General features: G+C 70.9%; 55 protein-coding genes and 1 tRNA gene (2 of these 56 running past the window's edge). 31 read left to right on the forward strand and 25 right to left on the reverse strand.

The features are described from left to right. Both C9992_RS05220 and C9992_RS05225 read right to left on the reverse strand, forming a co-directional pair. Positions 1-41, reverse strand: partial view of a DUF3817 domain-containing protein gene (locus C9992_RS05220; protein WP_106814447.1) — the start only. It extends 424 nt beyond the left edge of the window; only the first 41 of its 465 coding nucleotides appear in the window; it begins with the start codon at positions 39-41; its stop codon lies beyond the left edge, outside the window. A gap of 44 nt (positions 42-85) precedes the next feature. Then, the gene (locus C9992_RS05225; RefSeq protein WP_407662211.1) at positions 86-508 is read right to left on the reverse strand and encodes a MarR family winged helix-turn-helix transcriptional regulator; all 423 of its coding nucleotides are present in this window, start codon (positions 506-508) and stop codon (positions 86-88) included. 32 nt (positions 509-540) lie between these two features. Here C9992_RS05225 and C9992_RS05230 point away from each other — a divergent pair, with 32 nt between their 5' ends. Continuing rightward, positions 541-1653, forward strand: a complete 1113-nt coding sequence (locus C9992_RS05230) for a class I SAM-dependent methyltransferase (RefSeq protein WP_106814449.1) — start codon at positions 541-543, stop codon at positions 1651-1653. A 259-nt stretch (positions 1654-1912) separates the two neighbouring features. After that, positions 1913-2164: a DUF2188 domain-containing protein gene (locus tag C9992_RS05235; RefSeq protein WP_106814450.1), complete on the forward strand. Its 252-nt coding sequence runs from the start codon at positions 1913-1915 to the stop codon at positions 2162-2164. 44 nt (positions 2165-2208) lie between these two features. Here the strand turns inward: C9992_RS05235 and nrdF are convergent, their stop codons facing one another. The 4 genes from nrdF to nrdH are packed head-to-tail and all read right to left on the reverse strand — an operon-like array spanning position 2209 to position 6065. Next, a complete protein-coding gene (gene nrdF / locus C9992_RS05240; protein WP_106814451.1) occupies positions 2209-3186 on the reverse strand; it encodes a class 1b ribonucleoside-diphosphate reductase subunit beta in 978 nt (325 codons plus the stop codon). Positions 3187-3213: 27 nt separating this feature from the next. After that, positions 3214-5367: a class 1b ribonucleoside-diphosphate reductase subunit alpha gene (nrdE, locus tag C9992_RS05245; protein ID WP_106814452.1), complete on the reverse strand. Its 2154-nt coding sequence runs from the start codon at positions 5365-5367 to the stop codon at positions 3214-3216. Then, positions 5352-5783 carry a class Ib ribonucleoside-diphosphate reductase assembly flavoprotein NrdI gene (nrdI, locus tag C9992_RS05250; protein WP_200826218.1) on the reverse strand — a complete coding sequence of 144 codons (432 nt, stop codon included), beginning with the start codon at positions 5781-5783 and terminating at the stop codon, positions 5352-5354. The genes nrdE and nrdI overlap by 16 nt, the downstream gene beginning before the upstream one ends. Before the next feature lie 48 nt (positions 5784-5831). Next, positions 5832-6065, reverse strand: a complete 234-nt coding sequence (gene nrdH, locus C9992_RS05255) for a glutaredoxin-like protein NrdH (RefSeq protein WP_018172442.1) — start codon at positions 6063-6065, stop codon at positions 5832-5834. 364 nt (positions 6066-6429) lie between these two features. On the opposite strand from nrdH, the gene C9992_RS05260 reads away from it, so the two are divergent. Continuing rightward, the gene (locus C9992_RS05260) at positions 6430-7638 is read left to right on the forward strand and encodes an MFS transporter (protein ID WP_106814664.1); all 1209 of its coding nucleotides are present in this window, start codon (positions 6430-6432) and stop codon (positions 7636-7638) included. Between the two features lie 22 nt (positions 7639-7660). Here C9992_RS05260 and C9992_RS05265 read toward each other — a convergent pair whose 3' ends face one another. Next, a complete protein-coding gene (locus tag C9992_RS05265) occupies positions 7661-8077 on the reverse strand; it encodes a pilus assembly protein CpaE (protein ID WP_106814454.1) in 417 nt (138 codons plus the stop codon). 28 nt (positions 8078-8105) lie between these two features. Beyond that, positions 8106-8453: a DUF7882 family protein gene (locus tag C9992_RS05270; protein WP_235007994.1), complete on the reverse strand. Its 348-nt coding sequence runs from the start codon at positions 8451-8453 to the stop codon at positions 8106-8108. Between the two features lie 131 nt (positions 8454-8584). Here C9992_RS05270 and C9992_RS05275 point away from each other — a divergent pair, with 131 nt between their 5' ends. The 3 genes from C9992_RS05275 to C9992_RS05285 all read left to right on the forward strand — a co-directional run bounded on the left by C9992_RS05275 (position 8585) and on the right by C9992_RS05285 (position 10185). Next, a complete protein-coding gene (locus C9992_RS05275) occupies positions 8585-8821 on the forward strand; it encodes a hypothetical protein (protein WP_106814455.1) in 237 nt (78 codons plus the stop codon). Positions 8822-8837: 16 nt separating this feature from the next. Beyond that, a complete protein-coding gene (locus C9992_RS05280) occupies positions 8838-9335 on the forward strand; it encodes a MarR family winged helix-turn-helix transcriptional regulator (protein ID WP_106814456.1) in 498 nt (165 codons plus the stop codon). A gap of 91 nt (positions 9336-9426) precedes the next feature. Next, positions 9427-10185, forward strand: a complete 759-nt coding sequence (locus tag C9992_RS05285; RefSeq protein WP_106814457.1) for an alpha/beta fold hydrolase — start codon at positions 9427-9429, stop codon at positions 10183-10185. A gap of 20 nt (positions 10186-10205) precedes the next feature. On the opposite strand, the gene C9992_RS05290 is transcribed toward C9992_RS05285, so the two are convergent. Further along, positions 10206-11213, reverse strand: a complete 1008-nt coding sequence (locus C9992_RS05290) for a TIGR00341 family protein (protein ID WP_106814458.1) — start codon at positions 11211-11213, stop codon at positions 10206-10208. On the opposite strand from C9992_RS05290, the gene C9992_RS05295 reads away from it, so the two are divergent. The 4 genes from C9992_RS05295 (at position 11212) to C9992_RS05310 (ending at position 15179) form a co-directional block, all read left to right on the forward strand. After that, a complete protein-coding gene (locus C9992_RS05295; RefSeq protein ID WP_106814665.1) occupies positions 11212-12414 on the forward strand; it encodes an acyl-CoA dehydrogenase family protein in 1203 nt (400 codons plus the stop codon). The genes C9992_RS05290 and C9992_RS05295 overlap by 2 nt on opposite strands. Positions 12415-12498: 84 nt before the next feature. Continuing rightward, on the forward strand, positions 12499-13704 hold the full coding sequence (locus C9992_RS05300) for a DUF445 domain-containing protein (RefSeq protein ID WP_106814666.1): 1206 nt from the start codon (positions 12499-12501) through the stop codon (positions 13702-13704). A 48-nt stretch (positions 13705-13752) separates the two neighbouring features. Continuing rightward, on the forward strand, positions 13753-14676 hold the full coding sequence (locus C9992_RS05305) for an agmatinase family protein (RefSeq protein ID WP_200826219.1): 924 nt from the start codon (positions 13753-13755) through the stop codon (positions 14674-14676). After that, positions 14673-15179: a SixA phosphatase family protein gene (locus C9992_RS05310; protein WP_106814459.1), complete on the forward strand. Its 507-nt coding sequence runs from the start codon at positions 14673-14675 to the stop codon at positions 15177-15179. Before C9992_RS05305 ends, C9992_RS05310 begins: the two co-directional genes overlap by 4 nt. 10 nt (positions 15180-15189) lie before the next feature. On the opposite strand, the gene hutI is transcribed toward C9992_RS05310, so the two are convergent. The 3 genes from hutI to hutH all read right to left on the reverse strand — a co-directional run bounded on the left by hutI (position 15190) and on the right by hutH (position 19749). After that, entirely contained in the window at positions 15190-16371 is a 1182-nt protein-coding gene (hutI, locus tag C9992_RS05315) for an imidazolonepropionase (RefSeq protein WP_106814460.1), read from the reverse strand. A 106-nt stretch (positions 16372-16477) separates the two neighbouring features. Next, positions 16478-18154 (reverse strand): urocanate hydratase, encoded by a 1677-nt coding sequence (gene hutU, locus C9992_RS05320; RefSeq protein WP_106814461.1) that lies wholly within the window; start codon positions 18152-18154, stop codon positions 16478-16480. A 47-nt stretch (positions 18155-18201) separates the two neighbouring features. Then, positions 18202-19749, reverse strand: coding sequence for a histidine ammonia-lyase (gene hutH, locus C9992_RS05325; RefSeq protein ID WP_106814462.1), 1548 nt, complete (start codon positions 19747-19749; stop codon positions 18202-18204). Positions 19750-19810: 61 nt separating this feature from the next. Here hutH and C9992_RS05330 point away from each other — a divergent pair, with 61 nt between their 5' ends. The 3 genes from C9992_RS05330 to C9992_RS05340 all read left to right on the forward strand — a co-directional run bounded on the left by C9992_RS05330 (position 19811) and on the right by C9992_RS05340 (position 22506). Next, positions 19811-20587 carry an IclR family transcriptional regulator gene (locus C9992_RS05330; RefSeq protein WP_235007996.1) on the forward strand — a complete coding sequence of 259 codons (777 nt, stop codon included), beginning with the start codon at positions 19811-19813 and terminating at the stop codon, positions 20585-20587. A gap of 69 nt (positions 20588-20656) precedes the next feature. Then, positions 20657-21241 (forward strand): winged helix-turn-helix domain-containing protein, encoded by a 585-nt coding sequence (locus tag C9992_RS05335; protein ID WP_106814464.1) that lies wholly within the window; start codon positions 20657-20659, stop codon positions 21239-21241. After that, the gene (locus C9992_RS05340; protein ID WP_106814465.1) at positions 21238-22506 is read left to right on the forward strand and encodes an MFS transporter; all 1269 of its coding nucleotides are present in this window, start codon (positions 21238-21240) and stop codon (positions 22504-22506) included. The genes C9992_RS05335 and C9992_RS05340 overlap by 4 nt, the downstream gene beginning before the upstream one ends. A gap of 4 nt (positions 22507-22510) precedes the next feature. Here C9992_RS05340 and C9992_RS05345 read toward each other — a convergent pair whose 3' ends face one another. Then, complete coding sequence (locus tag C9992_RS05345; RefSeq protein WP_235007998.1) at positions 22511-23518, reverse strand: LacI family DNA-binding transcriptional regulator; 1008 nt, start codon at positions 23516-23518, stop codon at positions 22511-22513. 190 nt (positions 23519-23708) lie between these two features. On the opposite strand from C9992_RS05345, the gene C9992_RS05350 reads away from it, so the two are divergent. The 4 genes from C9992_RS05350 to C9992_RS05365 are packed head-to-tail and all read left to right on the forward strand — an operon-like array spanning position 23709 to position 28934. Continuing rightward, positions 23709-24962 carry a sugar ABC transporter substrate-binding protein gene (locus C9992_RS05350; RefSeq protein WP_106814467.1) on the forward strand — a complete coding sequence of 418 codons (1254 nt, stop codon included), beginning with the start codon at positions 23709-23711 and terminating at the stop codon, positions 24960-24962. An 11-nt stretch (positions 24963-24973) separates the two neighbouring features. Beyond that, positions 24974-26086 (forward strand): carbohydrate ABC transporter permease, encoded by a 1113-nt coding sequence (locus tag C9992_RS05355; RefSeq protein ID WP_106814468.1) that lies wholly within the window; start codon positions 24974-24976, stop codon positions 26084-26086. Next, complete coding sequence (locus tag C9992_RS05360; protein ID WP_106814469.1) at positions 26083-26994, forward strand: carbohydrate ABC transporter permease; 912 nt, start codon at positions 26083-26085, stop codon at positions 26992-26994. Before C9992_RS05355 ends, C9992_RS05360 begins: the two co-directional genes overlap by 4 nt. Next, positions 26991-28934: a glycogen debranching N-terminal domain-containing protein gene (locus C9992_RS05365; RefSeq protein WP_106814470.1), complete on the forward strand. Its 1944-nt coding sequence runs from the start codon at positions 26991-26993 to the stop codon at positions 28932-28934. Before C9992_RS05360 ends, C9992_RS05365 begins: the two co-directional genes overlap by 4 nt. Here the strand turns inward: C9992_RS05365 and C9992_RS05370 are convergent. Together C9992_RS05370 and C9992_RS05375 are read right to left on the reverse strand one after the other, a co-directional pair. After that, positions 28921-29412: a YbaK/EbsC family protein gene (locus tag C9992_RS05370; RefSeq protein WP_106814471.1), complete on the reverse strand. Its 492-nt coding sequence runs from the start codon at positions 29410-29412 to the stop codon at positions 28921-28923. The genes C9992_RS05365 and C9992_RS05370 overlap by 14 nt on opposite strands. 9 nt (positions 29413-29421) lie before the next feature. Beyond that, on the reverse strand, positions 29422-30255 hold the full coding sequence (locus C9992_RS05375) for a methyltransferase domain-containing protein (RefSeq protein WP_106814472.1): 834 nt from the start codon (positions 30253-30255) through the stop codon (positions 29422-29424). A 192-nt stretch (positions 30256-30447) separates the two neighbouring features. Between C9992_RS05375 and C9992_RS05380 the strand changes: the two genes are divergently transcribed. From C9992_RS05380 to C9992_RS05390, 3 genes are all read left to right on the forward strand, one after another. Next, positions 30448-31533: a Glu/Leu/Phe/Val dehydrogenase family protein gene (locus tag C9992_RS05380; RefSeq protein ID WP_106814473.1), complete on the forward strand. Its 1086-nt coding sequence runs from the start codon at positions 30448-30450 to the stop codon at positions 31531-31533. 173 nt (positions 31534-31706) lie between these two features. Then, positions 31707-33299 carry an AMP-binding protein gene (locus C9992_RS05385; RefSeq protein WP_106814668.1) on the forward strand — a complete coding sequence of 531 codons (1593 nt, stop codon included), beginning with the start codon at positions 31707-31709 and terminating at the stop codon, positions 33297-33299. A 70-nt stretch (positions 33300-33369) separates the two neighbouring features. Beyond that, on the forward strand, positions 33370-34176 hold the full coding sequence (locus C9992_RS05390; protein WP_106814474.1) for a ZIP family metal transporter: 807 nt from the start codon (positions 33370-33372) through the stop codon (positions 34174-34176). A gap of 5 nt (positions 34177-34181) precedes the next feature. On the opposite strand, the gene C9992_RS05395 is transcribed toward C9992_RS05390, so the two are convergent. The 4 genes from C9992_RS05395 to C9992_RS05410 form a co-directional block, all read right to left on the reverse strand. Further along, positions 34182-35507 carry an HNH endonuclease signature motif containing protein gene (locus tag C9992_RS05395; RefSeq protein WP_106814475.1) on the reverse strand — a complete coding sequence of 442 codons (1326 nt, stop codon included), beginning with the start codon at positions 35505-35507 and terminating at the stop codon, positions 34182-34184. 64 nt (positions 35508-35571) lie between these two features. Continuing rightward, positions 35572-36801, reverse strand: coding sequence for an MFS transporter (locus C9992_RS05400; RefSeq protein ID WP_106814476.1), 1230 nt, complete (start codon positions 36799-36801; stop codon positions 35572-35574). Next, the gene (locus C9992_RS05405) at positions 36798-37394 is read right to left on the reverse strand and encodes an ArsR/SmtB family transcription factor (protein ID WP_106814477.1); all 597 of its coding nucleotides are present in this window, start codon (positions 37392-37394) and stop codon (positions 36798-36800) included. The genes C9992_RS05400 and C9992_RS05405 overlap by 4 nt, the downstream gene beginning before the upstream one ends. A gap of 171 nt (positions 37395-37565) precedes the next feature. Further along, a complete protein-coding gene (locus tag C9992_RS05410) occupies positions 37566-38816 on the reverse strand; it encodes a glutamyl-tRNA reductase (RefSeq protein ID WP_106814478.1) in 1251 nt (416 codons plus the stop codon). A 17-nt stretch (positions 38817-38833) separates the two neighbouring features. Here C9992_RS05410 and hemE point away from each other — a divergent pair, with 17 nt between their 5' ends. The 7 genes from hemE to C9992_RS18535 all read left to right on the forward strand — a co-directional run bounded on the left by hemE (position 38834) and on the right by C9992_RS18535 (position 46416). Next, positions 38834-39892, forward strand: a complete 1059-nt coding sequence (hemE, locus tag C9992_RS05415; protein ID WP_106814479.1) for a uroporphyrinogen decarboxylase — start codon at positions 38834-38836, stop codon at positions 39890-39892. After that, a complete protein-coding gene (locus tag C9992_RS05420) occupies positions 39885-41090 on the forward strand; it encodes a protoporphyrinogen/coproporphyrinogen oxidase (protein WP_106814480.1) in 1206 nt (401 codons plus the stop codon). Before hemE ends, C9992_RS05420 begins: the two co-directional genes overlap by 8 nt. A gap of 474 nt (positions 41091-41564) precedes the next feature. Continuing rightward, a complete protein-coding gene (gene hemQ / locus C9992_RS05425) occupies positions 41565-42248 on the forward strand; it encodes a hydrogen peroxide-dependent heme synthase (RefSeq protein ID WP_106814481.1) in 684 nt (227 codons plus the stop codon). Further along, the gene (hemC, locus tag C9992_RS05430; RefSeq protein WP_106814482.1) at positions 42245-43162 is read left to right on the forward strand and encodes a hydroxymethylbilane synthase; all 918 of its coding nucleotides are present in this window, start codon (positions 42245-42247) and stop codon (positions 43160-43162) included. Before hemQ ends, hemC begins: the two co-directional genes overlap by 4 nt. An 82-nt stretch (positions 43163-43244) precedes the next feature. Beyond that, a complete protein-coding gene (gene hemB / locus C9992_RS05435) occupies positions 43245-44171 on the forward strand; it encodes a porphobilinogen synthase (RefSeq protein WP_235008000.1) in 927 nt (308 codons plus the stop codon). After that, a complete protein-coding gene (hemL, locus tag C9992_RS05440) occupies positions 44168-45484 on the forward strand; it encodes a glutamate-1-semialdehyde 2,1-aminomutase (RefSeq protein WP_106814484.1) in 1317 nt (438 codons plus the stop codon). The genes hemB and hemL overlap by 4 nt, the downstream gene beginning before the upstream one ends. A gap of 5 nt (positions 45485-45489) precedes the next feature. Beyond that, positions 45490-46416 (forward strand): macro domain-containing protein, encoded by a 927-nt coding sequence (locus C9992_RS18535; protein WP_200826220.1) that lies wholly within the window; start codon positions 45490-45492, stop codon positions 46414-46416. Positions 46417-46488: 72 nt separating this feature from the next. Here C9992_RS18535 and C9992_RS05450 read toward each other — a convergent pair. The 4 genes from C9992_RS05450 to galU form a co-directional block, all read right to left on the reverse strand. Then, positions 46489-46561, reverse strand: a tRNA-Ala gene (locus tag C9992_RS05450). A 65-nt stretch (positions 46562-46626) separates the two neighbouring features. Further along, a complete protein-coding gene (locus tag C9992_RS05455; protein WP_106814485.1) occupies positions 46627-47652 on the reverse strand; it encodes a large exoprotein in 1026 nt (341 codons plus the stop codon). 139 nt (positions 47653-47791) lie between these two features. Continuing rightward, positions 47792-48421 carry a GNAT family N-acetyltransferase gene (locus C9992_RS05460; RefSeq protein ID WP_106814486.1) on the reverse strand — a complete coding sequence of 210 codons (630 nt, stop codon included), beginning with the start codon at positions 48419-48421 and terminating at the stop codon, positions 47792-47794. Between the two features lie 23 nt (positions 48422-48444). Then, on the reverse strand, positions 48445-49332 hold the full coding sequence (gene galU, locus C9992_RS05465) for a UTP--glucose-1-phosphate uridylyltransferase GalU (RefSeq protein ID WP_106814487.1): 888 nt from the start codon (positions 49330-49332) through the stop codon (positions 48445-48447). An 83-nt stretch (positions 49333-49415) separates the two neighbouring features. On the opposite strand from galU, the gene C9992_RS05470 reads away from it, so the two are divergent. The 3 genes from C9992_RS05470 to mscL are packed head-to-tail and all read left to right on the forward strand — an operon-like array spanning position 49416 to position 50796. Continuing rightward, positions 49416-50012, forward strand: a complete 597-nt coding sequence (locus tag C9992_RS05470; RefSeq protein ID WP_106814488.1) for a 5-formyltetrahydrofolate cyclo-ligase — start codon at positions 49416-49418, stop codon at positions 50010-50012. A gap of 19 nt (positions 50013-50031) precedes the next feature. Continuing rightward, a complete protein-coding gene (locus tag C9992_RS05475) occupies positions 50032-50331 on the forward strand; it encodes an FmdB family zinc ribbon protein (RefSeq protein ID WP_106814489.1) in 300 nt (99 codons plus the stop codon). Positions 50332-50373: 42 nt separating this feature from the next. Further along, positions 50374-50796 (forward strand): large conductance mechanosensitive channel protein MscL, encoded by a 423-nt coding sequence (mscL, locus tag C9992_RS05480; protein ID WP_106814490.1) that lies wholly within the window; start codon positions 50374-50376, stop codon positions 50794-50796. A 75-nt stretch (positions 50797-50871) separates the two neighbouring features. On the opposite strand, the gene C9992_RS05485 is transcribed toward mscL, so the two are convergent. Then, positions 50872-51069, reverse strand: coding sequence for a hypothetical protein (locus C9992_RS05485; protein WP_106814491.1), 198 nt, complete (start codon positions 51067-51069; stop codon positions 50872-50874). After that, positions 51056-54841, reverse strand: coding sequence for an ATP-binding protein (locus tag C9992_RS05490; protein WP_106814669.1), 3786 nt, complete (start codon positions 54839-54841; stop codon positions 51056-51058). The genes C9992_RS05485 and C9992_RS05490 overlap by 14 nt, the downstream gene beginning before the upstream one ends. A gap of 207 nt (positions 54842-55048) precedes the next feature. Here C9992_RS05490 and C9992_RS05495 point away from each other — a divergent pair, with 207 nt between their 5' ends. Next, positions 55049-55428 carry the 5' portion of a methylated-DNA--[protein]-cysteine S-methyltransferase gene (locus tag C9992_RS05495; protein ID WP_106814492.1) on the forward strand. The gene runs 286 nt beyond the window's last position, so 380 of the gene's 666 nt are visible here — the first part of the coding sequence; the start codon lies at positions 55049-55051; the stop codon falls past the right edge of the window.

Here is a 55428-nt window from a genome sequence, read left to right on the forward strand (position 1 = left end):
ATCGCGAGGGCACGGAACAGGTGATGCGGATTGCGGAACACACCTTCAGGATAGCTGAAAGTCCTTCAGCCCTACTGAAGGCAGATCACTTCTGCCCGGCCAGGCCGATCGGATCTTCGTGCAGGCCCTTCAAGGCGGCGGCCAGGTCGGGCGCCGCGCCGGAGAGGCGCGCGTCGAGGGCGGCCAGCCGCTGTTCGGCGTCGCGCAGCACCTCGCTTCCCCGTTCGGTCACGCGCAGGTCCGACGCCGCGCCGGCGTGGGCGTTGCCGTCGGCGACCAGACCGTCGGCGACGAGCGTCTGGACGGCGGCGTGGGCGGACTGCACCGTGATCTGCGAGCGGCGGGCGAGCTCGCTGAATGAGATGCCCGGCGTCGCCTCGACGTGCGCCAGCAGCGCGTACTTGCGGGTCGTGAGACCGAGGTCGCGCAGTTGCGCGCCGAGATGACCGTCCCACACCGCGGCCACGGTGAGCAGCGAGATGACGGGGCTGAAGGGTCGGTCAGGCACGCGCTTCATGCTAGCCCCGCTACCGTGGGACGGTGACCTTCTCGCTGGACGGGCTGCGCCGCTGGCCCGACGTGGAGGCGCCGGATCTGGTCGCGGCCGATGCCGCCGACCGCCTGCTGCTCGATGAGTCCGCGTCCGCACGGTCCGCAGCGGCCGACGGCGAGCTGACGGTCATCGGCGACGGCTATGGTGCCCTCACTCTGAGCGCGGCCGCGGCGGGTGCCACGGGCATCCGGGTGCACCAGGATCCGCTCACCGGCGAACGCGCACTGGCGGCCAATGCGAAGCGGTTCGGCCTGCAGGAGTCGTTTCGCTCACTGCCGCTCAGGACTGAACTCGTCAGCGGTGCGCGCGTCGTCCTCGTACGGCTGCCTCGCTCGCTCGACGCGCTCCATGACATCGCGGGGCTCATCGCCGCGTCTGCGGCACCGGATGTCGTCGTGTTCGCCGGCGGCCGCGTGAAGCACATGACGCCGGCGATGAACGACGTGCTGCGTGCGTCGTTCGACCGCGTGGACGTCAGCCACGCCCGTCAGAAGTCGCGCGTACTCGTCGCGCGCGGACCTCGCGGCGGCGCCGAACCGCACCCGCGCGCGGAAGCGCACGAGGGACTGGTCGTGCGAGCTTTCGGCGGTGTCTTCGCGGGCACCGGGATCGACATCGGAACCAGGTTCCTGCTCGATCACCTCCCGCCGGTGGCGTCCGGCCCCGGCGACGTGGTCGATCTCGCGTGCGGCAGCGGAGTCATCGCGGTGTCGCTCGCGCTGCGCGATCCATCCCTGCGCGTCGTGGCGTGCGACCAGTCCGCCGCGGCTGTCGCCTCGGCCGTGGCCACCGCTGCCGCCAACGGCGTGGCAGATCGCGTCGAGGTGGTGCGCGACGACATGCTGGGTGCGCGAGGCGACGGCACCGCGCGTTTCATCGCGCTCAACCCGCCGTTCCACTCCGGAGCCGCGGTCCACGAAGGGATCGCCCCCAGGATGTTCGCCGAGGCCGCGCGCGTGCTGCGGCCCGGTGGTGAGCTCTGGACGGTCTGGAATTCTGCGCTGCGCTACCGTTCGGTGCTCGAGCGGACGGTGGGACCGACGCGGCAGGTCGCCCGCAACGCGAAGTTCACCGTGACGGCTTCGACCCGACGGGCGTAGCGGAGAGCAGCGGCGCCGAACGGCTCATGCCCGCCGAAGACCGGGGGCCGGCGCGAGAATGCCGACCCCCGGTCGCCGCGAACTCGGGACTCGCGGCCAGGGGCGCCGGGCCGGGTCGCCGGCGGAAGCCCCCATTCAAGAGACGCCCGAACCGGGTGTCTATTACGCGAGTGCGTCGAAATCGGCACCGGAGAAGCAGGTCGGACAGCGGTTCGCAACCCCATCGCGACACGGGGCGCACGTCACTAGCTTCTGCGGCATGGCGAGAAACGATGAAGACCGCTACGTCGTGCCGAACGAGGAGCGCGGCGGATGGGATGTGATCAAGGAGCATGCGAAACGCGCCTCGGCGCACCGCATGACGCAGGCCGACGCGATCAAGCGCGCACACGAGATCGTCGAGAAGACGGGTCGCGGCCGCGGAGACGTGCGGATCCAGGGCAAGGACGGCAAGTTCCGGGACGCGGAGTCCGGCTCCCGCAACGAGACGAAGGTCAAGGACATGAAGTGACGGATGCCGCGGGCCGCGGCATCCGTCACCTCACATGCACAGTCTCAGAAGTCCCAGTCCTCGTCCTCGGTGGCCTCGGCCTTGCCGATGACGTACGAGGAACCCGACCCGCTGAAGAAGTCGTGGTTCTCGTCCGCGTTGGGCGAGAGGGCTGACAGGATCGCCGGGTTCACGTCGGTGACCGTCGAGGGGAACATCGCCTCGTAGCCGAGGTTCATGAGCGCCTTGTTGGCGTTGTAATGCAGGAACTTCTTGACGTCCTCGGTGAGGCCGACCCCGTCGTAGAGGTCCTGCGTGTACTGCACCTCGTTGTCGTAGAGCTCGTACAACAGCGAGAACGTGTAGTCCTTGATGTCGTTCCTGGTCGCCTCGTCGACCTTCTCGAGCCCGCGCTGGAACTTGTAGCCGATGTAGTAGCCGTGCACGGCCTCGTCGCGGATGATGAGGCGGATGAGGTCGGCCGTGTTGGTGAGCTTGGCCCGGCTCGACCAGTGCATCGGCAGATAGAAGCCCGAGTAGAACAGGAACGACTCGAGCAGGGTCGAGGCGACCTTGCGCTTGAGCGGCTCGTCGCCACGGTAGTACTCCATGACGATCTGCGCCTTCTTCTGAAGGTTCTCGTTCTCGACCGACCAGCGGAACGCCTCGTCGATCTCCTTCGTCGAGCACAGCGTCGAGAAGATCGAGGAGTACGACTTGGCGTGCACCGACTCCATGAAGGCGATGTTCGTGTACACCGCCTCCTCGTGCGGGGTGAGCGCGTCGGGGATGAGCGAGACGGCGCCCACCGTGCCCTGGATCGTGTCCAGGAGCGTGAGGCCGGTGAACACGCGCATCGTGAGGGTCTGCTCCTCGGGCGTCAGCGTGTTCCACGACTGGATGTCGTTGGACAGCGGCACCTTCTCGGGCAGCCAGAAGTTGTTCACGAGGCGGTTCCACACCTCGAGATCCTTGTCGTCCTCGATGCGGTTCCAGTTGATCGCCTGGACGTGCGAGAGGAGCTTGAGCGGTTCGGGGGTCATCGTCTTTTCTTTCACCTGGTCGATGGGCTACAGCGTGCAGCTCACGCACATGTCGAGCTCGGTGCCCTCGAGGGCCATCTGGCGCAGGCGGATGTAGTAGATGGTCTTGATGCCCTTCTTCCACGCGTAGATCTGCGCCTTGTTGATGTCGCGGGTGGTGACGGTGTCCTTGAAGAACAGCGTCAGCGACAGGCCCTGGTCGACGTGCTGCGTCGCGACGGCGTACGTGTCGATGACCTTCTCGTAGCCGATCTCGTACGCGTCCTCGTAGTACTCCAGGTTGTCGTTCGTCATGAACGGCGCCGGGTAGTAGACGCGCCCGAGCTTGCCTTCCTTGCGGATCTCGATCTTCGACGCGATGGGGTGGATCGAACTCGTCGAGTTGTTGATGTACGAGATCGAGCCGGTCGGCGGGACCGCCTGCAGGTTCTGGTTGTAGATGCCGTGCTGCTGGATCGACGCCTTCAGCGCCTTCCAGTCCTCCTGCGTGGGGATCGGGATGCCGGCGAAGAGGTCCTTGACCTTCTCGGTCTGGGGCTCCCACACGTGGTCGGTGTACTTGTCGAAGTACTCGCCCGTGGCGTACTTGGACTCCCAGAAGCCGTCGAACACCTGGCCGCGCTCGATCGCGAGCAGGTTCGAGGCCCGCAGCGCGTGGTAGACGACCGTGTAGAAGTAGATGTTCGTGAAGTCCAGGCCCTCTTCCGAGCCGTAGTGGATGTGCTCGCGCGCCAGGAAGCCGTGGAGGTTCATCTGCCCGAGGCCGATGGCGTGCGAGCGGTCGTTGCCGTCCTCGATGGAGCGGACCGAGGCGATGTGGCTCTGGTCGCTCACCGCCGTCAGCGCACGGATCGCGGTCTCGACGGTGCGGCCGAGGTCACGGCCGTCCATCGCGAGCGCGATGTTCATCGAGCCGAGGTTGCACGAGATGTCCTTGCCGATCTGCGCGTACGACAGGTCCTCGTTGTACGTGGTCGGCGTGTTGACCTGAAGGATCTCGGAGCACAGGTTGGACATGTTGATCCGGCCCTTGATCGGGTTGGCCTTGTTCACCGTGTCCTCGAACATGATGTACGGGTAGCCCGACTCGAACTGGATCTCGGCGAGAGTCTGGAAGAACTCGCGCGCGTTGATCTTCGTCTTCTTGATGCGCGGGTCGTCGACCATCTCGCGGTACTTCTCGGTGACCGAGATGTCGCCGAACGGCACGCCGTACACCCGCTCGACGTCGTACGGCGAGAAGAGGTACATGTCCTCGCCGTTCTTGGCGAGCTCGAACGTGATGTCGGGGATGACGACACCCAGCGACAGGGTCTTGATGCGGATCTTCTCGTCGGCGTTCTCGCGCTTGGTGTCGAGGAACCGCAGGATGTCGGGGTGGTGCGCGTTGAGGTACACGGCACCGGCCCCCTGGCGGGCGCCGAGCTGGTTGGCGTAGGAGAACGAGTCCTCCAGCAGCTTCATGACGGGGATGATGCCCGACGACTGGTTCTCGATCTGCTTGATCGGCGCACCCGCCTCGCGGATGTTCGACAGCAGCAGGGCCACGCCGCCGCCGCGCTTGGACAGCTGCAGCGCGGAGTTGATGCCGCGCGCGATCGACTCCATGTTGTCTTCGATGCGCAGCAGGAAGCACGAGACCAGCTCGCCGCGCTGCGCCTTCCCGGTGTTGAGGAAGGTGGGCGTGGCCGGCTGGAAGCGGCCGGAGATGATCTCGTCGACGAGCTCCATGGCGAGCTTCTGATCGCCGTCGGCCAGGCCCAGTGCCGTCATCACGACGCGATCCTCGAAGCGCTCGAGGTACCGCTTGCCGTCGAAGGTCTTCAGCGTGTAGCTCGTGTAGTACTTGAAGGCGCCCAGGAACGTCTCGAAGCGGAACTTCTTGGCGTACGCGTGGTCGTTGATCTTCTGGATGAACTCGAACGGGTACTTCGCGAGCACCTCCGGCTCGTAGTACTCCTTCTCGACGAGGTAGTCCAGACGCTCTTTGAGCGAGTGGAAGAACACCGTGTTCTGGTTCACGTGCTGCAGGAAGTACTCCCGCGCGGCGCGCTTGTCGGCGTCGAACTGGATCTTCCCGTCCGCGTCGTACAGGTTGAGCATCGCGTTGAGGGCGTGGTAATCCATGCCCTCGAAGCGTGCCTCCGTCTTGAAGTCGGTCTCCGTCAGAGTTCCCACCATCGTTCCAATCCCGCGTTGACGCGTTCCACATCTTCAGGCGTGCCGAATACCTCGAGCCGGTACAAGTGCGGCACGTGGCACTTGCGGCTGATGATGTCGCCGGCGAGGCAGAAATGCTCGCCGAAGTTGGTGTTCCCGGCGGAGATGACTCCGCGGATGAGGCTGCGGTTGCGCTCGTCGTTGAGGAACCGGATGACCTGCTTGGGAACGGCGCCCTTCTCGACGCCCCGCCCCTGGCCTCCGCCATAGGTGGGTGTCACGAGGACGTAGGGCTCGTCGACCACGAGGGCCGGATCCGTCGCATGCAACGGGATCCGGACCGCTCGTGCGCCGAGCTTCTCCACGAACCGAGCCGTGTTGCCCGACACGCTCGAGAAGTACACCAGCAGCGGCACCTCAGTTGCCACGACGCTCATGATCCCTCTCCGCGGCGGTCGCCGGGTCGGCCGGTGAGCTCGGTCGGACTATGCCAGACGTGCCGCGAGCTCGTCGATCTTGTCGGGACGGAAGCCCGACCAGTGGTCTTCGTCGGTGATGACGACCGGCGCCTGAAGGTACCCCAGCGCCTTGACCTGCTCGAGGGCCGTCGGGTCCTCCGAGAGGTCGTGCACTTCATACTCGATCCCCTTGGAGTCGAGTGCTCGATACGTCGCCGTGCACTGCACGCATGCGGGCTTCGTGTAAACCGTGATCGCCATGTCGATTCCGTCTCCTCAGTGCTTCCCCCGGGTGGCTTCCGGTGCGTTCCCCCGGCAGTCCCCCCACCGGGAGTCCAATACTACATATGGGTACCGACATTCGATAGCACCACAAGGGCTAGTAGTTACATCCGTGTGATTTTCCACCGCTCTCCCCATGTACAACACAGGTTCTCCACCGATTCATCCACAGCCGGCGAACCTGTGAAAACGCCTGGATCACGCGGCTTTCGCGCCGGTCGGCGGCATCCCTCCACAGGTCGCCGACCACCGCGGATCGGCGACAGCGGATTCGCCTGTGGAGAGCGTCGTCGGCGTGTCGTCGGCGTGTCGCGGGTGCATGCGCGTGCCGTACCGTTGTCGGGTGGCCGGCTACCGCGAACTCCTCCGCACCCCGGGGGTCGCCCGCATCATCGCCGCGCAGCTGACCGCGCGCTTCCCGAACGGGATGATCAGCCTCGTCATCCTGCTCCACATCGAGGGCATCACCGGCTCCTACGGGGCTGCCGGCGTCGTGCTGGCGGCGCTGTCCATCGGCCAGGCGATCGCGGGGCCGGTGACCAGCCGGTGGATGGGCCGGTGGGGCATGCGTCCCGTGCTGACCCTCACGACCGCCGTGTGCGCGGCATCCCTGTCGGCGATCGCCTTCCTGGTGGTGCCGGTGCCCGCCTACATCGTGCTGGGCTTTCTGGCAGGGGCTTCGACGCCGCCCATCGTGGCGGCGGTGCGCACCATCTACGCGAAGATGGTGAATTCCACTCAGCTGACCGCGCTGTACTCGCTGGATGCCTCCCTGCAGGAGGTCATCTGGATCCTCGCGCCGGTCCTCATCACGTTCATCGCGACGCAGGCCGGCACCGTCGCCGGTCTGGTGCTGGTCGTGGTGGTCCTCGTCGCCGGTGGTGCGTGGTTCATCCTCTCCCCCGAGGTCGGGCGCGTGCGCATCCCGCGAAGCAAGCGCTCGTTCGGCACGGTGCTCACCCGGCCCCCGGTCCTCATCGCCACGGTCGTCGGCTTCCTCCTGATCGGCTCCTTCGCCGCCGTGGAGGCCAGCGTCGTCGCCACCTTCGAGCACGACGGTCTGGAGGCGGGCATCGTGCTCGCGGTCTTCTCCGTGGGCAGCCTCGCGGGTGGACTCGCGTTCGGCCATCTTCCGATGGGACCGTGGGCGCTCGCCCGGCGGTTGACCGTCGTGACCGCGGGCCTCGCGCTGACGGCAGTGTGGCTCGACGTCTGGTGGATCGGGGCGACCCTCTTCGCCGCCGGGATCGGCATCGCGCCGGCCCTGGGGACACTGTCCGCCGTGACGACCGCGAGCGTCAAGTTCAGTGACACGGCCGAGGCGTTCGGCTGGGTCGGCACCGGACAGCTCATCGGCGCTGCGCTCGGCTCGGCGGTCGCGGGCTTCCTCATCGACGGTCCGGGCGGGGTCACGGCCGCGTATGCCTCGGCGGCGGTGTTCTGCGCACTGGCGCTGCTGGTCGCGGTCGTGTTCGTGCGGGGGCTCCCCGACCTGCGGGTCCGGGGAGCGAGCCCGATCCCCGACACGGAGCCGGTGCCGACGATCACCTGATCCGCTCGGGCCCGGCGGCGCGTCACGCGATGCGGCGGAGCAGCTCCAGGACGGCGAGCGCGTAGGCGTCGGCCGGCTCGGGATGCTCGAACACGAGCACCTCCTCGCGCCCGTCCCCCGCGAGCGCGATCTCGACCTCGTGTGTATCGGGCAGTCGGCGCAGCGCGCGGAACGCACCACGCAGCAGTTCCCGGAGCTGATGCTCATGGGGCAGCCACAGCGCGTCCTCCAGCGCCACCGAGTCCAGAGCCCACTCCGTGGTGCCGTTGAAGGCCAGGATGCGGCCGGTCGGGTACTCCCGCGGCTCGATGGTCATCTCGCTGACCGTGAACACGTCGGCCTCGAACTCCGGCTCGTCCAGCTGGAACCGGTCGCCCGACCGCGGATGCCACACCAGGCCCGCGTCGCGCAGTGCGGCAGCCAGCTCGGTGGAGATCATCCCCCCATTCTCGCCCGGCGCGACCAGCTCAGGCGGCCACCGCCGTCAGCTGGGCCTCGCCGGCTGGCACGACCACCGCCGGCTCGTCCCACTCGAGCACGATGCCGCGGCTCGAGGTCGCCTCGTTGGCCAGGGTCCGCAGGTACTCCTGGTCCAGCGCCTCGGGCTCGGCCTTGTCGAAGACGAAGCGCAGCGGGATGGAGGGCTGGATCCACAGTGACGTGCGGCCCTCCGGCGCATCGCCGGGGTGGCGCCAGCTGAGCATGAAGCTCTCGCCCCGGCGCAGCTTCGTCGCCGTCACCACCTTCACGTGCGCGAGCACGTGATCCGGAATCTCGACGGGGCGGGCGTCCGAGCCGTAGTACAGGTGGGCCATCACTTCCTCCTCAGATACGGAGGTGGCATATCCGCCACCATCTGTCAATCCCGGTAAATATGTATCACAGTTGGTGTGTAATTTACTAGCCGTCACATCCCGTGTCGGAGTATGCTAGGAGCACAAGTGAAATGACGATGGTCGAAGGCGTCGCAGCACGCGTCCTCGCGGGCGGCACGCACGCAGTGTGGCACGAGGTCGACACCGGCTTCTGGGTGGGCAATGCGGGCGGGGCGTTCCTCGGTTCGATCGAGCGGCTCGGTCGCGGGAGATATCTCGCGCGAGACGAACTGCATCGCATCGTGGGCGAATACGTCGGACTTGCCGGGGCGCGGGACGCCATCGTCAAGCGGATCAACATGGAATGAGCACCGGGGAGGACGAATGCCCCAGACCGTCGTACGCCACGAGAACGAGCACCTGTATGCCTCGCAGCCGCACTCGGCTGCCGGGCAGAGGCTGAGCGAAGCCATCCTTCATCTGCGTCGCGCCGAGCGTCAGCAGTCCGAGCGCGCGCTGCGCGAGTCCGGGCTGTCGAACATGGACCTCACCGCGCTGCGCTACCTCGTGCAGGGTCTGCGCGATGAGCGCGACCTCGGCCCGAAAGACCTCATCGTCATGCTCGACACCTCGAGCGCGACGGTCACCAACGTCGTGGATCGGCTCGTCTCACGCGGCTACATCACGCGCGTGCAGCACCCGACCGACCGGCGTGCGCATTTCCTCGTGCCGACGGCCTCCGCCGTCCGGCGGGTGGATGATGCCTTCGCCGCACACCACTCCACGATCGTCGACGTCATCGACGGTCTCGACGACGACGAAGCCGAATGCGCGGCCAGCGTCCTCGTCAAGATCGCGAGCGCCCTCGACCGCCTCGGCTGACCCCTGGCTCCGGCGACGCGCGCCCCGCGCCGCGTCGCCCTTCGTCATGCCCTGACACCGCGAGCGCGCGGCTGCCGCCTAGTCTGGGGTCATGCCCTCCCCCGTCAGCCTGCCCCGCCTGTCGTGGGGCTCCGCCGAGGCGGGGCTCCGCGCACTGCTCATCCACGGCCTCGGATCCAACGGCGCCCTGATGTGGCGGTACGGGGTCGCGCTCGCAGAGGCGGGATGGCGAGCGGATGCCGTCGACCTGCGCGGTCACGGCACCGCTCCGCGTGCACTGGATTATCGCCTCGACGCGTACGCCGTCGACGTCGCCGCGGTGCACCCGGACGGCGCGGCGACGTGGGACCTCGTGATCGGGCACTCGCTGGGCGGTGCGGCATCCGTCCTCGCTGCCGCGTCCCGACCCTCGTGGACCCGCCGGCTCGTGCTGGTCGACCCCGCGATCGCGCTCACCGAGCGTGACCGCGAGATCGTGCGCGACAGCCAGGTCCGCGCGTTCGATGACCCCTCGCCGCAGGCGGTGCTCGCAGACCACCCCGACTGGCATCCGCAGGACATCGAGCTGAAGGCGCTCTCCGCCCAGCAGGCCAGCCGGTGGGCGGTCGAACAGACGAGCGCCCAGAACCCCGAATGGGATGTCGTCGACGCCGCGCTGCGCCTTCAGGTGCCGACCCACATCATCGCGTCCGACCCCCACGTGTACTCGATCTTCCGTGGCAAGCCGGCCGAGTCCGCGCTCGCGTCCCATCCGCTCATCGACGTGTCGGTGGTGCCGGGCGCCGGGCATTCCCCGCATCGCGACAGGCCGGAAGCGACGCTGCGCGCGCTGTTCAGCGTGCTGGCCTGACACCGCACCGGCGACATCCGCTACTGCACGGTGATCTCCGTGCCCTGTCCGGCGTCCACCACGACGCCGACGTAGGACGGGATGGTGCTCGACAGAGCGTCACGGAGATCGTCGACCGGCGGGGTCGTGCCGTCGTCGGTGGTCACGTCCACGGTGGCGACGGTGCCCGACCAGTCGACGCCGTACACGCGGGCACCGTCCTCGGCCGACAGCCACTCGGTCGTCGCCTGCTGGATCGCCGCGCTCCAGCGGGCGAACGCCACCGAGATCACGGAGTTCACCGCCAGCGGGATCGCGATGACCACGGCCAGCACGGCCACGATGAGATAAGCGCGGCGCCGGTTCGCGACCGGTGAGGAGCCCGGGTCGCGCGCGTAGCCGGCGACCGTGAAGACGATGCTGCCGGCGATGACGAGCGCCACCACGTTGGACAGGAAGAGCCACATCGCCCCCAGCGCGTCGGTCCACAGGCCCTGCCCCGCGCACACGCCCACCACTCCCAGCGGCGGCACGAGTGAGATGGCGATCGCCACTCCCGGCAGGATCGAGCTGAGATCGCGTCGGCACATCGCGAACCCGCCGGCGAAGCCCGTCGCGAGGGCGGCGACGAGGTCCATGAAGCTCGGCGAGGTGCGCCCCAGCACCTGCGAGTTGGTCTCCAGGCTCTGCGGCGTCGCGACGAAGACCGAGAACGCCAGGCCCAGCACGACCACGATGACAAGGCCCAGCAGCACCCAGAGGATCGAGCGCACCACGAGGCTGAGATGCCCCGTGACGATGCCGAGCCCGATCCCGAGGATCGGCGTCCCCAGTGGCGCGATGATCATGGCGCCGATCACGGTCGCCGTCGAATCGGTGAGCACTCCGGCGATGGCGATGATCCCCGCCAGCGTCAGCATGATGAGGAAGCCGCTGCGCTTGCCCGCCCGGTCGCCCGACCCGAGGTCGAGCGCCTCGGCCACCTCGGCCGCCGTCTGCCGCTGTGTCGGCGGGATGAGCCCGCGCAGCATGCCCGATATCGTCGCCATGGGCAGATCATGGCGCAAGAATGGCGGTGTGGCCCCATTCGATCCGCGCGAAATCCTGACCGACGATCTGCTGGAAAGGATCCGCGGCCGCGCGGCTGTCCACGACCGGGAGAACACGTTCCCCGACGAGGACCTCGCCGACCTCAAGGATGCCGGGTACCTCGCCATCCTCGTGCCGACCGAGCTCGGTGGATCCGGTCTGGGGCTCGCCGAGGCATCCGCCCTCCAGCAGCGGCTGGCCGGTGCCGCGCCCGCCACCGCGCTGGCCATCAACATGCACCTGGTGTGGACCGGCGTCGCCAAGGTGCTCGCCGACCGTGGGGTGGACGCCCTGCGGTTCGTGCAGGAGGGCGCAGCGGCGGGCGAGGTCTTCGCGTTCGGCATCAGCGAGGCCGGCAACGACCTCGTGCTGTTCGGGAGCGGGACGGATGCCGCGCCGCTGCCCGACGGCGGGTACGCGTTCACCGGCACCAAGATCTTCACGTCGCTGGCCCCGGTGTGGACGCAGCTCGGGCTGCACGGGTTGGACACCACGTCGGAGGACGCCCCCCGGATGGTCTACGCCTTCGTGCCACGCTCCGAGGTGCAGGCGGGGCGCGTGGTGGTGCGCGACGACTGGGACACGCTCGGCATGCGCGGCACCCAGTCGCGGACCACCGTGCTGCGCGACGCGGTCGCCCCGGCCGACCGGGTGGTGCGCCGCCTGGCCCCCGGACCCAACCCCGACCCGCTGGTGTTCGGCATCTTCAGCGTCTTCGAGCTCCTGCTCGCGTCGGTGTACACCGGCATCGCCCGACGCGCCCTGGACCTCGCCGTGACGGCGGCCGGCAGGCGGGCCTCCAAGCGCACCGGAAAGGCGTACAGCCAGGACCCCGACATCCGCTGGCGCATCGCCGACATGGCGCTCGCCTACGAGGGCCTGCCGCCCCAGATCGAGGGGCTGGCGCGCGATGTGGACGCCCAGGTCGATCACGGGTCGCGATGGTTCTCCCTGCTGGCCGGGGTGAAGCACCGGTCCGTCTCGGCGGCCAAGTCGGTCGTGGACGAGGCGATGCTCGTGGCCGGCGGGTCGTCCTACTTCTCGGGGAACGAGCTCAGTCGCCTCTATCGCGACGTGCTCGCGGGCTTGTTCCACCCTTCCGATCCCGAGTCGGCGCACTCGACGGTCGCGACGGCCTGGCTCGGCCCGATCGAGGACTGAGCCGTGTCCGCCTCGACGAACCCGCCCGTCGCCGCATCCTTCGAGACGCCGGCCGATCGGGAGCGCCGCCGCGGTCTGCGCACCATGAAAGGCGTCGCCCTCGGCGCGCTGGTGTTCATGGCGGTGCTGTTCGCCTTCTCGTTCGCCTTCCAGCAGGAGGTTCCGGGGCTGGCCTATCTGCGCGCGGCCGCCGAGGGCGGCATGGTGGGAGCCTTGGCGGACTGGTTCGCCGTCACGGCGCTGTTCCGGCATCCGCTGGGCATCCCGATCCCGCACACCGCGATCATCCCGAGCCGCAAGGATGAGATCGGGCGGACACTGGGCGAGTTCGTCGAGACGGAGTTCCTGCGCGGCGACGTCGTGCGCGCCAAGCTCGAGCAGACGGCGATCTCGGCGCGACTGGGCGAGTGGCTGAGCGTCCCGGCGCACGCGGACCGGGTCGCGGCGGAGGCATCCGTGATGGCCTCCAGCGTGCTGCGGGCACTCAGCGACGATGACGTGCGCGACGTCATCGAGGAGCTCGCGCGCGAGCACCTCATCGTTCCGGAATGGGGCCCGCCGCTGGGCGAATGGCTCGGCCGGATCATCGATGCCGGGGCGCACCGGGGTGCGGTCGACCTCGCGGCGGACACGATCGCGGCCTGGCTGGCGGCGAACCACGCCGCCTTCTCGGGGCTGGTGTCTCAGCGGCTGCCCTCGTGGCTGCCGTCCGTGGCCCAGCGGCTCGTCGACGACACCGTCTACAACGAGGCGGTGAAGTTCGTGGCGGCGGTGCAGGCCGACCCGCACCACGCCGCGCGGGTCGCCATCGACGGCTACCTCACCCGGCTGGCCGACAACCTGCAGCACGATCCGGTGACCATCGGCCGCTTCGAAGATGCGAAGCTCGCGGTCTTCGACAGCCCGCGGGTGCGGGAGCTCGCCGCCGAGGCCTGGACGACGGCGAAGACCGGCTTGCTGCGCTCGCTCGCCGATCCCGAGAGCGGGTTGCGCCGACGGGCGGCCGAGGCACTCACCGAGGTCGGCGGGCGGCTCGCGACGGATGCCGCGCTGCAGCGCCGCGTGGATACGTGGGTGACGGATGCCGCCGTCTTCCTCGTCGACCGCTATCGCCACGACATCGCCTCGATCATCACCGACACCGTCGAGCGCTGGGATCCCGCCGAGACGACCGAGAAGATCGAGCTCATGGTGGGACGGGACCTGCAGTACATCCGTCTCAACGGCACCATCGTGGGTGCCCTGGCTGGTCTGGCGATCTTCGCGATCGCCCACGCCCTGCTCGGCTAGCCACAGCCGGGTCTACGTCGCGGCGTGGCGGACCGGTAGCGTCGAGTCGTGACGCTTCCGACCGATCCGCTCTGGCCGCGTGCCGGTGCCTGGCCCGCCATCGCCGACGCGGAATGGGACGAGACGGGCCCGACCGGTTCGGCCGCGCGGCCGACCGTCGCGATCCTCGGGGTCCCCGCGTTCCGGACGTCCCTCTCGCCGACCGGCGCGCACGCGACGCCCCGCGCCGTCCGCGACGCCCTGCGCCGGTTCAGCCCCACCGTGCTGGGACCGCCCCCGGTGGACCTGGGCGAGGCGCTGCGCGTGGCCGACGCCGGCGACATCGACGAGCCCGACGGGCCGGCGGGCGAGGCATCCGTGCGCGCGGCGGTCGCGGCGCTGCGGGAGCGAGCCGATCTGGTGATCGCGCTCGGCGGCGACAATTCGATCACCTACGCCGTCGGGCAGGGCGCCGGCGCGGCCGGCCTCATCACGATCGACGCGCACTTCGACCTGCGCGACGGTGTCTCCAACGGATCGCCGGTGCGCCGACTCGTCGAGGACGGCCTGGACCCCCGCCGGATCGTCCAGCTGGGCATCGCCGACTTCGCGAACTCCGCCGCCTACGCGCGGCGTGCCGCCGACCTGGGGATCACCGTCGTCACGCTGGACGAGCTGCGGCGCCGCGGCGCGGACGATGTGGCGGCCCAGGCGCTGGAGATCGCCGGCGCCGACGGCGGGGCGGTGCACCTCGACGTGGATGTCGACGTCTGCGACCGGTCGGTCGCGCCCGGCTGCCCGGCATCCGTTCCCGGGGGCCTTGCGGCGTGGGAGCTGCGCGCGCTGGTGCGGGCGGTGGCCGCTGATCCCCGCGTGCACAGCGCCGACATCGCGGAGGTGGATGCCACCGCGGACGCCCCGGACGGGCGCACCGTGCGGCTGGCCGCGCTGTGCGTTCTCGAGCTGCTGGCAGCGAAGGCGGTGACACGATGAGCGCGAGCCCACGCGAGACGGCCCATCCGGCTTCGATCACGCTGGCACTGGTGCGGCACGCGAAGTCGGACTGGGGCGATCCGGGGCTGGACGACCACGAGCGGCCGCTCAACGAGCGGGGTATGCGGGATGCGCCGCGCATGGCCCGCCGGCTGGCCGAGTCGGGCTTCCGCCCCGACGTCATCCTGTCGAGCACCGCCGTCCGTGCGCGCACCACGGCCGAGGCGTTCGCGGCCGAGCTGCGGGCGGGGGTCTCGCTCCTGCCCGAACTCTACGGCGCCCCCGCACGCACGCTGCTCGCGGCCGCGGAGGCGACCGGGGCACCGTCGGTGATGGTGGTCGCCCACGACCCCGGCATGAGCGTGCTGGCCGCCGAGCTGTCGGGCGACAAGATCGGTCACATGCCCACGTGCGCGGTCGCGACGTTCACGTGGCACGTGCCGGACTGGCACGTCGCCTCGGCCCTCGAGCCCGACGAGTGGACGTTCGACTCTCCTCGCTGAGGCGAACCGGTCACGAGCGCGCCTCGCCGAGCGCGACGCCGTCCTTGATCACCGTCCGCACGAGCGGCACCCCGGGCCGGTAGGCGAGGTGCACCCGCGTGGGCGCCTCGAGCATGACGAGATCGGCGCGCCCCCCCGGAGCGATGACGCCCACGTCGTCGCGCCGCAGCGCCTGGGCGCCTCCCGCGGTGGCCGACCACACCGCCTCGGCCGGCGTCATCCCCATCTCCCGGACCGCCAGGGCGATCATGAGCGGCATCGAGCTGGTGAAGCTGGATCCAGGGTTGCAGTCGCTGGCGAGGGCGACGGTGACGCCGGCGTCGATCAGCCGGCGCGCATCCGGGTACGGCTGCCGCGTCGAGAACTCGACGCCAGGCAGCAAGGTGGCGACGGTGCGCGAGCCGGCGAGCGCCGCGATGTCGTCGTCGTCGAGATAGGTGCAGTGATCGACGGATGCCGCGTCCATCTCGACCGCCAGGCGCACGCCTTCGCCGGGGCCGAGCTGATTGCCGTGCACGCGCGGGATGAGCCCGTGTACCGCACCCGCCGCCAGGATCCGCCGCGACTCCGCGGCGGTGAAGGCACCGCGCTCGCAGAAGACGTCGATCCAGCGGCTGAACGGCACGCATGCGCGCAGCATCTGGTCGCACACCAGGTCGACGTACTCGTCCCTTCGATCGGAATACTCGGCCGGCACGACGTGGGCTCCGAGGTACGTGACCTCCGGCGTCACCTCGGCGGCCAGGCGCGCCAGCCGCTCCTCGTCTGCGACGGTCAGCCCGTACCCGGTCTTGATCTCCAGGGTGGTGGTGCCCTGCGCGTGCACCTCCGCCACGAGGGCGCGCAGACGCCGCCGCAGCTCCTCGTCGCTGGCGGCGCGCGTCGCCGCGACCGTGCGCCTGATGCCTCCCGCGGCATACGGCGTGCCCGTCATGCGGGCTTCGAACTCGTCTGCCCGATCGCCGGCGAACACGAGATGGGTGTGGCTGTCGACGAACCCGGGGATCACCGCCCGGCCCTCGGCATCCAGGATCCTGAGCTGGCCGGAAGGGCGCGCGTCCGCCGCGGCGCCGACCCACGCGATGCGGTCGCCCTCGATCAGCACGGCCGCGTCCTGCAGCGTGCCGGTCGGGTCGTCGCCTTCCGCGTTGGTGGTTAGCTCGCCGATGTTCGTGATGAGCGTCGCCGTCACCTCACCACTCCCTTCATGTCCCGGTTCCTCGCCATGGTGTCCCACTTTCACTCGCTCCGAGCGCAGAGAACGACCGAAATCGGGACATGCTCGGCCATCGCCCCTGTCACAGCAGGGGGATCTTCAGCCCGCGCTCGCGCGCGACCTGCTTCGCCCGCTCGTAGCCGGCGTCGACATGGCGCATGACGCCCGAGCCCGGATCGTTCGTGAGCACCCGGGCGATCTTCTCGGCGGCAAGAGCCGACCCGTCGGCGACGGTGACCTGCCCGGCATGGATGCTGCGCCCGATGCCGACTCCGCCGCCGTGGTGGATCGACACCCACGAGGCGCCGGAGGCGGTGTTGAGCAGGGCGTTCAGCAGCGGCCAGTCGGCGATCGCGTCGGAGCCGTCGGCCATCGCCTCGGTCTCGCGGTACGGCGAGGCGACGGATCCCGCATCCAAGTGGTCGCGGCCGATCACGATGGGCCCGGCGAGCTCACCGGAGGCGACCATCTCGTTGAACTTGAGGCCCGCGAGGTGCCGCTCCTGGTAGCCGAGCCAGCAGATCCGCGCCGGCAGCCCCTCGAAGTGCACCGCGTCCCCGGCCTTCTCGAGCCACCGCACGAGGCCCGCGTTGTCGGGGAACAGCTCCATGACGGCACGGTCGGTCTTGCGGATGTCGTCCGGGTCGCCCGACAGGGCCACCCACCGGAACGGTCCGCGGCCCTCCGCGAACTGCGGCCGGATGTACGCGGGGACGAAGCCGGGGAACTCGAACGCCCGCTCGAAGCCGCCCAGCCGCGCCTCGGCGCGGATCGAGTTGCCGTAGTCGAAGACCTCGGCTCCGGCATCCTGAAACCCGACCATCGCCGCCACGTGCTTGGCCATGCTGCCGCGGGCACGCGCGGTGAACCCTTCCGGATCGCGGGATGCCTCGGCCTTCCAATCGTCGAAGGCGATGCCCACGGGCAGGTAGGCGAGGGGGTCGTGGGCGCTCGTCTGGTCGGTGACGATGTCGACGACGACCTCGCCCGCGCGGTGGCGAGCCAGCACGTCGCCGAACACCTCGGCCGCGTTGCCGACGACACCGACGCTGAGCGCCTGGCCCGCGGCCTTGGCGGCGACGACGCGCGCGAGGGCGGCGTCGAGGTCGGTCGTGTACTCGTCGAGGTACCCGTGCTCGACGCGGCGCGCGAGGCGCGACTCGTCCACGTCGACGATCAGCACCGCGCCCCCGTTGAGCGTGACAGCCAGCGGCTGTGCGCCGCCCATGCCGCCGGCGCCCCCCGTGAGGGTGAGAGTGCCGCTGAGGTCGTCACGACCGAGTGACCGCGCGACGGCGGCGAACGTCTCGTAGGTGCCCTGCAGGATGCCCTGCGTGCCGATGTAGATCCACGAGCCGGCGGTCATCTGGCCGTACATCGTGAGGCCGAGCTCCTCCAGGCGACGGAACTCGGGCCAGGTCGCCCAGTCCCCCACCAGGTTGGAGTTCGCGATGAGCACGCGTGGCGCCCACTCGTGCGTGCGGAAGACGCCGACCGGCTTGCCCGACTGCACGAGCAGAGTCTCGTCGGGGTCGAGCTCGTCGAGAGTGCGCACGATCGCGTCGAACGCCTCCCAGCTGCGCGCGGCACGCCCGGTCCCGCCGTACACCACGAGATCCTCGGGATGCTCGGCGACCTCGGGATCGAGGTTGTTCATCAGCATCCGCTTGGCCGCTTCGGCACCCCAGCTCTTCGCTGTCCGCTCGGCGCCGCGCGGGGCGCGCACCGTCCTCGCGGTCGAACTCATCGGAACCGTCATCTCATCGCTCCTTCGCGATCCGTCCACCTGAACCTCCACGGCGTCGTTCACCGCATCCCTCCCGTCTGCTCGGCCGCGCGAGCGACCGCGCCCGATGCGACGAGATCCGTGACGGCCTCCATCTCGGGCGAGAGGAAGCGGTCCGGTCCCGGCCCGCCCGCGACCGTGCGCACGAGATCGCGCACGGCGCCGGTCGCAGCTGCCGGCTCCAGCGGCGACCGCAGGTCGAGCGCTCGTGCCGCCGTGAGCACCTCGATCGCCAGCACCCGGCCCAGCCCGTCGATCGCGCGGCGCAGCTTGCGTCCGGCCGCCCAGCCCATCGACACGTGGTCCTCCTGCATGGCCGACGAGGGGATGGAGTCCACGGACGCCGGCACCGCCAGTCGCTTGAGCTCCGAGACGATGCCCGCGGCAGCGTACTGGGCGATCATGAACCCGGAGTCGACGCCGACCTCGTCCGCGAGGAACGGCGGCAGGCCCTGGCTGCGGGCCGGGTCGAGGGCGCGGTCGGTGCGGCGCTCCGAGATCGAGGCGACGTCGGCCACGGCGATCGCGAGGAAGTCCAGCACGTAGGCGATCGGCGCACCGTGGAAGTTGCCGTTGGACTGCACCCGGCCGTCGTCGGTGATCACCGGGTTGTCGATGGCCGCGGCGAGCTCTCGTGACGCGATCAGCAGGGCGTGCTCGGCGGTGTCGCGGGCCGCGCCGTGCACCTGCGGCGAACAGCGCAGCGAGTAGGCGTCCTGCACGCGCGTGCACACCGACGGGTCGCGATGCGACGCGACGATCGGCGACCCGGCCAGCAGCGTCCGCAGGCGCGCCGCCGACGCCGCCTGCCCCACCTGCGGACGCAGCGCGTGCAGGTCGGACGCGAACACCGCGTCGGTCCCCAGCTGCGACTCGATCGACATCGCCGCGGCGACATCGGCGGTGTCCAGGAGCACGGCGAGGTCGTGCAGCGCGAGCAGCAGCATCCCGAGCATGCCGTCGGTGCCGTTGATGAGCGCGAGACCCTCCTTCTCGCGCAGTTCGAGTGGCGCGATGGATGCCGCGGCCAGCGCGTCGGCCGCCGCGCGCTCGACGCCGTCCGCGTCGCGCACGCGGCCTTCTCCCATCGCGGCCAGCGCGACGTGCGCCAGCGGGGCGAGGTCGCCCGAGCAGCCGAGCGAGCCGTACTCGCGGACGACCGGAGTGATGCCGGCGTTGAGCAGGGAGGCGTAGGTCCGCACCACGTCCGGGCGCACGCCGGTGTGCCCCGTGGCCAGCGTCTGCAGCCGCAGCAGCATGAGCGCCCGCACCACCTCCCGCTCCACCTCGGGCCCGGTGCCGGCGGCGTGGGAGCGGATGAGGCTCGCCTGCAGCTGACGGCGGCGCTCGGGCGCGATGAACGTCGTGGCGAGGGCGCCGAAGCCGGTGGAGATGCCGTAGTGCGGGTCCGGATCGTCTGCGAGGTCCTCGACGAGGGCGCGGGTCTTCGCGACCCGTTCGAGTGCCTCGCCGGCCAGTTCGACGCGGGCGGAGTGACGGGCGACAGCGACGACGTCCTCGGGGCGCAGCGGGTCGCCGCCCACCATGACGGAGGTCTGCGAGCTCATGGACCGATTCCACACCGCGCCCTCGTCCCACGACAGCGGCCCGTGGCATCCTGTGTCTGAGATGCCAGACAACCCGCTTCGCCCGCGCCCGCAGGTTCCCGCCGCCGACCAGACACTGCGGATCCTGTCCTTCCTCGCGCGCCAGCGGGGTCCCGCCCCGGCGCGGGCGATCGCGACGGCGCTCGGGCTGCCGCGATCCACGGTGTACCACCTCCTCGCCACGCTGCAGGAGCACCACTTCGTCGTCCACCTGCCGGAGGACCGCCGCTGGGGGCTGGGGATCGCGGCGTTCGAGCTGGCCGGCGGATACGCACGGCAGGAGCCTCTGGCCCGACTGGGACGGCCGGTGCTGGCGGAGCTCGTCGACCGCACCGGCGAGAGCGCCCACCTGGCCGTCATGCACGGCCGGGACGTGCTCTACATCGTGGAGGAGCGTGCGGCGCGGCGCCCTGCGCTGGTCACCGACGTCGGCGTGCGGCTGCCGTCGCACCTGACGGCGACCGGCCGGGCGATGCTCGCGGCGCTTCCGCGCGAGCAGGTGCGCGCGCTGTTCCCGGATGCTGCGGCCTTCGCCGACCGCACGGGCCGCGGCCCGCGCCGCCCCGGGGAGCTGCGCGAGGTGCTGCGCGAGGCGCGCGCCCGTGGGTTCGCCACGGAGGACGGCGAGGTGGCGATCGGCCTGCGGTCGGTGGGGGTCGCGGTGCGCGATCACACCGGCTGGCCCGCCGCCGCGATCGCCGTCACCTGGCCCGTCGACGGTGAACATGACGCCGATGCCGTCGCGCCACTCGTGGCCGATGCGGCCGCCGAGCTGAGCCGCCGCATCGGCCGGCGCTGAGATCTGAAAGGCTCTTGCAGGTTCCGCGCGCCCGACGTAATCTGAAAGCGTCTTTCAGATCGGAGCGTCATGACCACGTACGAGAACCGCCGCACTCTCACCGACCCGGCGGCACTGGAGGCCCTCGCCCACCCGGTTCGGCTGGACGTCCTCAGCTTCCTCATGTCGCACGGCGCGGCCACCGCCTCCGAGTGCGCGCGAGCGGTGGACGACTCCCCCTCGAACTGCAGCTATCATCTCCGTGTGCTGGCCAAGCACGGTCTCGTCGAGGCCGCTGCGTCCGACGACGGCCGCGAACGACCGTGGCGCGCGACGGTCACGGGGCTGAGCCTCGACCTGGACTCCGACGATCCCTCGGTGGTGGCGGGCGCCACAGCGACGCTCGAGGCCTCGGTGCAGCTGGACTTCCAGCTCGCCCGTGAGCACATCCGTCGTCGCCACCAGCTCGAGGGGGCGTGGCGCGATGTCGACGCGCACGCCCAGTACGGACTGCGGGTCACCCCATCCGAGCTGCGCGCCCTCGTCGAGCGGATCGACGCACTGGTCCGGCCCTACATCGCCGCCACGAGGGATGACGCGCCAGAGGACGCCGCCGTGGCGAACCTCTCGGTGCTCGCCTTCCCGCGCCCCACGTTCGGCGGGCCGTCGCGATGACCTCCGATGCCCGGATCCCGCGGGCGGGGGCCTCGCGCACCGCGTTCGCCATCCCCGCCTTCCGGCGCCTCTGGGCCGCCGGGCTCATCTCCGACATGGGCGACTGGCTGCTGTTCATCGCTCTGCCGCTCGTCGTCCTGCAGCTGACCGGGTCGGCCCTGGGGACCGCCGTCGCCTTCCTGCTCGAACTGGCGCCGGCGGTGGCGCTGGCTCCTCTCGCGGCGCGACTCGTCGGCCGATTCGACCGGCGCCTGCTCATGGTCGTCGTCAACATCGGCCAGGCGATCGCACTCCTCCCCCTTCTGTTCGTCGATACGGCGGCCGACCTGCCGATCGCCTACGGCGTGATCCTGGCGCACGCATCGCTGAGCACGCTGTTCGAACCGGCGAAGAACACGCTCCTGCCCGAGCTCGTCGACGTCGATCGCCTGGTGTCGGCGAACGCCCTCGTCGGGCTCAATCAGAATCTCGGGCGCCTCATCGGCGGCCCTCTCGGCGGCGTCCTCCTCGCGGCGGGCGATCTCGGACTCATCGTGATCGTGGATGCCGCCACCTATGTCGTCTCGGCGCTCCTCATCGCGACCCTGCCCGCCGTCTCCGCCGCCGCGGCCGCCGCGGGCGCCGACGGCGGGAGACACCCGGCCGGATTGTGGCGGGCACTCGGCATCCGGCGCCTGCGCGGGGCGTACGCGGTCATCCTGGTGTCCAGCGTGGCGCAGGGCATGTTCCTCGTGCTGTTCGTCCTGTTCGCGCTGGGTCCGCTCGCCGGCTCGGACGCCGACGTCGGGCTGCTGCGCGGCATCCAGGCCGTCGGAGCGATCGTCGCGGGGGTCGCGCTCGGGTTCGTCATCCGCGGGGCGTCGCCCCGGGCCCTGACCGCAGGCAGCGTGCTGGCGTTCGGGGTCATCTCGCTCGTCACATGGAACCTTCCCGCACTCACCACCGAAATCGGCTGGTATGTCGCCCTGTTCACCGCTGTCGGCGCTCCGGGCGTCGTCATGGTCGCCGGGCTCACCAGCGTGCTCCAGGAGGAGTCGGACCGCCGCGAGCGAGGCGCCGTCTTCGCGGCCGTGGGCCTCGTCGGGGCGGTGGGACAGGGCCTCGGCATCCTCCTCGGCGCGCTGTCCGACACGGCCATCGGGCTCATGCCTCTTCTGGAGGCGCAGGGATGCCTCTACCTCTTGGCCGGCGTGATCGCGCTGGTCTGGTTGCCGCGGCCGGTGCCGTCACCGAGCACGTCCACGCACCCGACCGCCCGGGCCTGAGCCGTCAGCGCACCACGAGCCGGGGCTCGACGAGCACGTGCGCGCGACCGGCCGCCGGAAGCCGCGGCGCGACGACGCTCCCGGACTCCCCCATCAAGAGCTCCAGCACGCCGGCGGCGACGCGCTCGGGCAGCTGCTCCACGCTGCTCAGGCCGAGCGCTTCGGCGGCCGGCGTGTTGTCGAAGCCGATGACCGGAAGATCTGCCCGGCCGGCCGACGCCGCGGCCAGGTGAGCGCCGATCGCGAGCGCATCGCTGGCGCACACGATCCCGTCGACCTCGTTCCCGCCCTCGAGGAAGTCCGCCACGACGGTCCGTGCGCGGCCGACGTCCTCTTCGCAGACCAGCCGGGGGCCTTCGGCATGCGCCGACGCCATCGCCTCACGCCACCCGCGCTCCCGCTCGTCGCCCGTCCCCGACCCTGCTGGCCACCCGAGGAACGCCACGCGTGTGCCCCGGGCGAGCACGTGCTCCGTCGCGGCACGCGTGCCGGCCGCGCCGTCGACGTCGACCCACAGGTGAGCGGGTGCGGCGACGTCATCCTCGCCCCACGGCCGCCCGAACGCGACGAACGGGATCCCGCGATCAGCCAGCCAGCCCGTCCGAGGGTCGCCGTGGAACGTGCCGGTGATGACGACCGCGTCGATCTCACCGCCGTCGATGAGCTCCCGCATGCGGTCGATCTCATCCCCCGGCGTGCGCGCGGCGTACAGCTGGATGCGCATGCCGCGTTCACCTGCTCGTTCGGTGAGCGCGTGCACGAACCTGTCGAGCACGACGCCCGAGATGCCTCCGGCGTACGGGTCGAGGTGGATGCCGATGGTCGAACTGCGCCGCGTACGCAGCCGCCGGGCGGCCACATGCGGACGGTAGCCCAGGTCGGAGATGGCCTGCAGCACGCGCTCGCGCGTCTCTTCGCGCACGATCCCGGGGCTGTTCAGGACGTTCGAGACGGTCTGGCGGGACACGCCGGCGGCGAGCGCGACGTCTTCGACGGTCGGTGCCTTCGTCACGCGCTCCCCTTCCGCCATGTCGGCATCGGATCGTTCAAATCGTTATCCTACGGGCGGCTCGCGGCCCTTGACAGGCGTATGGGCGATTTCCTACGGTGGGCTTCACAGCGTTCTTTGATCGTTCAAACCAGCGATTCTTTGAACGATCAACACACTCGCCGATCCGCACTCATCGAAGGAGAAGAGACTCATGACACGGCACTCCACACGCGCCGCCCTCGGCGCCGGCGCTCTGCTCGTGACCGCATCGCTCACGCTGGCCGGCTGCGGATCAGGTTTTGACGACGACGGCGGCAACGACGCCGGCTCGGGCGGGCTGACCTCCAGCGACGACGCGCTCACGATCCTCATCGGCACCTCCGGCGACGCCGAGACCGCCGCCGTCGAAGACGCCGTCGCCGCCTGGTCGGAGGAATCGGGCATCGAGGCATCCGTGCAGGTCGCCAACGACCTCCCCCAGCAGCTGTCCCAGGGCTTCGCCGCCGGCGACCCGCCGGACCTGTTCTACCTGGCGACGGAGGCGCTCGCCGGCTATGCCGGGAACGGCTCTCTCGTCCCGTACGGCGACCAGCTCAAGAACAAGGACGACTTCTACCCGTCGCTCGTCGAGAACTTCACGTTCGACGGCGACTTCTACTGCGCACCCAAGGACTTCTCCACGCTCGCGCTCGTCATCAACAAGGGCCTCTGGGATGCCGCGGGCCTGACCGATGACGACATCCCGACGACGTGGGACGAGCTGGCGACCGTGGCGCAGACGCTGACCAAGGACGGCGTCGTGGGGCTCGGGTTCGGTCCCGAGTACCAGCGAGTCGGCACCTTCATGGCTCAGGCGGGCGGTGGACTCGTCAAGGACGGCGAGGCTGTCGCCGACAGCCAGGAGAACGTCGATGCCCTCACCTACGTTCAGGATCACCTCGTCGACGGCACATTCGCCTACTCGTCCGACGTCGGCGCAGGGTGGGGCGGCGAGGCGTTCGGCAAGCAGCTGACGGCGATGACCATCGAGGGCAACTGGATCACGGGGGCGATGACGAACGACTTCCCCGACGTGCAGTACGTCGTCGCGGAGCTGCCCGAAGGCCCCGGTGGGAAGGGCACCCTCCAGTTCACGAACTGCTGGGGCATGGCCGCCGACAGCCCGAACCAGCAGGCGGCGCTGGATCTGGTGGAATACCTCACCAGCACCGACCAGCAGCTCGCCTTCTCGCAGGCGTTCGGCGTGATGCCGTCCATCGAGTCGGCTGCCGAGCAGTGGACCAGCGACAACCCTGAACTGGCCGCGTTCCTCGCCGGTGCCGACTACGCCCAGGGCATCCCGACGTTCGACGGCACCGCCGATGTGATCACGGACTTCAACGCCCAGCTCGAGGGTCTGAAGACCGGCGACCCGCAGGAGATCCTCGACTCGGTGCAGTCGAACCTCGAGGCGATCGTCGGCTGAGCGGGTCCCGCATGGCCACGACCACGACGGCCCCTCGCCGCGCGCGCAGTCCCCGATCGGGGATCCGCCGCGGCGAGGCGGCCGCGGGGTGGATCTTCACCCTCCCCGTGATCCTCATCCTGGGCGTCTTCCTGCTCATCCCGGTGCTCATGGCGCTGTGGGTGAGCTTCTCGGACTGGTCGGGCCGGGGCAGCCCCTTCTCCGCGAGCGTGAACCTCGTGGGGTTCCAGAACTATGCCGCGGTCACCACCGGCGACGGCCTGGCCACTCGGGACTTCGGCACGGCGATGCGCAACAACGCGTGGTACGTGCTCCTGGTCGTGCCACTGCAGACCGCGCTGTCGCTCTTCCTCGCCGTCCTGGTGAATGGCGCCGTCCTACGCGGTCGCGGCCTGTTCCGGACCGCGTTCTACTTCCCGTCCGTGACGGCCACGGTCGCGATCATGGTGCTCTGGCTGTTCCTGTTCAACGCCGTCGGCCCGGTCAACGCGATCCTCGCCGCACTCGGGATCGACGGGCCGAACTGGTGGGCCGACCCGAGCGGCATCGTGCACGACGCACTGGCGGCCGTGGGCATCACGGAGGGACCCGCCGCACTGACTGACAACGACTTCCTCGGCCTCTCGTGGTGGGATTGGCTCGCCGGTCCCTCGGTCGCGATGTCGGCGATCATCCTCATGGGGATCTTCACGACGAGCGGCACGTTCATGCTCCTGTTCCTCGCGGCGCTGCAGAACATCGGCCCCGAGATCCAGGAGGCGGCGATGGTCGACGGCGCGAACGCGTGGCAGCGCTTCTGGCGGGTCACTCTGCCTCAGCTGAAGCCGGCCCTGTTCACCGTGCTGACCCTGGGCCTGATCGGCTGCTGGCAGGTCTTCGATCAGATCTACACCGGCACCCAGGGCGCGCCCGGCAAGACGACGCTGACCCCGGCCTACCTGTCGTACGACGCCGGCTTCCTCGACCAGCACTGGGGACAGGGCGCTGCGATCGCGTTCATCCTCTTCGCCATCATCGTGCTGTTCACCATCTTCCAGCGCTGGGTCCTCCGCGAGCGTCCGGTGTCGCGGCGCCGTGCACGGCAGTACCAGGTGCCCTCGCGCCCGAAGGGAGGCGCATCATGACCGGCACCGCCGTCGACGAGCGCCCGGTCGTCGCGCCACCGAAGGCCCCGTCGAGGCCGACGAGGGACGTCCGCCGCCGGACCGCGCGGGTCGGATGGCAGATCGCGCTCTACGTCCTGCTCATCGCGATCGCGCTGTTCTACGTGTATCCGTTCCTGGTCCAGATCGGCACCTCGTTCAAGACCGACGCCGAGGCGGCGAGCGATCCGGTCGGGCTCATCCCCCAGACGTGGACCACGGCCGCCTACGAGCGGCTCTTCCTGCACAGCGACTTCCCCGTGTGGTTCCGCAACTCGACGATCGTCACGGTTCTGGTGACGCTCGGTCGCGTCTTCTTCGTCTCCCTTGCCGGCTATGCGCTGGCTCGCCTGAACTTCCGAGGCCGCGGTGTCGTGTATGCGGGCGTGATCGCGGTGATGGCCGTTCCCAGCGTCGTGCTCCTCATCCCCCGGTTCCTCGTGATCAACCAGCTCGGCATCTACGACACCTACGCCGGCATGATCCTGCCGCTGCTGGTGGATGCCGCGGGCGTGTTCATCATGAAGAACTTCTTCGAGTCGATCCCCGTCTCGGTGGAGGAGCAGGCGCGCATCGACGGCGCGGGCACCTTCCGGATCTTCTGGTCGGTGGTGCTGCCGATGGCGCGCCCGGCCCTCATCACGATCGTGATCCTGTCGTTCCAGGGTTCGTGGAACGAGCTGTCGCACTTCATCGTGTCCACGCAGTCACCCGAGCTGACCACGCTCACCAAGGGCGTGGCTTCTCTGGCCTCCGGTCAGCTCAGCCAGGGCAGCCAGTATCCGATCAAGCTCGCCGCCGCTCTGATCATGACGATCCCCGTCGCCGTCATGTTCTTCATCTTCCAGCGACGCATCATGAACACCAGTGAAGGAGCCGTCAAGGAATGAGTTCCGCCCCGGGCGCCCCGTCCGTCCCGCTGCAGCCGCTGCTCAACGACGCCGCGATCGTCTTCCGCGCCCCCACCCAGGTGTGGTCCGCGCGCGACGGCGATCTCGGGGCCGCCACGATCGACGGCGTCTACCACGGCGACGTGCGTCACGTGCGAGCAGTGGAACTGTCGTGCCCGGACTCGGTCGTGGAGTGGATCTCGGTGTCGGCCGATGGCCCCGACCGGATCGTCTTCGGCGGCCTATTGCGGGGACTGGACGACCCCACGCCCGATCCGAAGGTCCGTCTCACGAGGGACCGGCGGGGGCAGGCGGGCCGGCTCACCGAGACGATCATCGTCACCTCGCGCGTGGATCACCCGCTCGACTCGACGCTGTCGGTGCGGCTGACGCCCGACTTCGCCTCGCTGCACGACGTCAAGTCGGGCGTCGCCCAGTCCCGCGCGTTCGAGGTGGAGGCGGCGACGGATGCCGGGATCGCCGTGTCGGCAGGGGCCCAGAGCTTCGTCCTGCGCTCACCCGACGCGACAGCGCAGGTCGACGACGACGCGCTCGTCGTCACCTGGCCGGTGGCGGTCGCTCCGGGAGGCCACGCAGAGCTCACGTGGTCCGTCGACCTCCACGACGACGCGCTCGTCGTTCGTGAGGCGGCCACGCCGGCGCGCTGGGATGCGCACGCCCTCGCCGCCGACGTCCGCGACGCCGAGCCGCGGCTCGCGCGGTGGCTGCAGACGGCGCTGGGCGACCTGGATGCCCTTCGCCTGGCACTGCCCGACCACCCGGACGACGAGTTCTTCGCGGCCGGGGCGCCGTGGTTCTTCACGCTGTTCGGGCGCGACTCCTTGTGGGCGGCGCGTCTGGCGCTCCCGGTGGACGTGGGCATCGCGGCATCCACCCTCCGCGTCCTCGCCCGGCTGCAAGGCGCCCTCGACGATCCCGACACCGCACAGGAGCCCGGCAAGATCCTGCACGAGCTGCGTGCCACGAGCCTCGAGTTGCCCGGTGAGGGCATCGTGCTGCCGCCGCGGTATTACGGCAGCGTCGATTCCACGCCGCTGTGGGTGTGCGTCCTCGCGGACGCATGGCGGGCCGGGATGCCGGAGGCGGAGGTCCGCGAACTGCTGCCCGCGCTGGCGGGTGCGCTGCGCTGGATCGTCGAGCTCGGCGACAGCGACGGCGACGGCTTCCTGGACTACATCGACCGCACCGGCCGGGGCCTGGCGAACCAGGGCTGGAAGGACTCGGGCGACTCGATCCAGTGGCGCGACGGCACGCTCGCCGAAGGCCCCATCGCGCTGTGCGAAGTGCAGGCCTACGCCTACGAGGCGGCGATGTCCGGCGCGGAGCTCCTCGAGACGTTCGGGCGTGACGGGGACGCCGTGGGCGCGCCGACGCCGGCCGCGCTGCGAGCATGGGCCGCGCAGCTGCGCGAGAGATTCGCGGCGGCGTTCTGGGTGCAAACGCCCGAGGGGCGCTACCCGGCGGTGGCTCTGGATCGCGACAAGCGGCCCGTCGACACGCTCACGAGCAATGTCGGCCATCTGCTGGGCACCGGCCTGCTCGACGAACCCGACGAGGCGCACGTGGCCGAGCTGCTCGTCGGCCCGACGATGTCGAGCGGCTTCGGCATCCGCACCATGTCGACGCGCGCGGCCGGCTACTGGCCGCTGTCGTATCACGGCGGCAGCGTCTGGACGCACGACACCGCCATCTGCGCGCACGGGATGGCCCGCGCGGGCCTGACCGAGCCCGCCCGCCTCGTCGTGGAGGGACTGCTCGCCGCTGCGGAGGGCTTCGCGTACCGGATGCCGGAGCTGCACTCGGGCGACCCCGCGTCGGTCACGGCAGTGCCCACGCCCTACCCGGCGGCGTGCCGGCCGCAGGCCTGGTCGGCCGCCGCGGCGATCACCTGCCGCGAGATCCTCCTCAGTCGACCTTGACCACGGCGCCGCCGGTGAGCCGGACGAGGTCGTCGAAGGTCAGCGGGAACACCGTGTGCGGCGTGCCACCGGCGGCCCAGATCTCGGGGTAGCCGGCGAGGTCCTCGTCGACGACGGTCGTCAACGGCGAGGGGTGACCGGTCGGGGCCACGCCGCCGATCGCCTGGCCGGTCGCCTCGCGGACCTGCTCCGGCGTCGCCCGCTGGATCCTGCCGCGGCCCAGACGCTCCGCCAGCGCGGCGGTGTCGACACGGTGGGCACCGCTGGTCATGACCAGGAGCGGCTCCCCGTCACTGAAGAACACCAGACTGTTGGCGATGGCGCCCACGTCGACTCCGAGCGCCTCCGCGGCGAGCGCGGCGGTCGACGCGGCGTCGGGCAGCACCACGATGTCGCCGGGGATGGCGGCGGCGCGGAGCGCGTCGTGGACCAGACGGCTGCGGGCGGGGAGGGCGGCGGGGGCGGGCGTATCGGTCACGAGCCCACCCTATGACTCACCGCGCGGTGACTCCGCCGGTCCCCGGCCGCGCGCGAGGATCTCGCCGTGCGGCATGAGCAGCCACCCGTCGCCGGCGGCCGCCCACTCGCGCCACCCGTCCGAGATCCGCTGCAGGCGGGCATCGTCGGCGCCGATCGCGCGGGCTTCTTCGGCGAAGGCGGACTGCAGCACCCGGTCGGCCCACATGCCGCCCCACCAGGCGCGATCGTCGTCGTTCTCGAAGAGCCAGAGCGATGCGGTGGACCGGATGTCGCCGAGGCCCGCCTCGCGCGCCCACGCCTTCAGCCGCCGGCCGGCGGCGGGCTCGCCGGCGACGCTGCGATGGGTGCGGAGGTACAGCGCGAGCCAGTCGTCCAGCGCGGGGATGCGCGGGTACCAGATGACGCCTTCGTAGTCGACGTCGCGTGCGGCGACCAGGCCCTCGGCTCCCGCGACGCGTCCCAGCTCCCGCAGCATGTCGACCGGCCGTTCCACGTGCTGCAGCACCTGGTGCGCGTGGACGACATCGAATTCGCCGTCGCGGAACGGCAGGCGATACGCGTCGGCGACCTCGAACGACAGGCCCTCGCGGCCCGCGGCGCCGACGTGCTCGGCTGCGGCCTGTGCGACGACATCGGCCGAGGCATCCACCCCCACCACCCTCCCGGGAGCGACGAGGTCCGCGAAGTCGGCCGTGATCGTGCCCGGTCCGCTGCCGACGTCGAGGACCGACATGCCCGGTCGCAGCCACGGAAGCACGTACCCGGCCGAGTTCTCGGCAGTGCGCCAGCGGTGCGAGCGCAGGACGCTCTCGTGGTGGCCGTGGGTGTAGGCGTCGGGCATTCCTCGATGCTAGCCACGTCACGCAGTGTGCCGGAGAACGCGCAAGCCGAGCGGCGTCACTCACGCATTCTGCGCAAGAGCGACCGAGACGGTTGAACAATCCGCCGGTTCGGTGTGCAATGGGATCGGATGCCGCAACGCCGCGTCGTCCGCAGCGCACCGCCCACGAGGCCCGCCGAAGGAAGTATCGCGATGACGCACACTGTGCCCACTCTGCCCCTGCCGGATTTCACGCACGAGCGGGTGGAGGTGATCACGGGGCGGCGCAGCGGCCTGTTCATCGCGGTGGCGCTGCACTCCTCGGTGCTCGGCTCCGCGCTCGGCGGCGCGCGTCTGTGGACCTACCCGCACTGGAGCGATGCGCTCGGCGACGCGCTGCGACTGTCCGCGGCGATGACCCTCAAGAACGCGGCGGCGGGCCTGGACGCCGGCGGTGGCAAGTCCGTGATCGCCCTTCCCGCCGGGGTGACGCTCGATTCGGAGCGACGACGTGCCGCGTTCCTGGATCTCGGTGATGCCGTCGAGTCGCTGCATGGCCTGTACCGCACCGCAGAGGATGTCGGCTCGACCACCGAGGACATGCTGGTGGTGAGCGAGCGCACCGAGCACGTCGTCGGTCTTCCCGACACGGTGGGCGGCTCGGGCGAGCCCGCCGGCCCGACGAGCCTCGGCGTGTACGAATCGCTGCGGGCGACGCTCGAGCGCGTCGTCGGGACCGCGGACGTGGCCGGCCGCCGCATCACGATCTCGGGTCTCGGACAGGTGGGCAGTCGCCTCGCGGTCCGCCTCTCGGCCGAGGGCGCCACGCTCACCGTGACCGACGTCAATCCCGCCAAGCGCACCCTCGCGACGGAGCTCGACGCCGACTGGGTCGCTCCGGGTGAGGAGCATCTCATCCCGGCGGACGTGTTCGTCCCCGCCGGCATCGGCGGAATCCTCACGGACGAGGTCATCGACGCGCTCGATGCGAAGGCGGTCTGCGGTCCGGCCAACAATCCGCTCGCCGACCACAGTGGTGCCGAGCGGCTCGCCCGACGAGGCATCCTGTACGCCCCGGACTTCGTCGTGAACGCGGGCGGCGTCATCTACCTCGATCTCGAGGCGAAGAAGATGGGCACCCGCGCGCAGATCATGGAGCGCGTCGCGCAGATCGGCGACACCGTGCGGCGCGTCTTCGACGAGGCGGAGGCCCGTCAGGTCACCCCCCTGGAGGCGGCGGAGGGGCTGGCGGCGGAACGTCTCGCTGCGGGAGGCCGCCAGCCGGCCCTCGCACGCTGAGGAGCCTGCGCCCGGCTCACAACGGAGTGTCCGGGCGCGGGGCCGGCTGACACTGCGTTCCACCGTCCGAGGAATCCGGTGCCATCATCGCGGGGCGAGGTGGCATGATGGTCGCACGGTCCGTGTGGCAGCGGCCGCACCAATCGCCACGTCGCCCGATCGAAGGAGATCCGGTGTTCACCAGTCCGTATTCCGATGTCGAGATCCCCGAGCTCAGCGTCTACGACTATCTGTTCGCCAGCCTCTCCGATGAGGATCTGGGGCGCGTCGCGCTCATCGACCCCGCGACCGGTGCGGAGACGACCTACGGGGCCCTGCGCACGCAGGTGGACCTGTTCGCCGGCGCTCTGGCCGCACGCGGCGTCGGGCTCGAGACGGTCGTCGGTCTGCTGTGCCCGAACGTCCCGGCGTTCGCCACGGTGTTCCATGGGATCCTGCGCGCCGGCGCCACGGTGACGACGATCAACTCGCTGTACACGGCGGGCGAGATCGAGAAGCAGTTGCGGGATGCCGGGGCGACGTGGCTCGTCACCGTCCATGCATTGCTCGCCCAGGCGGCCGCCGCAGCCGAGGCCGTCGGCATCCCCCATGACCGTGTGATCGTCCTCGACGGCGGGCCCGGACATCCGCACCTGGCGGGGCTGCTCGCGGAGGGTGCGGCTGCCCCGGACGTCTCGTTCGACCCGGCCTCGCACATCGCCGTCCTGCCATATTCGTCGGGGACGACGGGCACCGCCAAAGGCGTCATGCTCTCGCACCGCAACCTCGTGGCCAACGTCGCGCAGTGCCGGGTCGCGCTGGACCTCGCGGCGACCGATCGCGTGCTGGCCGTGCTGCCGTTCTTCCACATCTACGGCATGACCGTGCTGCTCAACCTGGCGCTGCGCCAGCGGGCGAGCCTGGTGACGATGCCGAAGTTCGACCTCGTGGAGTTCCTCACCAACATCCAGCGCTTCCAGTGCACCTATCTGTACATCGCGCCACCGATCGCGGTGGCACTGGCCAAGCACCCGATCGTCGACCAGTTCGACATCTCGAGCGTGCACACCGTCTTCTCGGGTGCGGCCCCGCTGGACGGCGAGACGGCCGAGACCGCCGGCCGGCGGATCCACGCCCGCATGATGCAGGGGTACGGCATGACCGAGCTCAGCCCGGTCTCGCACGCGATGCCCATCGATCGCGACGACATCCCGGTCAGCTCGGTCGGTGTGATGCTGCCGAACACCCTCAACAAGCTGGTGGACACCGAGACCGGCGCCGAGATCACCGAGGTCGGCGCCGACGGGGTGAGCAGACCCGGCGAGCTGTGGGTGAAGGGGCCGAACGTCATGCTCGGTTACCTCGGTCAGCCCGAGGCGACCGCACAGACGCTGGATGCCGACGGGTTCCTGCACACCGGCGATGTCGCCGTGTACCACGAGGGCGGCTACTTCTCGATCGTCGACCGCGTGAAGGAGCTCATCAAGTACAAGGGCTACCAGATCGCTCCCGCCGAGCTCGAGGCTCTGCTGCTCGGGCACCCGAAGGTGATGGATGCCGCGGTCATCGGGGTGCTCGACGACGACAGGCAGGAGATCCCGAAGGCGTTCATCGTGCCGGCGCCCGAGTCCGGTCTCACCGAGGACGAGGTCATGGCGTTCGTCGCGGAGCAGGTCGCACCGCACAAGAAGGTGCGCCGTGTCGAGTTCATCGACGCGATCCCGAAGTCGAGCTCGGGCAAGATCCTCCGCAAGGACCTGCGCACGCGCGAGGCGACGACGGTCTGAGCCGCATCGAGGATGCCGCGCTGACGCGTTTCGCCGGGGCATCCGTGCGTGGCGGCGCTACGTTGGCGCCATGGCGGGTGTCTGGCTGGCCGCACTGAGCGGCCTCATCGCGGGCGGGACGCTGCTCGCCGGTGCTGCGGTCGCGTGGTTCGTCGACATTCCGCAGCGCGTGGTCGCGGGCATCATGGCGCTCGGCGCGGGCGTGCTGATCTCGACCCTGGCATTCGAGCTGGTCGAAGAAGCGGCGAAGGACGGCGGGCTCCTCCCTACCAGTGCCGGGTTCCTGGGCGGCGCGATCCTGTACATCGTCGCCGATCAGCTGGTGTCGCGCCCGAGGAGGCGCACGCGCACGGCGAGGTCGGCCGGCGCGCGTCCGGCGTCACGTGCCGGGCAGCCGGCGCCGCGGGCGAACATCGCGGCGCGGCGCGCGGCGGCTGCGGCCGGCGGCTCCGGGGTCGTGATCGCGATCGGCGCTCTGATCGACGGCATCCCGGAATCCCTCGTCATGGGGTTGTCGGTGCTGCAGGGCGGCATCAGCATCCCCATCGTCGCCGCGATCGCGATCAGCAACATCCCGGAGGGCCTGGGGTCGACGGCGGCCCTCAAGCAGAGCGGGACCAGGGGCCGGTTCGTCACGCTGCTGTGGGGCGGCATCGCGCTGGTGACGGTCGTCGCGGCCGTCATCGGCTATCTGCTCTTCCAGGCGGCACCGGCCAGCGTGGTCGCATTGATCACGACCATCGCTGCGGGCGGACTGCTGGCCATGGTGTGCAACACGATGATTCCCGAGGCCTTCGCCGAGCAGCGCGCGCTGACGGGGCTGTGGGCGACGCTGGGGTTCCTCGGCGCGTTCCTGCTGCACGAGATCGCGGGGTGAAGGCCTCAGAACGGGGGTGGCCGTCCGTCGCCCGCCGCGGCGGTCACGAAGACGGGAACCCGACGCTCGGGCTGCACCACATAGCGCCGCTTCGTCGGCGAGAGCCACTCGATCGCGCCGCCGCTTCCGGCAATCTGGCGCACGACCCAGTCCCCGTTGTCCTTGAGAAGATGATGCCCTCGACACAGCGGCGCATTGTTGTCGAGCGACGTCTCACCGCGATCGACCCACCGGATCTGGTGGTCGACGTCGCAGCGCGAGGCCGGCATCCCGCATCCCGGCGCCATGCACCGGTCGGCGCGCCACGTCACGAGACGGCGGAGCGCGGCGGGAGGCGTGTACCTCTCGCGGCCCACCGACAGCACGATTCCGGTCTCGGGATGGGTGAGCACGCGCATCCACTTCGCGTCGCCGCCGCAGAGTCGCCGTGCCGTCTCCAGCGGGATCGGGCCCACGCCCTCGACGACGGGTGGGTCGGCGGGGGCCGCGCCGTGAGAAAGGGCGGGTCGACCGTCACCCTCGAGCAGCGACAGCACCGGGACGGTCACCACGACCTGCGCCCGGATGCCCCGGGCGGCCGTCGGCACGCAGTCCGTCGACCCGTCGACGAGGAGGTCTGCGGCGAGATCGGCACGGACCTGATCGAGCGTCCGGGTCTCGCCCTCGCGGTGGGCGATCACCTTCGCCATCGCGGTGATGCGCCCGTAGATCGCGTGCAGCTCCACGATGGGATGGTGCAGGAGCAGCGTGCCCATGCCGTCGGCACCCTGGTCCACCGCGACGTGGCGGTTCCGCACGGCCGCGGCGTGCCGCTCGTCCAGGGTCTTCGCCTCGGTCCGCGCGATCAGGTCGCGCAGACCCCGCCGGAAGGCACCGACCGACTCGGTCTCGGCGAGCGCCACCGCGGAGGCAGCGATGGACTCGCGAAGCTCAGGTGCCACGGCATCCACCAGATCCACCAGGATCTCGACATGCTTCTCGGTCATGCGGCCGCCGGCCAGCGAATCCCATGCGTGGGGGTACCGCCGCATGAGCGCCTCGGCCTGAACGATGAGGCGGCCGGCGGCATACTCGGTCACCCGCATCGCCGACGCGAGTTCCAGCCGGATCGACCGCTCGACGATCTCGAGAACACCCGCACCGCGACCGACGGCCTCGGCGAGGAGCTCCCGTCGCATCGCATCCACCCGCGCGTACCGCTGCGCCGCGAGGACCGACATGATCGTCGCCGTCTCCAGCACGAGATCCACCGCATCGGGAACCGGCGGAACGAACATGTCCCCCTCGGCGGCGGTCGGTCCGACCGCTTGCGGGGTGGGATGCTCATCCATGGGTTCATGGACATATGTTCGATGCCACGCAAGGGTTCGATCGCGTTCCCCTCACCGCATCGGGTCATTCCACGGCCGCCGCTCGCGCAGCCGGCCTCCGCGCGAGCAGCGCCGTCCCGGCGCCCCCGAGCACGGCACCGACCGTCACCCAGATCAGCACGCGGAAGTCGACGACCGTGAGCAGCCCCGCCCCGACGATGGAGACGAGGGTCTGCGGCAGGTTCACGATGACGTTCGCGGCTGCACCGGTGCGGCCCTGCAGACGGTCGGGCGTCAGCCGCTGACGAAGCGTCGCGAACGCGACGACGGTGACGGGGATGCCGACGCCCATGACGAACATGCCGACGCCGGCCAGCCAGACCGACTCGAATGCGAAGGGCACGCTGCCGGCAGCGACGAGCACAAGGCCGAGGGCCGTCGCGCGCCCCTCGCCCGCACGCGTCACGACGGTCGCCGACGCGATCCCGCCGAGGACCGCGCCGGCACCCTGGATCGGAACCAGCACACCGATCGCCGCGGGATCGGCGTGCATCGCATCCAGCGCGGGGAAGACGACGATGTTGAGCAGCCCGGTCGCGCCGAACCCGATGGCCGCGGCGATGGTGACCACGCGAAGCGTGTGCGGCGCGAAGAGCTGACCGAAGCCGGCGACCAGTTCTCGCAGGTAGCTCTTCCGCTGCTCCGGTTCCGGTGCCGACCCGCCGACCGGAAGCGTCGCCACGATGACGGCGGCCACCGCGAAGCACGACGCGGTCAGCACGATGACGGCCGGCGCGCCGAGCCAGACATAGAGCGCCGTGCCGATGAGCGGTGAGACGAGCCGCAGGCCGTTGTCGATCGTCGAGAGCACGCCGTTCCCGGAAGCCAGTTGGTCGTCGTGCAGCATCGCGCGAATGATCCCGGCTTGTGCGGACGCGGTGACGTACCCGGCGGCGCTGTACAGGAAGACGACGAGGTAGACGAGCCACAGCCGGCTCGCGTCCGACACGAGCAGCAGCGCCAGCACGACGGGCACGAGCGCGACATTGTTGAAGACCAGCAGCCGGCGCCGCGGCATCCGGTCGGCCATCATGCCGATGAACGGCGCCAGCACCGCCGGAAAGCCCAGTGCGACGAACACGAATCCTGCCGCGACGTCCGATCCGGTGAGCTCCTTCACCCACACCGCGATCATGAGGTACAGCGCGCTGTCGCCGAGGTTGGTGGCGACCCACGCCGCCGCCAGGCGAGGGAACCCCTCCGCCGACCACGCAGCCGGACGCCGGAGCCTGCCGCGGGCCGATGCCTCGGTCACGCGTCCGCCTCCGGTTCGGGATTGACGACGGCGAAGAACCGCGAGTACCGCGCACCCGGCGGGCGCTTGGACGGGTCCGTGTGCCGTCCGGCGAAACGGTCGGTGAGGTTCTGCACCTCACGGCTGAACTCGGCCAGTTCCTCGGCGGTCGCCCAGAACGATGAGCGCGTGAACGTCGTCGCCTGGACCCATTCGTCGGATTCCCGATCGATCCGCGAGAACCAGTCCATCGCGCGCAGGAACTCCGACTCGAGCCCGAGCGAGGCGACCGCCTGCACCGCCAGCAGCGAGCCCGGAACGTCGGGATCGGGGCGCATGTCGAAGTCTGCGACCCGGACACGCCACGGCTTCTCACGCCCGCGCCGCTCAGCTCGCTCGATGTAGCCGTACTTCTCGAGCATGCGCAGGTGGAACGAGCAGCTCGCCGCCGACTCTCCCAGCGCCTCGGCGCACTGCGTGGCGGTCGCCTCGCTCACATCGCCCAGATAGTCGAGCAGCGCGATGCGCACCGGGTGTGCGAGTGCGCGGATGCGCTCGGGGTCGGTGATGCGCTCGCGACGGGCACTGCGCGGGAAGGGACGATCGTCGGTCACGCGACCACCGTAGATTCTAAAGACTTCTTTCGCAAGGTGTCTTTAGAATCACGGATGCCGGTATGCAGGGACCAGTGGGTGCACGAATGCGAGGATCAGCGGATGCCGGCGGGCCGGGATCAGCGGATGCTGGGATGCAGAGCCCAGCGTCAGTGCGCTCGAAGCGACGACTCAGGCGGTCGCCCAGAGCCCGTCGTCGTCGGCGTCGGCGCCCGGCGCATCGATGGAAAGACCATGGAGCAGCTCGAGGGCGGCGCGCGCCTCCTCGATGCGTCCCTCGACCGCCAGTTCCCGGATGCGCACAGAGGGGCGGTGCAGGAGCACCCCGGCGAGGTGCCGGAGCGCGGCCTCCACGTCGTCTCCGGCGCCGCGCGAGCGGGCGCGGGCGATCTCGTCCTCGACGATCTTCAGCACGTCGCCGCGCAGCGCGCTGATCGCGGGCCCGGCGAGGCGGTCGGCGTGGAACTCGGTCGCGGCATCCCCCACGATCGCGCGGGCGTCGGCGTGCGCCGAGAACTGCTCGAGCGGCGCATGCAGACGGATGGTCTCGAGGTCGAGCAGCTCGACCCCCTCGACGGCGCCGACCGCAGGATCGACATTGCGCGGCAGGCCGAGGTCGATCACGAGCACGCGGTGACCGGGCGCGAACGCGTCGGCGTGCACCACCGCATCGGCCGTGCACGTGATCACGACGTCGGCGTCGGCGGCGGCCGCGGCGAAGTCGGTCGCGGGGATCAGTCCGCGCTGCGCGGCGAACGCCTCGGCGCGCCCCGACGGGGAGAAGACGTGGATGTCGCCGGCACCACGCGCGCGCAGCGCATCCACGGTGCGGGCGGCGTAACGGCCGGTGCCGACCAGCACGACACGGGCGGCGGCCCAGTCGGCGATGCGGCTCGAGGCCAGTTCGAGCGCGAGACGCACGAGGGATCGGTGTGCTCCGCGCAGCTGCGTGCGGTTACGCACCCCGCGGCTGGTGTGCGTCGCCTTCTGGAACAGCCGCTCCAGCTCGCTGCTCGTGGTGCCCTCGATCCGCGCGGCATCCAGCGCGCGCCGCACCTGACCCGAGATCTCGTCCTCACCGACCACGACCGATTCCAGCCCGCTCGTGACAGCGAACAGGTGGGCTGCGGCATCCGCTCCCTGATGCACGGCGACCGATGCGCGCAGCAGATCCGCGGAGACGCCGGATGCCTCGGCCATCGCCTCGACGACCGACTCGACCGCGACGGCCTCGCCGCCGGTCAGCGGCTCATCGATGTCGAGGTACGCCTCGAAGCGGTTGCAGGTCGCCAGCACGACGGCGCCCGACACGAACAGCTCGTCCTGCACGAGCGCCCGCGTGGCCGTCGGTGCACCGACGGAGAGACGCTCCAAGACGTCGAGGCTCGCGTTCCGATGGTTCGCGGTCAGACAGAGGAGCACGACTCTAATCTTAACGTGTGCATCTGCATGGCTCTCACCCCTCCGTCCTCCAGAGAAACGACCCCCCTCCGCTGATACGCGCGTATCGCGGAGAGCGGCCCGACCGCACTCCGGTATGGTTCATGCGTCAGGCGGGGCGTTCGCTGCCGGAGTACCGCGAACTGCGGGTCGGCACCGACATGCTCGACGCCTGCCTGAACCCCGAGCTCGCCAGTGAGATCACCCTGCAGCCGGTGCGCCGCCACGGTGTCGACGCCGGGATCTTCTTCAGCGACATCGTCATCCCCGTCCGGCTGGCAGGTGTCGACGTCCGCATCGTCGCCGGCCGCGGCCCGGTGCTCGAGCATCCCGTCCGCACGGCTGACGACGTCGCCGCGCTCCCCCCGCTCGACCCGGCATCGCTGGCACCCATCCGTGAGGCCGTCGCCCTCACGGTCGCCGAGCTCGGCGCGACCCCGCTGATCGGCTTCGCAGGTGCCCCGTACACGCTGGCGTCGTACCTCGTCGAGGGCGGCCCGTCGAAGGAGCAGCTGAAGACGCGTGCGCTGATGCACTCCGACCCCGACACCTGGTCGGCGCTTCTGACGTGGTGCGCAGAGATCACCGGCGCGTTCCTCTCGGCCCAGATCGAGGCGGGCGCGTCGGCGGGTCAGCTGTTCGACTCGTGGGCGGGTTCGCTGAGCCTCGCCGACTACACGCGGCACGTGGCCCCGTTCTCCTCACGGGCACTCGACCCGGTGCGCCCCCTCGGCGTGCCGCTCGTGCACTTCGGCGTCGGCACCGGGCAGCTCCTGGCCGCCATGCGCGACGTCGGCGTGGACGCGGTGGGCATCGACTGGCGCCTGCCTCTGGACGAGGCCGTCCGGCGCCTCGGCCCCGACGTCAGCGTGCAGGGCAACATCGACCCCGCGCTGCTGCGCGCGCCCTGGCCCGTGCTCGAGGCCCACATCGTCGACGTGCTCGAACGCGGACGCGCCGCGCGGGGACACGTGCTCAACCTCGGCCACGGCGTGCCGCCCGATACCGATCCCGCCGTCCTCACCCGCATCGTGGAGTTCGTGCACGCACATGGCTGACTTCTCCGTCGTCGGCGGCGGAATCGCGGGACTCGTCGTCGCGCGGCGGCTGGCCGTTTCCGGGGCGACGGTGAGGGTGTTCGAGGCATCCGATCGCCTGGGCGGCACGGTGGCCCGGCATGAGGTCGCGGGCATCGGACTGGATGCCGGAGCCGAGAGCTTCGCGGTGCGCGGCGGCACCGTCGAGGCGCTGCTCGGCGAGCTGGGCATGGCCGGCGACATCGTCTCCCCCGCGCCCGGCCCGGCCTGGCTGCAGCCGGTGGCCGGCGAGCCGGTGCCGCTTCCCGCCACGGCCTTGCTCGGCATCCCGTCCGATCCGCGCGCCGCCGACGTCGTGCGGGTGATCGGCGCGCCGGCGGCCGAGAAGGCGGCCGACCTCGACGCGCGTCCGGTCGCCGAGGTGCCCCCGACGCTCGGAGCCCTGGTGCGCGAGCGCATGGGTGCGGAGATGCTCGACCGCCTCGTCGCGCCCGTCGTGCACGGCGTCCACTCGCGTCACCCCGACGACCTCCCGGTCGCGCGTGCGCACCCCGGGCTCGCGGCGGCGGTGGCAGACGCCGGCTCTCTCGGCGGCGCGGTGGCCCGGCTGCGGGCGGCCGCTCCCCCGGGGGCGGCCGTCGCCGGCATCCGCGGCGGCATCCACCGGCTGGTGCCGGCCCTGTCGGGCGACCTCGAGCGCCTCGGCGGAGACATCCTTCTGCGCTCGCCCGTCGCCGACCCGTCGAGCCTGCCGGGCACGGTCGTCGTCGCGGCGCCCGGCATGGTGGGCGCGGCGGGTCCCGGCCGGCGCATCGACCTCGTGACGCTCGTTGTCGAGCAGCATGAGCTGGATGCCGCACCCCGCGGCACCGGCCTGCTCGTCGCCGACGGGGCAACGGTCGGTGCACGGGCCCTCACCCACGCCACCGCGAAGTGGGCGTGGCTGCGGGAGGCCGCGGGCGGCCGCCACGTGCTGCGCCTCTCGTACGACCAGACGCCTGTCGACCCCGCCTCGACCGCGCGGACCGATGCGGAGGCCCTCCTCGGGGTGCCTCTGCCGGTCGTCGTCGACAGCGCCGTGGTGTCGTGGGTGCGGCCGGCTCCGGCATCCGCTCCCCCGTCCGGGCTCGCGGTGGTCGGCGAGACGGTCGCCGGGTCGGGCCTGGCCGGCATCGTCGCCCACGCCGAGCGCACCGCGGCCGTGCTGCTCGCCCGCTGACCCGGTGCTCGCCCGCTGACCCGGTGCTCGCCCGCTGACGCGCCGGCTGCATCGCTCGCCGCCGACCACGCCGGTAGCCGCCGACCGCACTGCCTCCCCCGCGCCGCCCACCCGTCCGCGCAGCGCCTCGGGCCCCGCGGCGATGCAGCCTCGCCATGCCGCGGAGTGCACTACTTACCGCCCAACGCACGACTTCCCCGCGCCACCAACCCGTGCACTCGACACCAACCCGTGCAGTCGAGGATGCCGACACCCACGTCCTCGCTCCCGGCCTGCCCGACCCTCCGCCTGTGCCGGCCAGCCCTCGTCCGGCCCACGCCGCCGAGTGCACGACTTACCGCCCAACGCACGACATCTTCGCGCCACCAACCCGTGCACTCGACACCAACCCGTGCAGTCGAGGATGCCGCGACCCACGTCGTCGGTTCACCGACCCGACCGGCCGCCTGGCCGAGGGGATGAAAGGATGGAGGTATGACCGATCTCTCGGCGAATCCCCCCTCCGAAACCCTCGGCTACACGCTGTGGGCTGTGTTCCGACGTGACCCTGCCGCACCGGCTGCCGCCGGCGACCTGAGCGGTGCGGTCGCGGAGGTCGAGGCATCCGGAGTCACGGTGCGAGGGTTCTACGACGTCTCGGGCCTTCGCGCCGACGCCGACCTCATGATCTGGCTCACGGGCACCGGCGTCGCGCCCGAGGCGCTGCAGGCGGCGTTGCGCACCCTGCGCCGCGCCCAGCCGCTGAGCTCTCTGCTCCCGGTCTGGAACGCCATGGGCGTGCACCGCGACGCGGAGTTCTCGGCCAACCACCTGCCGGCGTTCATGCGCGGCAAGGATCCCGAGGCGTGGCTGACGGTCTACCCGTTCGTCCGGTCGTACGACTGGTACATCCTTCCCGACGAGGACCGCCGGCAGATGCTCGCCGACCACGGACGCAAGGGCGCCGCCCACCGCAGCGTGCTCAGCAACACCGTCGCGTCGTTCGCGCTCGGGGACTACGAGTGGATCCTCGCGCTCGAGGCTCCCGAGCTCGTGGAGCTCGTGGACCTCATGCGGGACCTGCGCCAGACCGAGGCGCGCCGCCACGTGCGCGAAGAGGTCCCCTTCTTCACCGGCCGTCGCATCGGCCTCGACGAGATCGCCGAGGTGCTGGCGTGACCACCCTTCGCATCGGCACGCGCGGCAGTCAGCTGGCGCTGGCGCAGACGCAGATGTTCGCGGACGACCTCGCCGACGCGACCGGCGTGACGACCGAGCTCATCACCATCACCACCCACGGCGACCGCTCCAACGAGCCGCTCTCACGCGCGGGCGGCACGGGCCTGTTCACCGGGGCCCTGCGCGATGCCCTGCTGGCCGGCGAGTGCGACGTCATCGTCCACTCCCTCAAAGACCTCCCCACCGCGCCGCACGACCAGCTCGTGATCGCCGCGATCCCTGCCCGCGAGGACCCCCGCGACGCACTGTGCGCACGCGACGGCTTGACGCTCGAACAGCTGCCGGCCGGCGCCCGCGTGGGCACCGGGTCGCCGCGACGCATGGCGCAGCTGCGCGCCCGCCGTCCCGACCTCGACATCGTCGACATCCGGGGAAACGTCGACACGCGCCTGGGCAAGGTCAGCGCGGGCGAACTGGATGCCGTCATCCTGGCCGCCGCGGGCCTGCGTCGCATCGGCCGCACCGACGTGGTGACCGAGTACCTCGACCCCGACGCGTGGCCGACCGCGCCGGGACAGGGAGCACTCGCGGTCGAGGTGCGCCGCGGCGAGGAATCCCTTGTCGACGTGCTGGACCACGCCGAGACGCGCGCGGGCGTGGAGGCCGAGCGCGAGGTGCTGGCTCTCCTGGAGGCCGGCTGCTCGGCTCCCGTCGGGGCGCACGCCGTCGTCGATGCGGGCCTGCTCCTCCTCTCGGCGAGCGTCTACAGCCTCGACGGCGCCACGGCGCTCACCTCGTCGCACGCGACGACGTGGCCCGAAAACGAGGGCGATCCGTCGCGCGAGGTCGCGGCATCCGTCGCCCGTGAACTGCTGGATGCCGGCGCCGCCGGCCTGACCGGAGAACGCCCGTGACCGCGTCCCGCTCCGAGGGGGCCGGCCCCTCACCCCCCGCTTCCCCACCGCGCGCCCGCGCCGTCTGCGGTCGACGCCGGCGATGCGGCGCCTGGTCGCCGAGACTCGCCTGCACCCCGCCGAGCTGATCCTGCCGATGTTCGTGCGCGAAGGAGCCGGCGAACCCATCCCGATCTCGTCCATGCCCGGCGTCGTGCAGCACACCACCGAGAGCCTGAAGCAGGCCGTGACGGATGCCGCGACCGCCGGCATCGGCGGCATCATGCTGTTCGGCGTGCCCGAACACAAGGACGCGGTGGGCTCCGGCGCGACCGACCCCGACGGCATCCTCAACGTCGCGACGCGCATCGCGGTCGCCGAAGCCGGCGATGCGCTGGTCGTGCAGACGGACCTGTGCCTCGACGAGTTCACCGACCACGGCCACTGCGGCGTGCTCGATGCGAACGGGTACGTCGACAACGACGCCACGCTCGAGCGCTACCGCGAGATGGGTCTGGCCCAGGCGGAGGCCGGCTCGCAGCTTCTCGGCCTCTCGGGCATGATGGACGGCCAGGTCGCCGCGGTCCGCGATGCCCTGGATGCCGGCGGCTTCGCTGACACCCCGATCCTCGGGTACGCCGCCAAGTACGCCTCCGCGTTCTACGGGCCGTTCCGCGAGGCGGTGCAGTCCTCCCTCCAGGGTGACCGCCGCACGTACCAGCAGGACCCGGCGAACCGCCGTGAGGGCGCGCGCGAGGTCGACCTCGACATCGCCGAGGGCGCGGACATCGTGATGGTCAAGCCCGCGATGAGTTACCTGGACGTGCTCGCCGACACCGCGGCGGCGAGCCCGGTGCCGGTGTGGGCGTACCAGGTGTCGGGCGAGTACTCGATGATCGAGGCTGCGGCCGCGCACGGCTGGATCGACCGCCGCCGCGCCATCGAGGAGTCGGTGATCGGCATCCGCCGCGCGGGCGCCGACGCCGTGCTCACGTACTGGGCGCTGGAGCTCGCGGAGTGGATCCGATGACGACCAACGCGCAGGAGTTCGCCCGCGCCCGCGGCGCGATGCCGGGCGGCGTCAACTCGCCCGTCCGCGCGTTCGGATCGGTGCACGAGACGCCGCGCTTCTTCGTCGCTGCGTCGGGACCGTACGTCACCGACGTCGAGGGGCGCGAGTACGTCGACCTCGTCGGGTCGTGGGGTCCGGCCATCCTCGGGCACGCGCATCCCGCCGTCGTGAAGGCGGTTCAGGATGCCGCGGCGCACGGTCTCGGCTTCGGTGCCAGCACGCCCGGTGAGACGGAGCTGGCAGAGCTCATCGCCGCGCGCGTCACCCGCGACGGCGTGGCGAACCCGGTCGAGCGCGTACGACTCGTGTCCACCGGCACCGAGGCCACGATGACGGCGATCCGCCTCGCACGCGGCGCGACCGGACGCGATCTCGTGGTGAAGTTCGCCGGCCACTACCACGGCCATTCCGACGGCCTGTTGGCCGAGGCCGGCTCCGGCGTCGCGACCCTCGCGATGCCGGGCTCCGCCGGGGTCCCGGCGCCGATCGCTGCGCAGACGCTGGTCATCCCCTACAACGACGTCGATGCCGTGCGTGAGGTCTTCGCCGCGCGCGGTGACGACATCGCCGCGGTGATCGTCGAGGCCGCCCCCGCCAACATGGGGATCGTGCCGCCGTCGCACGGCTTCAACGCCGCTCTGGCCGACATCGCGCACGCACACGGCGCGCTGCTCATCCTCGATGAGGTGCTGACCGGTTTCCGCGTGGGACCGGCCGGCTGGTACGGCATCGATCCGGTGCCGTTCGCCCCCGACCTCATCACGTTCGGCAAGGTCGTCGGCGGCGGGCTGCCGCTGGCGGCGCTCGGTGGTCCCGCAGCCCTGATGGAGCTGCTCGCACCGCTCGGGCCGGTGTACCAGGCGGGCACGCTGAGCGGCAATCCGCTCGCCGTGGCCGCCGGTCGCACGACGCTCGACCACTTGGATGCCGCCGCCTACGCCCGTATCGACGCCGCCGCGTCGACGATCGCGGATGCCGCGGCATCCGCTCTCTCCGAAGCCGGCGTCACGCACGTCGTGCAGCGCTCGGGCAACCTGTTCTCCGTCCAGTTCGCCGCCGAACCGCCGGTCGACTACGACACGGTGCGGGCACAGGAGTCGTTCCGCTACCCGCCGTTCTTCCGCGCGATGCTGGAGCAGGGGGTGTCGCTGCCGCCGTCGGTGTTCGAAGCCTGGTTCGTCTCGGCCGCCCACGACGACGCGGCGGTCGCTCGAATCGTCGAGGCCCTCCCGGCGGCGGCTCGCGCGGCCGCCCAGGCGACGGCCGCCTGACGATCATGACCACGCTCGTCGCCGTCCACGGTGACATCACCGCCCAGGCCACCGACGTGATCGTCAACGCCGCCAACAATGCGATGCGCGGCGGCGGCGGGGTCGACGGGGCGATCCACCGGGCCGGCGGCCCGGCGATCCTGCGGGACTGCATCGCACGGTTCCCGCATGGGCTCGCCACGGGCGATGCCGGCTGGACCACCGCCGGCGCACTGCCGGCGAAGTGGGTCGTGCACACGGTCGGTCCGAACTACGGTGCCGGCCAACGAGACAGGCGACTCCTCGAGTCCTGCTACCGGCGGTCCCTCGAGGTCGCCGATGAACTGGGTGCACGCAGCGTCGCATTCCCGCTCATCAGCGCCGGCGTCTACGCCTGGCCGCGACGCGAGGCCATCGCCACGGCGATCGACACCATCGCGCTCACGCCGACGTCGGCCGAAGAGGTTCGCCTCGTGGCGTTCGACGAAGGGGCGCACCGCGAGATCTCCTCGGCCCTCGTCATGACCACGTCCGTGCGCATCCTGCAGGGCGTGCGAGAGCTGCACCGCCGGGGCTACCACGGGATCCGCGTGCGGCCGGGAATCGCACCGTCCGGGATGTACTGGCGGGCGGTCCTGTCCGACGTCGACCACCCCGACACCACGATCCAGTACACCTCCGGCGCCGAGACGGAGTTCGCCGGCGGTGTGGTGGACGCGATGACACCGCCAGCAGCCGTGGCCGACCTCATCCTGCGGGCCCTTCCGTCGGCAGAGGCGGCGTCCGGCGACCCCGCGTACGCCGACTGGTTCGCGGGACTGGTGGCGCTCGTCGAACCCGAGCACGCCCTTCCGGTGTCGTTCGCCGAGTACTTCGACGACAGCGATGGTTGGGAGATCGGCTGGGGCAGCGGTGTACGTTACCCGGCGCCTCCCGGCGGCTCCGGCCACTGACTAAGGCACGTGGCGGCGGAAATCACGAAGCCCCCGGAGAAGCTGCTGCTTCGGCCGGGGGCTGTCGTTTCGTGGACCTGAGGGGATTCGAACCCCTGACCTCTTCATTGCGAACGAAGCGCGCTACCAACTGCGCCACAGGCCCTTGAACCTCAGAAACACTATCACGGTTGGACGCACGCCTCCGAATCACGAGAGGCGGCGACGGACCTATTGACCGGCCGCGCGGCGGGTCAGAAGCTGGCGCACGTGGGCCTCGATCTCGGCGTCGTCGACGTAGCCCATCCGGGCGAACTCGGTGTCGGACGACGCCGCTCGCGCGGTGCGCGCGGTGTCGATCGAAGGCGGCTGCTCCGCGGCGGTGCGACTCAGCATCGCCTCCTCGACCGCGGCCTGACGGAGCGCCTCGCGTGCGGCCTCGGCGTCCAGCACCGCGGCAGCGCGCGAGCCCGCCGACGCCGTGAGCGGGCGGGGAAGCTCGCGCGGCTCCCATGCCCGCGACGCGGACTCCAGGGCGACGTCCTGGACGACGGCGACAGCTCGCGGCGCGGCATCTGTCACCCGCGCTTCGGCGCGAGCAGCGACGCGCGACATCCGGTGCAGCACGATGAGGGATGCCCCGACCATGCCGGCGCCTGCCCACAGCAGCGTCTGCGCACCGACCGTCACCGTCTCGAACACGCCCCAGCCACCGACACCCAGCCCAGCGAGCCCCACCACCGTGGCGAACAGCCGCAAACGGCGACGCGCGCGGGCCCGGCGAAGCGCCGGAAGGGCCCGCGCGGCCGCCAGTTCGGCGCGGGCTGCCGCCTCCGTAGCGGCACGCTCCGCGCGAGCACGCTCCACTTCGGCACGCGCAGCGGCCTCCGCGGCCACGCGCTCGGCACGCGCACGCTCACGATCCACGCGCGCGGCCGCCTCAGCGGCCTCCCGCTCGATGCGGGCGCGCTCCAGATCCACCCGAGCCTGCTCCAGCGCCGCCTGCTCACGTTCGGCGAGGGCGCGCTTGGCCAGGCGCTGCTGCGCGGCGGCGGTGCGGGCGTTCAGCTCGAGGCGCACCTCCTCGGGCGTCTCACTGGTCTCGGCGAGCACCCGCAGAGCTTGATTCAGCCGGACGGCGTTGCGCTCGGCGGCGTCGTACTGGCGCCTTCCGTACCAGGACGGCAGCAGGTACACGAGCCAGAGGGCGACCGCCACGAGGACGATCACTCCCCCACCCCATACCTGCCCACCCATGCAGACCACGGTAAGGGACGCGGTGCCGCCGTCCCCGGCACCCGGGTGGCGTGTCACGCAAGCTTGTCGGCGCGCGGACCGGATCGGCGGGCGGGCGGCACCTGGCGGCACGGCGCGCGCCACCTCGTGTCGCGACCGGCTACGCGTGCAGGCGGTCGGCGGGCGGGACGGTCGCCGCGTCCTGCGGGGCGCGGCCCGAGACCCACCGCTGCAGGACGCCCTCGGGGACGTCCTCGCGCACGAGGGCGAACGCGTAGTGGTCGCGCCAGTCGCCGTCGATGTGGATGTACCGGCGCCGCAGCCCCTCGTACCGGAAGCCCAGCTTCTCGACCACGCGCAGGCTCGCCCGGTTCTCCGGACGGATGCAGATCTCCATGCGGTGCAGGCGCAGCTCGGTGAAGCAGATGTCGGTCGCGAGCGCCACCGAGGTCGGGGTGATGTTGCGCCCGGCGAACCGCTCGCTCACCCAGTAGCCGATCGTCGCCGACGCCAGCGACCCGCGCGCGATGCCCCAGACGTTCAGCTGGCCGGCGATCTCGCCCGCCGACTCCATCACGAAGGGCACACCGGCGCCGTCGCGGTACTGCTGCAGCAGACGCCGCACGCCCACGCGCATGTCGAACGACACCGGCCCGTCGGGGCTGGTCGCCTCCCACGGACGCAACCAGGAGCGGTTGGACAGCAGCTCGTTCTGCAGCACGCGCGCGTCGCGCTGCCGCACGAGCCGGATGGAGACCGATCCGTGGCTGCGGGGAGCCGTCAGATCCACATGACTCCCTCGAACGGGCGGCGTCAGAGGTTCGCCGCGAACTCCTTGAACCAGGGACGCAGCGCGGGACCGAGGTCGTCACGGTCGGCCGCGAGCTGCACGATGGCCTTGATGTAGTCCACCCTATCGCCGGTGTCGTAGCGGCGGCCACGGAAGATGACGCCGTACACGCCGGGGCCGTCAGGGTCGGCCGCCAGCTCCTGCAGCGCGTCGGTGAGCTGGATCTCGCCGCCCTTGCCGGGCTCGGTGCGCTCGAGGATCTCGAACACGTTCGGCGAGAGCACATAACGGCCGATGATGGCCAGGTTCGAGGGCGCGTCCTCGGCCTTCGGCTTCTCGACCAGACCGCTGACCTTGACCACGCCGTCGCCATCGGTCTTCTCGACCGACGCGACCCCGTACAGGTGGATGTGGGCGGGGTCGACTTCCATGAGGGCCACGATCGCGGCCCCGGTGCGCTCGTGCTCGGCGATCATGGTGGTCAGCAGCTCGTCGCGCTCGTCGATGAGGTCGTCGCCCAGCATGACGGCGAACGAGGAGTCGCCCACGTGCGCCTTGGCACGCAGCACCGCGTGACCCAGACCCTTGGGCTCGCCCTGGCGGACGAAGTGGATGTCGGCCAGGTCGCTGGATTCCAGCACCCGCCGCAGCCGGTCGGTGTCGCCCTTGTCTTTGAGCTTCTCCTCCAGCTCGGGCACCGAGTCGAAGTGGTTCGAGATCGCGTTCTTGTTGCGCCCGATGATCACGAGGATGTCGTCGATGCCCGCCTGCGCAGCCTCCTCGACGACGTACTGGATGGCCGGCTTGTCGACGACGGGGAGCATCTCCTTCGGCATCGCCTTCGTCGCCGGAAGGAAGCGCGTGCCGAGACCTGCGGCCGGAATGACGGCCTTGATCGAAGAATGAGGCATTCCCCGAGTCTAGACGGACGGGTGCGCACGCCCGGATTTGGCGCGCGACCGGGTGAGGAGCAGCGCGCCGTAGAATCGAGGGCATGTCCGACGCGATCGCCGATGCGAAGCGCGCGCTGCGCGCCGACCTGCGTGAGCGCCGCCAGATGCTCTCGCCGCAGGCGCGCGAATCCGCCGAGGCCGGCATCCACGCGCAGCTCGACGCCCTCGTCGCCGAGCACGGCGCACGCTCGATCTCCTGCTTCCTGTCGACCACCGCCGAGCCGGGCACGCGTTCCTTCGTCGCGGATGCCGTGGCACGCGGCATCCGCGTGCTCCTTCCTGTCACGCGAGCCGACGGCCTGCTGGACTGGGCGGTCGCCACCGCCGACGGCGACATCGCCGAGGGGATGTACGGACTCCCCGAGCCGGTGGGCGAGCTGCTCGGGCCGATCGCCGTCAACGACGTCGACCTGCTCGTGATCCCGGCCGCCGCCGTCGATCGCGCCGGCATGCGCCTGGGGTGGGGGCGCGGGTTCTTCGACAAGACGCTCGGCTCGATGGAACGCTGCCCGCCCGTCTACGCCGTCGTCTACGATTCCGAAGTCGTCGACGAGCTGCCCAGCGACGTCCACGATCAGCGCGTCACGGGCGTCGTCACGCCCACCCGCACCATCACCCTGGCGCCCACCGGGCGCTGACCCGATCCACCGAGGAGCCATGCCCACCTACGCCTACGCCTGCAAGCAGTGCGGCCACCGTTTCGACGCCGTGCAGTCCTTCGCCGACCCGGCCCTCACCGAATGCCCGGAGTGCGGCGGTCCCCTCCGCAAGGAGTACGGCTCGATCGGCGTGACCTTCAACGGCTCCGGCTTCTACCGCACCGACTCACGCGCGGGCTCCGCGACGGGCGCGGCAGCCAAGACCGGCGGGTCGGATGCCGCGGGTAGCGCGCCGTCGCCGAGTTCGACATCATCGAAGACCGAGGCGAAGACCTCACCCGCGCCGTCCGGAGCCTGATCGACCGGACCCCGACGCGGGATCACACCCAGGGGGTTTCACGTGATCAAGGGCTTCAAAGAGTTCATCCTCCGCGGCAACGTCATCGACCTGGCTGTCGCGGTCGTCATCGGCGCGGCGTTCACCGCCGTGGTGAACTCGATCGTCACGAGCATCATCAACCCGCTCATCGAACTCGTCTGGAAGCCGGACGAGAACGGCAAGATCGGCTGGACAGTCAACGGTCTCTGGGGCCCGGTGACATTCCCCATCAGCGACCTCATCAACGCGGTCATCGCGTTCCTCGCCGTCGCCGTGGTCGTCTACTTCGTCTTCGTCTACCCGATGAACCGTCTCAAGGAGCGCGCCGCCGCGAAAGCCGGGATCACGCCCGCCGACGAGGAGCCGAAGCTCCCCACCGAGCAGGAACTGCTCGTGCAGATCCGCGACCTCCTCGAGAAGCAGAGCGACAAGCCACGAGCCTGATCCGCTGACGGTCGCCGGATGGGGCGCCGCCTCAACGCTCGCTTCGCTCGCATCGACCCCGGTCGCATCAATGCATCAATAGTGCGGCGGGACGTCGCGGCGCAGGCGCTCGTCGTTCGGACCGGAGAGCTCGGATGCCGCCGTCGGCGCGGCGGCATCCGCATCCTCGTCATCGCCGGGCACCGGCTCGGCGGACGTGCCCGGCGCCGGCGTCAGCTTCGCCCGACGTGACCCGCGCACCCGTTCGATGCGCTGCCGGTCATTCGACGACATCGAGCGGCTGGGTCTCGTTGTCGACCCGGGGGGCGTCGGGCGGCACGCCCAGCATCGTGGCGATGCGCTGGGCGACATCGGCGGGATCGCGGTAGAGGTCGAACGAGTGCACGCGCACGTAGTGCCATCCCAGGCGCCGGAGGATCTGCGGACGCAGCCGCAGCGATTCGCGCAGCGACTCGCCGATCGTCTCGGGGTCGCTTTCGACCACGACCGCCTTGCCGTCGTACTGCGCGACCAGCGGCAGCAGTCCGCGGTAGTGCACGTCCACCGAGAGGCCGACGCGGCGCAGCTCGCGGGCGAGCGCCCTCGTGAGCGGGTCGGCGAGGTCTTCGAGCCGCGCCTCCCGCGAGCGTGCGGCGATGCCGCCGAGGATCGACATGAGCGTCGCCGCGCCGTACTCCAGTCGTCCGTCATCGAACGCCGACGGGCGGATCGACGAGACGATGACCATCGAGCGACGCGCCCTCGTCATGCCGACCGTGAGCAGCCGTTCGCCGTCGGGCGACGAGAGATCGCCGAAGTCGCTGAGCACACGGCCGTGCTTGGTCAGGCCGAACCCGAGCGAGAAGATCACGCGGTCGCGGCTCTCGGCGACCGACTCCTCCAGGGTGAGCACCGCGAAGGGCTCGGCCGTGTCGCGCGAGACGAAGTCGGCGACGTCGGAGCGACCCGCGAACGCGGCCTCCACGGCCGTGCGCACGCGCTCCGCATGGCGGGCGCTGGCGGTCACCACCATGAGCGACTCGCTCCCCCGGTTGACGGCGTGCTCCACGACGAGGGTCACCACGCGGGCGACCTCGGAGTCGGGGCTCTCGACCGCGCCGGTGACGGGGTCGGGCGTGCCGTGTCCGCCCTCCACGTAGTCCACCGTCAGGCTGCCGCGCCCGAGGTAGGAACCCGCCCACGGCAGCGAGACGAGCTCTCCGCCGTAGAACGCGTCGTTGACGAGCGCGGCCAGGTCCTCGCCGCCGGCGCGATAGCTGCGGGTGAGCGTCTCGACCGGGAACAGCTCCGCGAGGCGCTCGAACACGCTGGTCGAGTCGAACGGCTGCTGGTCGTCCTCGTCGATCTCCGCCGCCGTGCTGTTGGCGGCGGCCGTCGAGGGCGCGCTTCCGGGCGGCGGGGCGCTTGCGGATGCACCGGCGCCGGTCGGTCCGAACGCCGAACCTGCGGCCACGCGGAAGGGCGTCGGCTTCTGCGTGACGGGGTCGCCGAACGCGACCACCTGGCTCGCGCGTCGCAGCGCCGGAGCCGCTTCGGCAAGGCAGAGCGCCCCGGCATCCGCGAGCACCACCACGTCGAACCCGACCGCATCGGGGATGCGCGGCACCTCGTACGGCGACGCGAGCCAGACGGGAGCCAGCGTGCGCGAAAGCACCGGCGCGACCGCCGCCAGTTCGGCAGGCGTGATGGCGCCGCGCTTGAGCGCCCGCTTCAACCCGTCCGCCTCCGCGGCATGGTCCACGATGCCGATGCGCCACTGCGTCGCGAGATGGGCCGCCAGCAGCGGACCGGATGCCGCGGCATGGGCCTCGTCGACGAGCCGGAAGTCGCGCTCCAGCCGGTCCACGACAGCCGTGTTCGCGCCCAGCACGGCGCGGTCGGTGCGCAGCAGCAGCTCGAGCGCGGACTGCCACCACGCGTACTCGAGCTCGGCGGCGACCTGCTCCTCGGGCACGTGGCGCACCGAGAGCTCCAGCAGCAGAGGCTCCAGCCCCATGGCCGCAAGCTCCGTGCGCAGCGTCGCCCGCTCCTTGAGGTTGTCGAAGACGTCGGATTCGGCCGCCAGTCCCGCGAGCGTGCGGACGAGCTGCTTCACGGGGAGCGTTGCCAGCCGATCGGCCTCGCTGCGACCCAGCACGGCATCGAGCTCGGCGAGCTCGGCATCCACGCGCTGCCACGCGACCTGCACATCGCCCAGTCCGATGGGAATCTCGGGCGTGACACCGGGATCGACGTAGCGCTGCCACTCCGTGCGCTGCTGCTGGATGCGCACCAACGCCTCGTACATGTCGGGCACGTGCACACCCGGCCGCAGGTACTCGCGCGACAGCCGTCGCAGCCGCCGGCGGTTCGCGTTGGTCATATCCGGTGCGTCCCGGCGCGGCGCGTGGGCCTGGATCAGCTCGGCCAGCGGCCGCTCGAAGACCGTCAGGCTGAAGCGGTCGAGGGAGTCGCGGATGCCGCGCAGCAGGCGCAGGTAGGTGCCGAGCTCTGCGATCGTGCGGAACGGACGCATGCGCGTCTGGGCGATCAGCTCGTAACCGCGCTCCAACAGCGTCGGCACGTCGCTGCGGTGCAGCTTGCCGGCGAGGGCGTGCGCGCCCCTGGCCTCTTCCACCGTCGAGAACGAGACCCCGTACCAGGGCGAGTCGTCCGGGCCGAAGCGGAACTCGCCCAGTCGCGCGGCCGTGGCGAGCTTGGCCGCGGCATCCTGTCGCCGGGTCGCGAGGCTCGCGAGCGCTTCGGCGTCGAAGCGGGCCTCGGTGACCGGCGCGACGCCCTTCTCAGCCAGCGCGGCGAGCTCCCGCAGGATCTCGAGCACCGACACCCCGAACGCCGGATGCCGTGCCGTCACCGCGCTGCGGTAGTCGCGCAGCACGCCGCGCAGCCGCACCAGAGCGTCGTCGATGTCGGCGACCTTTGGGGCCTCCGCCTTCTCGTTGCGGCCGATCGCGCGGATGAGATCGCGTTGCAGGCGATCGGGAGAGACGGCCAGGCCCGGCAGCCCGATCCCGGCCAGCCGATGACGCACTCCGTCGAGGGTGGAGCGACGCGCGCTCACCACCAGCACCCGCTTGCCGTCGCGCACGAGCGCGCCGATCGCGTTGATGACGGTCTGCGTGCCACCGGTGCCCGGCAGCGTGTGCACGACGAGCGACTGGCCGTCGGCGATCCGTGCCAGCACCTGCTCCTGCTCGGAGTCCGCGTCCAGCAGCAGCGTGTCGGCTGCGGGCGGACGCTCGTCGGGGCTGCTCGTGCGGGGCCGGTCACGGCGGATCGTGAGGGCCTCGCGGTCGGCCACGTGGCCCGCCAGCGCGTTCAGCACCCGATGGTCGAGGTCTGCCGCGTCGGCGGCCATCGCCGCACCGACGTCGGCGAACGTCGACACCAGCAGGCGCGGCTTCACGGCGTAGTTGTCCATCGACGCGGTGAGGGCGCGCAGGTGGTCGATGACCGGCTGCGGTTTGAAGAGTCCGTCCTCGTAGGCGAGTGCGGCCAGGCCGCCGGCATCGATCGCGATCCCGAAGTGGGTCCGCATCGCACGCACCAGCTCCGGGTTGACGGAGAAGGCGCCGTGGAGCTTGAGCTCGAAGTCGCCATGGTGCCGCCGGATCGCGAGCGGACGCAGCAGCACCGGGGCGCTGCAGGCGAGGCCGCCGAGGCGCCACGTGGCGAGGCCGACAGCCAGGCGCACGGCATCCAGTCCCCGCGTCGTGCGAAGCTCCTGGTCTTTCGAGGTGATCCGCTCGGCCGCCAACCGGGCGTTGCGCAGCGCCACCTCATCGCGGAACAGATTCGAGAGGAGCGTCGAGCGCCCCGTGATGAACTGGGGAAGGCTGCCCGGGTGCGCCTTCGTGATCTCGATCGCGGCATCGTGACCGTCCGCGAAGTGCAGCAGCGTCGAGCGTCCGCCCAGAGCGGCCGACTGCAGCCGCACCCGGTCGCGTTCGGGTTCGGCCACGTGCACCACGGTCACGTCCGGCTCGGCGAGCCCCAGGTCGGCAGGGGTCACCTCATGTCCGCGCTCGGCCTCTTCTGTGCCCAGCACGGCGCTGCGTTCTCCTCGCCACACACGGACACCCTATGCGCGGCACCTCCCCGGCACTTGCAATGGACCTGAGTTTCGCGGTATTGGACGGCGGGGCCGCGCGGCCCTCTCTCCCTTCCTCCCCAACCGGGCTCGGCAGCAGCCTGCCCACAGATCGCGCGGACGGCGACCCGCTGCGTCCGGACCGCGGGCCAGGATGGTCGCATGACCCCCTCGGATCCGCCCCGCTATCGCGTCCACCCGTCGCCGGTCGGCGACATCCTCATCGTCACGACCGAAGACGGCATCGTCACGCTGCACCCGTTCGACGGCCCGCTCCACGCCGAGATCGAGCGCCTGGCGCTGCGTCTGCGAGCACTGCCCGTGCCCGACGACGCGGATGCCCCCGATCCGGCCGACGCGCCGGCCAGGCAGGTCTTCGAAGACGCCGCCGCCCAGCTCGACGAGTACTTCGACGGCGAGCGGCGTTCGTTCGACCTCCCTCTCGACTGGCGCCTGGTGCGCGGGTTCACCCGGGCGGCTCTCGAGGCGGTGTGCGAGATCCCGTATGGCGAGACAGCGAGCTACGGCGAGGTCGCGATCGC

This window comes from Microbacterium timonense (assembly GCF_900292075.1).
Lineage (GTDB): Bacteria > Actinomycetota > Actinomycetes > Actinomycetales > Microbacteriaceae > Microbacterium > Microbacterium timonense.

Bases quoted from the DNA above. Each gene is read 5' to 3' on its own strand.
- C9992_RS05235 (WP_106814450.1), top strand. From the start codon at position 1,913: ATGGCGAGAAACGATGAAGACCGCTACGTCGTGCCGAACGAGGAGCGC.
- nrdF (WP_106814451.1), bottom strand. From the start codon at position 3,186: ATGACCCCCGAACCGCTCAAGCTCCTCTCGCACGTCCAGGCGATCAAC.
- nrdE (WP_106814452.1), bottom strand. From the start codon at position 5,367: ATGGTGGGAACTCTGACGGAGACCGACTTCAAGACGGAGGCACGCTTC.
- nrdI (WP_200826218.1), bottom strand. From the start codon at position 5,783: ATGAGCGTCGTGGCAACTGAGGTGCCGCTGCTGGTGTACTTCTCGAGC.
- nrdH (WP_018172442.1), bottom strand. From the start codon at position 6,065: ATGGCGATCACGGTTTACACGAAGCCCGCATGCGTGCAGTGCACGGCG.
- C9992_RS05265 (WP_106814454.1), bottom strand. From the start codon at position 8,077: ATGATCTCCACCGAGCTGGCTGCCGCACTGCGCGACGCGGGCCTGGTG.
- C9992_RS05270 (WP_235007994.1), bottom strand. From the start codon at position 8,453: ATGGCCCACCTGTACTACGGCTCGGACGCCCGCCCCGTCGAGATTCCG.
- C9992_RS05275 (WP_106814455.1), top strand. From the start codon at position 8,585: ATGACGATGGTCGAAGGCGTCGCAGCACGCGTCCTCGCGGGCGGCACG.
- C9992_RS05280 (WP_106814456.1), top strand. From the start codon at position 8,838: ATGCCCCAGACCGTCGTACGCCACGAGAACGAGCACCTGTATGCCTCG.
- C9992_RS05285 (WP_106814457.1), top strand. From the start codon at position 9,427: ATGCCCTCCCCCGTCAGCCTGCCCCGCCTGTCGTGGGGCTCCGCCGAG.
- C9992_RS05295 (WP_106814665.1), top strand. From the start codon at position 11,212: ATGGGCAGATCATGGCGCAAGAATGGCGGTGTGGCCCCATTCGATCCG.
- C9992_RS05290 (WP_106814458.1), bottom strand. From the start codon at position 11,213: ATGGCGACGATATCGGGCATGCTGCGCGGGCTCATCCCGCCGACACAG.
- C9992_RS05300 (WP_106814666.1), top strand. From the start codon at position 12,499: ATGAAAGGCGTCGCCCTCGGCGCGCTGGTGTTCATGGCGGTGCTGTTC.
- C9992_RS05310 (WP_106814459.1), top strand. From the start codon at position 14,673: ATGAGCGCGAGCCCACGCGAGACGGCCCATCCGGCTTCGATCACGCTG.
- hutU (WP_106814461.1), bottom strand. From the start codon at position 18,154: ATGACGGTTCCGATGAGTTCGACCGCGAGGACGGTGCGCGCCCCGCGC.
- hutH (WP_106814462.1), bottom strand. From the start codon at position 19,749: ATGAGCTCGCAGACCTCCGTCATGGTGGGCGGCGACCCGCTGCGCCCC.
- C9992_RS05330 (WP_235007996.1), top strand. From the start codon at position 19,811: ATGCCAGACAACCCGCTTCGCCCGCGCCCGCAGGTTCCCGCCGCCGAC.
- C9992_RS05335 (WP_106814464.1), top strand. From the start codon at position 20,657: ATGACCACGTACGAGAACCGCCGCACTCTCACCGACCCGGCGGCACTG.
- C9992_RS05340 (WP_106814465.1), top strand. From the start codon at position 21,238: ATGACCTCCGATGCCCGGATCCCGCGGGCGGGGGCCTCGCGCACCGCG.
- C9992_RS05350 (WP_106814467.1), top strand. From the start codon at position 23,709: ATGACACGGCACTCCACACGCGCCGCCCTCGGCGCCGGCGCTCTGCTC.
- C9992_RS05355 (WP_106814468.1), top strand. From the start codon at position 24,974: ATGGCCACGACCACGACGGCCCCTCGCCGCGCGCGCAGTCCCCGATCG.
- C9992_RS05360 (WP_106814469.1), top strand. From the start codon at position 26,083: ATGACCGGCACCGCCGTCGACGAGCGCCCGGTCGTCGCGCCACCGAAG.
- C9992_RS05365 (WP_106814470.1), top strand. From the start codon at position 26,991: ATGAGTTCCGCCCCGGGCGCCCCGTCCGTCCCGCTGCAGCCGCTGCTC.
- C9992_RS05375 (WP_106814472.1), bottom strand. From the start codon at position 30,255: ATGCCCGACGCCTACACCCACGGCCACCACGAGAGCGTCCTGCGCTCG.
- C9992_RS05380 (WP_106814473.1), top strand. From the start codon at position 30,448: ATGACGCACACTGTGCCCACTCTGCCCCTGCCGGATTTCACGCACGAG.
- C9992_RS05390 (WP_106814474.1), top strand. From the start codon at position 33,370: ATGGCGGGTGTCTGGCTGGCCGCACTGAGCGGCCTCATCGCGGGCGGG.
- C9992_RS05395 (WP_106814475.1), bottom strand. From the start codon at position 35,507: ATGGATGAGCATCCCACCCCGCAAGCGGTCGGACCGACCGCCGCCGAG.
- C9992_RS05420 (WP_106814480.1), top strand. From the start codon at position 39,885: ATGGCTGACTTCTCCGTCGTCGGCGGCGGAATCGCGGGACTCGTCGTC.
- hemQ (WP_106814481.1), top strand. From the start codon at position 41,565: ATGACCGATCTCTCGGCGAATCCCCCCTCCGAAACCCTCGGCTACACG.
- hemB (WP_235008000.1), top strand. From the start codon at position 43,245: ATGCGGCGCCTGGTCGCCGAGACTCGCCTGCACCCCGCCGAGCTGATC.
- hemL (WP_106814484.1), top strand. From the start codon at position 44,168: ATGACGACCAACGCGCAGGAGTTCGCCCGCGCCCGCGGCGCGATGCCG.
- C9992_RS18535 (WP_200826220.1), top strand. From the start codon at position 45,490: ATGACCACGCTCGTCGCCGTCCACGGTGACATCACCGCCCAGGCCACC.
- C9992_RS05455 (WP_106814485.1), bottom strand. From the start codon at position 47,652: ATGGGTGGGCAGGTATGGGGTGGGGGAGTGATCGTCCTCGTGGCGGTC.
- galU (WP_106814487.1), bottom strand. From the start codon at position 49,332: ATGCCTCATTCTTCGATCAAGGCCGTCATTCCGGCCGCAGGTCTCGGC.
- C9992_RS05470 (WP_106814488.1), top strand. From the start codon at position 49,416: ATGTCCGACGCGATCGCCGATGCGAAGCGCGCGCTGCGCGCCGACCTG.
- C9992_RS05475 (WP_106814489.1), top strand. From the start codon at position 50,032: ATGCCCACCTACGCCTACGCCTGCAAGCAGTGCGGCCACCGTTTCGAC.
- C9992_RS05485 (WP_106814491.1), bottom strand. From the start codon at position 51,069: ATGTCGTCGAATGACCGGCAGCGCATCGAACGGGTGCGCGGGTCACGT.